The organism is Lachnoclostridium sp. An138, assembly GCF_002160765.1.
Classification (GTDB): domain Bacteria; phylum Bacillota; class Clostridia; order Lachnospirales; family Lachnospiraceae; genus Laedolimicola; species Laedolimicola faecalis.
This window is the reverse complement of the sequence record NZ_NFLF01000003.1, coordinates 171,886-229,556: the sequence shown is the minus strand read 5'-3', so window position 1 is coordinate 229,556 and position 57,671 is coordinate 171,886. Positions and strand designations below refer to the sequence as shown.

55 protein-coding genes (2 of these 55 only partly in view) are annotated in these 57,671 nt (G+C 51.3%); 16 read left to right on the top strand and 39 right to left on the bottom strand.

From position 1 onward, the window contains the following. Both B5E82_RS04265 and B5E82_RS04260 read right to left on the bottom strand, forming a co-directional pair. On the bottom strand, positions 1-675 hold the 5' portion of the coding sequence (locus tag B5E82_RS04265; protein ID WP_087306140.1) for a site-specific integrase. It extends 426 nt beyond the left edge of the window; 675 of the gene's 1,101 nt are visible here — the first part of the coding sequence; it begins with the start codon at positions 673-675; the stop codon falls past the left edge of the window. A gap of 20 nt (positions 676-695) precedes the next feature. Further along, complete coding sequence (locus B5E82_RS04260; protein WP_087306197.1) at positions 696-875, bottom strand: transcriptional regulator; 180 nt, start codon at positions 873-875, stop codon at positions 696-698. A 353-nt stretch (positions 876-1,228) separates the two neighbouring features. On the opposite strand from B5E82_RS04260, the gene B5E82_RS04255 reads away from it, so the two are divergent. Together B5E82_RS04255 and B5E82_RS04250 are read left to right on the top strand one after the other, a co-directional pair. Further along, positions 1,229-1,714, top strand: coding sequence for a helix-turn-helix domain-containing protein (locus tag B5E82_RS04255; protein ID WP_087306139.1), 486 nt, complete (start codon positions 1,229-1,231; stop codon positions 1,712-1,714). Then, positions 1,701-2,525, top strand: coding sequence for a DUF2971 domain-containing protein (locus B5E82_RS04250; RefSeq protein WP_087306138.1), 825 nt, complete (start codon positions 1,701-1,703; stop codon positions 2,523-2,525). The genes B5E82_RS04255 and B5E82_RS04250 overlap by 14 nt, the downstream gene beginning before the upstream one ends. A 186-nt stretch (positions 2,526-2,711) precedes the next feature. On the opposite strand, the gene guaA is transcribed toward B5E82_RS04250, so the two are convergent. Next, positions 2,712-4,253, bottom strand: a complete 1,542-nt coding sequence (gene guaA / locus B5E82_RS04245; protein ID WP_087306137.1) for a glutamine-hydrolyzing GMP synthase — start codon at positions 4,251-4,253, stop codon at positions 2,712-2,714. A 312-nt stretch (positions 4,254-4,565) separates the two neighbouring features. On the opposite strand from guaA, the gene B5E82_RS04235 reads away from it, so the two are divergent. Then, entirely contained in the window at positions 4,566-7,148 is a 2,583-nt protein-coding gene (locus tag B5E82_RS04235) for a cation-translocating P-type ATPase (protein ID WP_087306135.1), read from the top strand. A 22-nt stretch (positions 7,149-7,170) separates the two neighbouring features. On the opposite strand, the gene B5E82_RS04230 is transcribed toward B5E82_RS04235, so the two are convergent. The 6 genes from B5E82_RS04230 to fba form a co-directional block, all read right to left on the bottom strand. Beyond that, a complete protein-coding gene (locus B5E82_RS04230; RefSeq protein ID WP_140393082.1) occupies positions 7,171-7,755 on the bottom strand; it encodes a hypothetical protein in 585 nt (194 codons plus the stop codon). A 149-nt stretch (positions 7,756-7,904) separates the two neighbouring features. Beyond that, positions 7,905-8,552, bottom strand: coding sequence for a DUF3887 domain-containing protein (locus B5E82_RS04225; protein WP_087306133.1), 648 nt, complete (start codon positions 8,550-8,552; stop codon positions 7,905-7,907). Beyond that, on the bottom strand, positions 8,549-8,890 hold the full coding sequence (locus B5E82_RS04220; protein WP_087306132.1) for a PadR family transcriptional regulator: 342 nt from the start codon (positions 8,888-8,890) through the stop codon (positions 8,549-8,551). The genes B5E82_RS04225 and B5E82_RS04220 overlap by 4 nt, the downstream gene beginning before the upstream one ends. 215 nt (positions 8,891-9,105) lie before the next feature. Further along, positions 9,106-9,621 (bottom strand): hypothetical protein, encoded by a 516-nt coding sequence (locus B5E82_RS18415; RefSeq protein ID WP_242966241.1) that lies wholly within the window; start codon positions 9,619-9,621, stop codon positions 9,106-9,108. A gap of 179 nt (positions 9,622-9,800) precedes the next feature. Next, positions 9,801-10,316: a DUF2752 domain-containing protein gene (locus B5E82_RS04210; RefSeq protein ID WP_242966240.1), complete on the bottom strand. Its 516-nt coding sequence runs from the start codon at positions 10,314-10,316 to the stop codon at positions 9,801-9,803. Positions 10,317-10,369: 53 nt separating this feature from the next. After that, positions 10,370-11,308, bottom strand: a complete 939-nt coding sequence (gene fba, locus B5E82_RS04205; RefSeq protein ID WP_087163704.1) for a class II fructose-1,6-bisphosphate aldolase — start codon at positions 11,306-11,308, stop codon at positions 10,370-10,372. 225 nt (positions 11,309-11,533) lie between these two features. On the opposite strand from fba, the gene B5E82_RS04200 reads away from it, so the two are divergent. The 3 genes from B5E82_RS04200 to nagA all read left to right on the top strand — a co-directional run bounded on the left by B5E82_RS04200 (position 11,534) and on the right by nagA (position 15,795). Beyond that, on the top strand, positions 11,534-12,949 hold the full coding sequence (locus tag B5E82_RS04200; RefSeq protein WP_087306130.1) for an amidophosphoribosyltransferase: 1,416 nt from the start codon (positions 11,534-11,536) through the stop codon (positions 12,947-12,949). Positions 12,950-13,106: 157 nt separating this feature from the next. Continuing rightward, positions 13,107-14,303 (top strand): helix-turn-helix domain-containing protein, encoded by a 1,197-nt coding sequence (locus B5E82_RS04195; protein WP_087306129.1) that lies wholly within the window; start codon positions 13,107-13,109, stop codon positions 14,301-14,303. A 349-nt stretch (positions 14,304-14,652) separates the two neighbouring features. Then, complete coding sequence (gene nagA, locus B5E82_RS04190) at positions 14,653-15,795, top strand: N-acetylglucosamine-6-phosphate deacetylase (RefSeq protein WP_087306128.1); 1,143 nt, start codon at positions 14,653-14,655, stop codon at positions 15,793-15,795. Positions 15,796-15,929: 134 nt separating this feature from the next. Here nagA and B5E82_RS04185 read toward each other — a convergent pair whose 3' ends face one another. Continuing rightward, on the bottom strand, positions 15,930-17,165 hold the full coding sequence (locus B5E82_RS04185) for a hypothetical protein (protein WP_087306127.1): 1,236 nt from the start codon (positions 17,163-17,165) through the stop codon (positions 15,930-15,932). Positions 17,166-17,261: 96 nt separating this feature from the next. Then, a complete protein-coding gene (locus B5E82_RS04180; RefSeq protein ID WP_162610701.1) occupies positions 17,262-18,137 on the bottom strand; it encodes a C39 family peptidase in 876 nt (291 codons plus the stop codon). A gap of 414 nt (positions 18,138-18,551) precedes the next feature. Between B5E82_RS04180 and B5E82_RS04175 the strand changes: the two genes are divergently transcribed. Then, positions 18,552-20,324 (top strand): ABC-ATPase domain-containing protein, encoded by a 1,773-nt coding sequence (locus tag B5E82_RS04175; protein ID WP_087306125.1) that lies wholly within the window; start codon positions 18,552-18,554, stop codon positions 20,322-20,324. A 114-nt stretch (positions 20,325-20,438) separates the two neighbouring features. Here the strand turns inward: B5E82_RS04175 and spoIIID are convergent, their stop codons facing one another. The 10 genes from spoIIID to cls all read right to left on the bottom strand — a co-directional run bounded on the left by spoIIID (position 20,439) and on the right by cls (position 31,005). Next, positions 20,439-20,693 carry a sporulation transcriptional regulator SpoIIID gene (spoIIID, locus tag B5E82_RS04170; RefSeq protein ID WP_087306124.1) on the bottom strand — a complete coding sequence of 85 codons (255 nt, stop codon included), beginning with the start codon at positions 20,691-20,693 and terminating at the stop codon, positions 20,439-20,441. A 119-nt stretch (positions 20,694-20,812) separates the two neighbouring features. Further along, positions 20,813-22,105, bottom strand: coding sequence for a fused HPr family phosphocarrier protein/2-hydroxyacid dehydrogenase (locus B5E82_RS04165; protein WP_087306123.1), 1,293 nt, complete (start codon positions 22,103-22,105; stop codon positions 20,813-20,815). 256 nt (positions 22,106-22,361) lie between these two features. Next, positions 22,362-22,772: an RNHCP domain-containing protein gene (locus B5E82_RS04160; RefSeq protein ID WP_087306122.1), complete on the bottom strand. Its 411-nt coding sequence runs from the start codon at positions 22,770-22,772 to the stop codon at positions 22,362-22,364. Further along, positions 22,756-23,142 (bottom strand): RNHCP domain-containing protein, encoded by a 387-nt coding sequence (locus tag B5E82_RS04155; RefSeq protein WP_242966239.1) that lies wholly within the window; start codon positions 23,140-23,142, stop codon positions 22,756-22,758. Before B5E82_RS04155 ends, B5E82_RS04160 begins: the two co-directional genes overlap by 17 nt. Positions 23,143-23,814: 672 nt before the next feature. After that, on the bottom strand, positions 23,815-26,154 hold the full coding sequence (feoB, locus tag B5E82_RS04150; protein ID WP_087306120.1) for a ferrous iron transport protein B: 2,340 nt from the start codon (positions 26,152-26,154) through the stop codon (positions 23,815-23,817). Between the two features lie 318 nt (positions 26,155-26,472). Beyond that, entirely contained in the window at positions 26,473-26,991 is a 519-nt protein-coding gene (locus tag B5E82_RS04145) for a nitroreductase family protein (RefSeq protein ID WP_087306119.1), read from the bottom strand. 65 nt (positions 26,992-27,056) lie between these two features. After that, positions 27,057-27,776, bottom strand: coding sequence for a YjjG family noncanonical pyrimidine nucleotidase (locus tag B5E82_RS04140; RefSeq protein ID WP_087306118.1), 720 nt, complete (start codon positions 27,774-27,776; stop codon positions 27,057-27,059). 16 nt (positions 27,777-27,792) lie between these two features. Beyond that, on the bottom strand, positions 27,793-28,302 hold the full coding sequence (locus B5E82_RS04135) for a GNAT family N-acetyltransferase (RefSeq protein ID WP_087306117.1): 510 nt from the start codon (positions 28,300-28,302) through the stop codon (positions 27,793-27,795). A gap of 2 nt (positions 28,303-28,304) precedes the next feature. Next, positions 28,305-29,408, bottom strand: coding sequence for a trigger factor (gene tig / locus B5E82_RS04130; protein WP_162610700.1), 1,104 nt, complete (start codon positions 29,406-29,408; stop codon positions 28,305-28,307). A gap of 115 nt (positions 29,409-29,523) precedes the next feature. Beyond that, positions 29,524-31,005, bottom strand: a complete 1,482-nt coding sequence (gene cls / locus B5E82_RS04125; protein ID WP_087306115.1) for a cardiolipin synthase — start codon at positions 31,003-31,005, stop codon at positions 29,524-29,526. Positions 31,006-31,166: 161 nt separating this feature from the next. On the opposite strand from cls, the gene B5E82_RS04120 reads away from it, so the two are divergent. Beyond that, entirely contained in the window at positions 31,167-31,616 is a 450-nt protein-coding gene (locus B5E82_RS04120) for a hypothetical protein (RefSeq protein ID WP_087306114.1), read from the top strand. Between the two features lie 411 nt (positions 31,617-32,027). Here the strand turns inward: B5E82_RS04120 and B5E82_RS04115 are convergent, their stop codons facing one another. The 15 genes from B5E82_RS04115 to B5E82_RS04045 all read right to left on the bottom strand — a co-directional run bounded on the left by B5E82_RS04115 (position 32,028) and on the right by B5E82_RS04045 (position 46,600). Further along, the gene (locus B5E82_RS04115; RefSeq protein WP_087306113.1) at positions 32,028-32,474 is read right to left on the bottom strand and encodes a DUF1934 domain-containing protein; all 447 of its coding nucleotides are present in this window, start codon (positions 32,472-32,474) and stop codon (positions 32,028-32,030) included. Between the two features lie 5 nt (positions 32,475-32,479). Beyond that, entirely contained in the window at positions 32,480-33,304 is an 825-nt protein-coding gene (murI, locus tag B5E82_RS04110) for a glutamate racemase (RefSeq protein WP_087306112.1), read from the bottom strand. 18 nt (positions 33,305-33,322) lie between these two features. Then, positions 33,323-33,580: a hypothetical protein gene (locus tag B5E82_RS04105; RefSeq protein WP_087306111.1), complete on the bottom strand. Its 258-nt coding sequence runs from the start codon at positions 33,578-33,580 to the stop codon at positions 33,323-33,325. 142 nt (positions 33,581-33,722) lie between these two features. Further along, entirely contained in the window at positions 33,723-34,415 is a 693-nt protein-coding gene (locus B5E82_RS04100; RefSeq protein WP_087306110.1) for a GntR family transcriptional regulator, read from the bottom strand. Beyond that, positions 34,412-35,305: a 4-(cytidine 5'-diphospho)-2-C-methyl-D-erythritol kinase gene (ispE, locus tag B5E82_RS04095; RefSeq protein WP_191416152.1), complete on the bottom strand. Its 894-nt coding sequence runs from the start codon at positions 35,303-35,305 to the stop codon at positions 34,412-34,414. Before ispE ends, B5E82_RS04100 begins: the two co-directional genes overlap by 4 nt. A 331-nt stretch (positions 35,306-35,636) precedes the next feature. Beyond that, complete coding sequence (locus tag B5E82_RS04090) at positions 35,637-35,984, bottom strand: helix-turn-helix domain-containing protein (RefSeq protein ID WP_140393081.1); 348 nt, start codon at positions 35,982-35,984, stop codon at positions 35,637-35,639. Between the two features lie 30 nt (positions 35,985-36,014). Further along, on the bottom strand, positions 36,015-36,686 hold the full coding sequence (locus tag B5E82_RS04085) for a Spy0128 family protein (protein WP_087306108.1): 672 nt from the start codon (positions 36,684-36,686) through the stop codon (positions 36,015-36,017). Positions 36,687-36,693: 7 nt separating this feature from the next. Next, the gene (gene srtB, locus B5E82_RS04080; RefSeq protein WP_087306107.1) at positions 36,694-37,464 is read right to left on the bottom strand and encodes a class B sortase; all 771 of its coding nucleotides are present in this window, start codon (positions 37,462-37,464) and stop codon (positions 36,694-36,696) included. Positions 37,465-37,635: 171 nt separating this feature from the next. Continuing rightward, entirely contained in the window at positions 37,636-38,682 is a 1,047-nt protein-coding gene (locus B5E82_RS04075) for a DUF7601 domain-containing protein (RefSeq protein ID WP_087306106.1), read from the bottom strand. 77 nt (positions 38,683-38,759) lie between these two features. Beyond that, positions 38,760-39,305 carry a signal peptidase I gene (gene lepB / locus B5E82_RS04070; RefSeq protein ID WP_087306105.1) on the bottom strand — a complete coding sequence of 182 codons (546 nt, stop codon included), beginning with the start codon at positions 39,303-39,305 and terminating at the stop codon, positions 38,760-38,762. After that, complete coding sequence (locus B5E82_RS04065; protein WP_087306104.1) at positions 39,295-39,621, bottom strand: hypothetical protein; 327 nt, start codon at positions 39,619-39,621, stop codon at positions 39,295-39,297. Before B5E82_RS04065 ends, lepB begins: the two co-directional genes overlap by 11 nt. Positions 39,622-39,632: 11 nt before the next feature. Further along, positions 39,633-41,894 carry an InlB B-repeat-containing protein gene (locus B5E82_RS04060; RefSeq protein ID WP_087306103.1) on the bottom strand — a complete coding sequence of 754 codons (2,262 nt, stop codon included), beginning with the start codon at positions 41,892-41,894 and terminating at the stop codon, positions 39,633-39,635. 334 nt (positions 41,895-42,228) lie between these two features. Continuing rightward, complete coding sequence (locus B5E82_RS04055; RefSeq protein WP_087306102.1) at positions 42,229-43,416, bottom strand: tyrosine-type recombinase/integrase; 1,188 nt, start codon at positions 43,414-43,416, stop codon at positions 42,229-42,231. Positions 43,417-44,580: 1,164 nt separating this feature from the next. Beyond that, positions 44,581-46,185 carry a DUF3794 and LysM peptidoglycan-binding domain-containing protein gene (locus tag B5E82_RS04050; protein WP_087306101.1) on the bottom strand — a complete coding sequence of 535 codons (1,605 nt, stop codon included), beginning with the start codon at positions 46,183-46,185 and terminating at the stop codon, positions 44,581-44,583. 13 nt (positions 46,186-46,198) lie between these two features. Next, complete coding sequence (locus tag B5E82_RS04045; protein ID WP_087306100.1) at positions 46,199-46,600, bottom strand: protease complex subunit PrcB family protein; 402 nt, start codon at positions 46,598-46,600, stop codon at positions 46,199-46,201. A gap of 179 nt (positions 46,601-46,779) precedes the next feature. On the opposite strand from B5E82_RS04045, the gene malQ reads away from it, so the two are divergent. Genes malQ through B5E82_RS04025 form a run of 4 tightly spaced genes read left to right on the top strand, consistent with a single transcriptional unit; the run spans position 46,780 to position 51,566 of the window. Continuing rightward, complete coding sequence (gene malQ, locus B5E82_RS04040) at positions 46,780-48,300, top strand: 4-alpha-glucanotransferase (RefSeq protein WP_087306099.1); 1,521 nt, start codon at positions 46,780-46,782, stop codon at positions 48,298-48,300. Between the two features lie 59 nt (positions 48,301-48,359). Then, positions 48,360-49,091, top strand: coding sequence for a lysophospholipid acyltransferase family protein (locus B5E82_RS04035; RefSeq protein ID WP_087306098.1), 732 nt, complete (start codon positions 48,360-48,362; stop codon positions 49,089-49,091). Between the two features lie 58 nt (positions 49,092-49,149). Beyond that, positions 49,150-50,187 (top strand): D-alanine--D-alanine ligase family protein, encoded by a 1,038-nt coding sequence (locus B5E82_RS04030; RefSeq protein WP_087306097.1) that lies wholly within the window; start codon positions 49,150-49,152, stop codon positions 50,185-50,187. Beyond that, complete coding sequence (locus B5E82_RS04025; protein ID WP_087306096.1) at positions 50,184-51,566, top strand: UDP-N-acetylmuramoyl-tripeptide--D-alanyl-D-alanine ligase; 1,383 nt, start codon at positions 50,184-50,186, stop codon at positions 51,564-51,566. The genes B5E82_RS04030 and B5E82_RS04025 overlap by 4 nt, the downstream gene beginning before the upstream one ends. 88 nt (positions 51,567-51,654) lie before the next feature. Here the strand turns inward: B5E82_RS04025 and B5E82_RS04020 are convergent, their stop codons facing one another. The 3 genes from B5E82_RS04020 to B5E82_RS04010 all read right to left on the bottom strand — a co-directional run bounded on the left by B5E82_RS04020 (position 51,655) and on the right by B5E82_RS04010 (position 54,489). Continuing rightward, complete coding sequence (locus B5E82_RS04020; protein WP_087306095.1) at positions 51,655-52,575, bottom strand: DUF3298 and DUF4163 domain-containing protein; 921 nt, start codon at positions 52,573-52,575, stop codon at positions 51,655-51,657. Beyond that, entirely contained in the window at positions 52,565-53,059 is a 495-nt protein-coding gene (locus B5E82_RS04015; RefSeq protein ID WP_087306094.1) for a sigma-70 family RNA polymerase sigma factor, read from the bottom strand. Before B5E82_RS04015 ends, B5E82_RS04020 begins: the two co-directional genes overlap by 11 nt. A 254-nt stretch (positions 53,060-53,313) precedes the next feature. Then, entirely contained in the window at positions 53,314-54,489 is a 1,176-nt protein-coding gene (locus tag B5E82_RS04010) for a dicarboxylate/amino acid:cation symporter (protein WP_087306093.1), read from the bottom strand. A 190-nt stretch (positions 54,490-54,679) separates the two neighbouring features. Here B5E82_RS04010 and B5E82_RS04005 point away from each other — a divergent pair, with 190 nt between their 5' ends. The 4 genes from B5E82_RS04005 to B5E82_RS03995 form a co-directional block, all read left to right on the top strand. Beyond that, positions 54,680-56,149, top strand: a complete 1,470-nt coding sequence (locus B5E82_RS04005; RefSeq protein ID WP_087306092.1) for an alanine/glycine:cation symporter family protein — start codon at positions 54,680-54,682, stop codon at positions 56,147-56,149. A gap of 131 nt (positions 56,150-56,280) precedes the next feature. Continuing rightward, a complete protein-coding gene (locus B5E82_RS18190) occupies positions 56,281-56,427 on the top strand; it encodes a hypothetical protein (protein WP_164488683.1) in 147 nt (48 codons plus the stop codon). A 177-nt stretch (positions 56,428-56,604) separates the two neighbouring features. Next, positions 56,605-57,552 carry a carbohydrate kinase family protein gene (locus tag B5E82_RS04000; protein WP_087306091.1) on the top strand — a complete coding sequence of 316 codons (948 nt, stop codon included), beginning with the start codon at positions 56,605-56,607 and terminating at the stop codon, positions 57,550-57,552. 12 nt (positions 57,553-57,564) lie between these two features. Then, on the top strand, positions 57,565-57,671 hold the start of the coding sequence (locus B5E82_RS03995; protein ID WP_087306090.1) for a hypothetical protein. It continues 538 nt past the right edge of the window; only the first 107 of its 645 coding nucleotides appear in the window; the start codon lies at positions 57,565-57,567; its stop codon lies off the right edge, out of view.

Below are 57,671 nucleotides of genomic sequence, written 5' to 3'. Positions count from 1 at the left end.
CTTGCTGATTGTGACTGTCTGCTTCTGAAAATCAAAATCAGCCGGAGTAAGCGCCAGCAGTTCGCCGGAGCGGATTCCACACCAGTAAAGCATTTCAAAGGCATAATAGGAACGTGGCTTATCCATCATGGCTTCGGAGAATTTCAGATATTCCTCTTTCGTCCAGAAATTCATTTCTTTCGGAACTTCATTTCCCATTGTTCCTGCCCGTCTTGCCGGATTGTACGGCAGGTTATAAAAGTTCACAGCATGATTGAAAATCGCCGTTAGCTGAGCGTGTATGGTTTTCAGATAGTCAGATGAATAAGGCTTTCCTTTCTCATCCCGGTACGCCATAAGTTCATTCTGCCATGCGATAACGTCCTTTGCCTCAATCTCCGCTATCTTCCGATTCCCAAAATACGGTAAAATCTTTGTGCGGATTACATGGCTTTTGGATTCCCATGTGCTTTCCTTGACGCGCTGTTTCTTGTCGGCTTCGTAAATCTCAAAAAAGCTGGCAAAAGTCATATCCAACTTTGAGTTCTGTTTCAGCATGACCTCATGCTCCCATGCTTGCGCTTCCCGTTTCGTAGCAAATCCCCGTTTCTGTGTCTGCTTCCGTTCCCCCTTCCAGTTCGTGAAGCGATAGATTACCCGCCACGTTCCCGTAGCATTGTCTTTGTATACAGCCATTCAAATCATCTCCTTTCCGCTTAATCGCTGTAACAGACTTTTTTGTGAAAAAATGTAGCGTTCACACGTCCCGCCACCGTCAGATAGCCCTGTTTCTGTAATTCTGCGTTCAGTTCCCGCACAATCTGGTAGGCTTTTGACTTTGACACCCGCAATTCCGCTGCCACATCCTCCACAGTCATAAATGATTTTTCTGCCATTCCGTTATCGTCCCCCTTTCCTTTAAAATCTTCGCCGTTCTGCCTCCCTGTTCTGGCAGGCAACCCTGTTCGGCGCTGTGCCAGTCCCTCATATATGAGAGCCGCTCGCTCCATTTCTGGAAGTCATGGCGTTTGTTCAGTTTGGACGGTCATTCAGTTTTTAACTCTTTTTGTTTAAGTTGTATTTATAATACTAAATAAATTCCGTTAAGTCAAGTGGTTTGCAGAAAAATATTAACTTTTTTTATTTAAGCTTCCCTTGCTATTCCTGTTGTGCCATGTTATACTAAATTCAACAAATTTGTTTAAGTCAAGAATGGTTGTATCACTATAACTGCAACGGAGGTTTTATTATGGCAATCGGCAAACGAATACGCTTTTTCCGCAATCGAAAAGGCATGACGCAGAAGCAGCTAGGCGAAATCCTCGGTTTTCTCGGAAAAACCTCTGATGTTCGTATGGCTCAGTACGAATCAGAAGCCAGAACGCCGAAACAAGATCTTGTAAAAGAAATGGCACGTATCCTTGATGTAAGTCCTCGTGCAATCACTGTCCCGGAAATAGACAGCTATATAGGTCTTATACACACGCTCTTTGCACTGGAAGATATGTACGGGCTGAAAATCGGAGAGATTGATGGAGAAGTATGCCTGCGGCTGGATAAGTCCACCGGCTCCACCTACTCCACTATGTTTGATATGTTCCACGCATGGCAGGAGCAGGCTGCCCGTCTGGAACGGGGAGAGATAACCAAAGAGGAATACGACCAATGGCGATACAAATATCCCGATAGTATTACTCTCAATTCTCGAAAGGAGAACAAAAATGGAAACTATTGAATATCTTTACCATTACACCAATATTGAAACTCTTGCTTTAATTCTAAAGAACAGAACTATTCGTTTTAACTCCCTCAATAACATGGACGATCTTCAAGAGCAAGAAACTGCTGATTTAAAAAATATTGGTCAATTTTGTTATATAAGTTCTTGGACTGATGATGAATCCGAAAGTATACCCATGTGGAATATGTATGCCTCCTTAAATCTTGGTGTTCGCATAAAACTTCGCAAAAATCCCTTTAAGGTGTACAACAATCTCGCATCGGATTTATCAAAAGTTTTAGTTTTACCTGTTAAAGATGAATCCAACGGCAAACCTCTTCAGTCTATAATTCCTCTGAGCGAAATGTTCTCGAAAGGTTTTTTTACCGCCCAAGCAATGTCCAAAGAACTATTACTTAAAGTTGAATACACCAATGACAAAAACAAACTATATCCTCGCTTACTAAAAGAAGATGATGAACATTTTTCTATAGCATTAGGTGAACTCGGAAAATACAAAAATCTTCACTGGCAATTTCAAAATGAATGGCGATATATACTTAATATTTTGCCATTAAACTTAAATCAACCTGTTGAAAATTTAATTCATAATTTTCAAATTATTGCAAACAGAATACGATTAGGTTTAGAGAAACAACCCTTTCCATACTACGATATGAGCATATCAAATGACGCCTTCAGCGAAATGCAAATAACTCTAAGCCCTCGTATAAGTGCAGGAAGTCGTGTTATAGTTCAGAATTTACTCGAAAAATATAACCCAACAGCCGAATTAAAAGAAAGCAACATTCTCGGTCTAATATAAAGTTACCCTAACAAACAAAAACCTTACCGACTTTCAGCTTCATTTCTGAAAATCAGTAAGGTTTTCTGTTATTGAAGTATTCTGTTATTCAGTGAATGATACCCAAAATGTTGCCAAATCGTTGCCAGCACTTAAACAAATTTGTTTGAAACCCGCATAAACACTGGATTTTTACAACTCATTTCATCACTCGAACTCAATCGTTCCGGGCGGCTTACTGGTCAAGTCATACATGACCCTGTTAACCCCCTTAACCTCATTAATAATCCTGCTGGTCACCTTAAAGAGCACCTCATAAGGAATCTCTGCGCACTCGGCAGTCATGAAATCGCTGGTATTCACCGCGCGCAGGGCCACCGCATAGTCGTAGGTCCGGAAATCACCCATAACGCCCACGGACCGCATATTCGTAAGTCCTGCGAAATACTGTCCGAGTCCCTTGTCGAGGCCGGCTTTCGCGATCTCCTCCCGGTAAATCGCGTCGGCGTCCTGAACGATGCGTACTTTCTCCTCGGTCACTTCGCCGATAATGCGGATGCCAAGGCCCGGGCCCGGGAAGGGCTGGCGGTAAACCAGATTCTCCGGAATGCCAAGCTCCAAACCTGCTTTGCGGACTTCGTCCTTGAAGAGCATGCGAAGCGGCTCGATAATCTCCTTGAAATCTACCACGTCGGGAAGACCTCCCACGTTATGGTGAGACTTGATAACGGCGGACTTGCCAAGACCGGACTCGATGACATCCGGGTAAATGGTTCCCTGCACCAGGAAGTCCACGGCTCCGATTTTCTTCGCTTCTTCCTCAAAGACGCGGATGAATTCCTCACCGATAATCTTTCTCTTTGCTTCCGGCTCTGTTACGCCCTTCAGCTTGTCGTAGTAGCGCTGCTGCGCGTTGACGCGGATAAAGTTCAGTTCATAGGGTCCGTCGGGACCGAAGACTGCTTCCACCTCGTCGCCCTCGTTTTTGCGGAGCAGGCCGTGATCTACGAACACGCAGGTCAGCTGCTTTCCAATTGCTTTGGAAAGCAGAACGGCCGCCACGGAAGAATCCACGCCGCCTGACAGGGCGCAGAGCACCTTGCCGTCTCCTACCTTCTCGCGAATCTGCTGAATGGTCTCTTCCACGAAGGAGCCCATCTGCCAGTCGCCGGTGCAGCCGCAGACGTCATAGACAAAGTTGCGGAGCATCTTCTGGCCTTCCCGGGTGTGCATGACCTCCGGGTGGAACTGGGTCGCGTAAAGCTTTCTTTCCGGGCACTCCATGGCCGCCACCGGGCAGACCGGCGTGTACGCCGTCACGCGGAAGCCCGCAGGCGCTTCCGCGATATAGTCTGTATGACTCATCCATACAACTGTTTCTTTCTCCACGTCATGGAAAAGAACGCTTGTCTGATCGACCGTCGTCTCTGTTCTGCCGTACTCGCTGACGGGGGCCGTCTTGACCTGGCCGCCCAGGGTGTACGCCATCAGCTGGGAACCATAGCAGATTCCAAGAATCGGAATTCCCAGATCAAAGATTTCCTTCTGATAGTGGGGAGACGCTTCGTCGTAGACGCTGTTGGGGCCTCCTGTAAAAATGATCCCTTTGGGATTCATTTCTTTTATTTTCTCAAGGCTCAGGGTATAGGGGTGTACTTCGCAGTACACATTGCACTCACGGACCCGGCGCGCGATCAGCTGATTATACTGTCCGCCGAAATCCAGCACGATAACCATTTCTCTGTTCAAGCCGTTTCTTCCTCCTCATAGTTCTTATTTCACTTCCACTGCCCTTATTATAAGTGATACCCCAGGCCTTGACAAGTAGGAAATCCGCTGGAGAACATGGTGAAAAGTCAGAAAAAATTAAAATTAAAATATAAGTTTTCCGGAAAGCCAAAAGAAGCCGAAGCCTGACCGGAAAAGTCCTCCGGGAAATGTCATACCCTCTCTTCCGTTTTCATATCTTAGGACAAAGCCCCTTTGGGGACAGCCTGCCGCAAGACAGCCCTGCCGCACCGCCGCGCCATTCCATACCTCTACAGAAAGGACAGATACTTTATGAATTATCAAGATTCTTCTCCCGGCATTCAACGGGGCCGGAATGTCCTGAAGGACGCCCGCCGCAAGACTCTGCCGGAGACCTTTTTGGAACAGCTCAACGACCCGCTGATCTTTATTCTGTTTATCGCGGCAGCCATCTCTATGCTGCTGGGAGAAATCAGCGATACCGCCATCATTCTGGCCGTCATTCTGGTGAACGCCCTGGTGGGCGTCATCCAGGAGGGCAAAGCGCAGAAGGCCCTGGACGCGCTGAAGCAGATGACAAGCCCCGTCGCCCTCATCCGCCGGAATGGAAAACAGGTGGAAATCCCTGCCCGCGATCTGATTCCCGGAGACATCGTCTGCCTGGACGCGGGCCGGCAGGTGCCTGCCGACCTGGAACTGATTTCTGTAAACAGTCTGAAGATTGAGGAATCCTCTCTGACCGGGGAATCTGTCCCTGTGGAAAAGGACCTGCGGAAGAATAACAAAGCCTACATGTCCACCAATGTCACCTACGGCCGGGGAGAAGGCGTCGTCACCGCCATCGGCATGGATACGGAAATCGGCCGGATTGCGCAGCTGATCGGAGAGACGCCCTCAGAGACTACGCCTCTCCAACACCGTCTGGCCGACCTGGGAAAGCTTTTGAGCGCTGTTTCCGTGGCTCTCTGCGCCCTCCTTTTTGTCATAGCCGTTCTGCAGAAACGCGATGTGATGGAAATGCTGATCACGGCCATTTCTCTGGCTGTAGCCGCCGTGCCGGAGGGCCTGCCCGCCGTAGTAACCATGGTGCTGGCTTTAAGCGTCTCCCGCATGGTGAAGGTGAATACTATCGTGAAGCGTCTGCCCAGCGTCGAGACGCTGGGCTGTGTCAGTGTGGTCTGCTCTGACAAGACCGGCACGCTGACCCAGAACCGTATGACTGTGACCGCCTGCTACCTGGATGGCCGGATTCTGGAAGCCTCCCGGCTGGACGCCCGCCGCGACCGGTTCTTTCTGGAAGGCTTTGCCCTGTGCAACGATGCTGTGGCTGACGGCGGCAGCCGCCTGGGAGATCCCACGGAGCTGGCGCTTTTGGATCTGGCCCGCCGTTTTGGCCTGGAACGGCCGGAGCTGGAAAAGACCTGCCCCCGTACAGGAGAAATCGCTTTCGATTCTGAGCGGAAAATGATGACCACTCTGCACCGGACCGAAAACGGCTCTGTATCTTACACCAAGGGTTCTCCCGACATCATTCTGAAGCGCTGCAGCACCGTTCTTTCTTCCGGCCGCATCCGTCCCCTGGACGGAGCAGAACGGCGGAGCGCCGAAGCGGCACTCCATACCCTGTCGGGCCGGGCGCTCCGCCTTCTGGCTCTCGCCATGCGCACCGGAGATACCAGCCCCTCGGAAGAGGAACTGACCTTTGTGGGCTTCGTGGGGATGATTGATCCCATACGGCCGGAAGCTGTAAAGGCTGTCCAGGATTTCCGCCGGGCCGGCGTAAAGACGGTCATGATCACAGGCGACCGGAGCGACACAGCCTTTGTCATTGCCCGGGAGCTGGGCATCGCGGAAAAGCCCTCGGACTGTATGAGCGGTCCCCAGATCGAAGCCCTGTCCGACAAAGAATTTGCGGCCGCTGCCCGCAGCCTCTCTGTTTTCGCCCAGGTTTCGCCGGAGCACAAAGTCCGTATTGTAAAAGCCCTGAAGGCATCCGGAAAAATCGTGGCCATGACCGGCGACGGAGTCAATGACGCCCCCTCCCTGAAGGCCGCCGACGTAGGCGTGGCCATGGGAATCACCGGAACAGACGTGGCGAAAAACGCCGCCGATCTGATTCTGACCGACGACAATTTTGCCACCATTGCAAAGGCCATCGCCGAGGGGCGGGGCATCTACGAAAATATCAAAAAGGCCGTGCTCTTCCTGCTGTCCTCAAATTTCGGCGAAATCATTACCATGCTGGCCGCCATCCTGCTGGGCCTTGGGACGCCTTTGAAACCCAGCCATATTCTGTGGATTAACCTGATCACAGACTCCCTGCCGGCTCTGGCTCTGGGCGTGGACCAGAATGATCCCCGCCATTTTATGAACCGGCCGCCCCGTCCCCGGAATGAAAACCTGTTCGCGGGAGGAGGCCTTGGCTGCACGCTGTTTTATGGATTTCTGATTGCCTTTATCAGCTCTACCGCCTTCCTGCAGCTGCCCATTTCTCTGCTGCTGGCCGGGAAGCTGCCCCTGACCCTGGAAAATCTTCGGATTCTGCTGAACGTGCCCGAGATTCTGACCCGCTGCCAGACTTATGCCTTTACGGTGCTGGGGATTTCCCAGCTCTTTCACGCCATCGGCATGCGGGATGTGGAAACAAGCATTTTCCGCATGAACCACCTGAAAAACCGACTGATGATGGCTGCCTTCTGTGTCGGCCTGTCACTGCAGGTTCTTGTCACAGAGGTTCCTTACTTTGTAACAGCCTTTGGTACCTGCCGCCTTTCGCTCCCCGAATGGACGCGCCTGATCCTGCTGGCGGCCATGCCCCTGCTGGCCCATGAGCTCCTGCTGCTTTCTCCCAGACGGGTACACAGGACTGCTTCCACGCCCGAGACAGCGGTTTGACAGACGCTTTCTCTTTTGATTTTTACAGCAGCTTCGCCGCTGCCAGAAGCAAAAGCAGGATTCCGCCTAATCTGTTAATTTTCAGGCGGCTGCCTGCGCCTGTTTTCTCACTTTCTGCCTCTGAAGCGGCAAAAACGCGGCCAAGCCGCTCCCCGCCGGAAAGCGCTGCCGCCCCGGCCAGAAAGGAGGCGGCTGCCGCCGGAAGCAGCGGTATATTCAGGGCTCCAGCTCCGATTCCGGCTGCCAGGCTGTCTGCGGAAAGCGCAGCTCCCAGAGCCAGCGCTTCCGCAGGCGAGACCAGCCGGTCTCTGTTTTTATCAGCTTCCGCCGCGCTTTTTCCACCGGGGCGCTCACACAGCTTCCAGACACCCAGGACTGCCAGAATCAAAAATCCAGAACCTTTTACCAGCCCTGCTGGAAGAATCCCTCCTGCCAGGCCGCCTGTCAAAAGCGACACAGCCAGAATCAGGCTGGAGACCGCGGAAGCCGTCAGAAGTGAAACCGCCGGAAGACGGATGTCTTCCGCCCCATATGCCAGTCCCGCCGCAAAAGCATCCGCTGACAGGGCCGTCACCAGCATCCCCGTTTCCCAAAACAACACTCTCATCCTATCACCAGAAATATGACAAAAATATCCCGGAAAAACCTTGCTTTCCGGGATACTTATCTCTTTTTATTACTATCATATTCCAGCCGTCCTGGGATTGACAGAAACTCTTCCTGATTCGTCTTTGCCTTCTTCTATCTCAGCTTCTTCTATCTCATATAGATACCCGCAAGCTCCATATTTTCATCAAAGGATATCTGATAGGTGACGCTTCGGTTTTCATAGAGCGCCGTCAGCTCTGTGATGGCAAAATGCTTTCCCTGCTGTACAGCTTCCACCGAAATACTGCTGGTAAAGCGCTGGAATTCTCCCCAGTCTCCGCCTACCTGTGCCTTGGCGCCCTCCATATACTCTTCGTTCATCACTGTCTTCATCTGATCCGTGGACTTTTCCTGTAAAGTCTCATAATCTTTTTCATTCAGAAGTTCCACGATTTCTTCCGCCTCCGAAGCTACCGTCTCCTCCTGAAAGATGCTGCTGGCGCTTATGGGATAAGTCTTGGGCAGAAGCCAGAATAAAACTGCCGCGAGAACCGCCAGTACCGCTGCGACGGCAGCGCAGATGAGCAGAATCTTTTTGGGCCGGCTCATTTTCCGCTTTGTATTTCCCATATTTTCATTGAATTCCCGCGCAAGCTCTGCCGGATCTCCCATGCGCTTCCGGGTCTCTTCCCATTCCTCTCCCTGCTCAGACGCGGCGCAGATGTCTGCTTCCAGCTCTCTGCGTATCTGCTTTTTCCGGGCCTTTCCACAGTTCAGGTGCTTTTCCACTTCTTTCAGATAGTTTTCCTGATTCATAGCTCTTCCTCCAATATTCCTGAAACTCCCTTTTCAAAGCTTTTCCAGAGCTCCTTCAACTCTTCCAGCTCTTCCTTTCCTTTCGGGGTAATCGAATAATATTTTCTGGAAACCTCTCTCCCCTCCGGCCTGCTCCAGCGGCTGCGCGCCAGGCCGTCATCCTCCAGTCTGTAAAGAATCGGATATAAAGTTCCTTCCTTCACAGCAAACAGTTCTCCGCCTCTCTCCTTCAGCTCCAGGATCAGTTCATAACCGTACTTCTCGCCTTCACTCAATAGCTTCAGTACCAGGATTTCAAACACTCCTTTTTTCAGCTGACGCTCATATTTTGCGTTCACCCGGTCACTTCCCTTAGTATTTCTTTGTATTTAGTATTACTAAACATATAGTATCGCGTATTATCCGGATTGTCAACCCTGTACCCTGTTTTCCGTATTGGATTTTTCCCTCTCTTTCCTTCCCCTGATTCTCCCATAATACAGCATGTGCCAGGGAACATGCTGTCCCTGGCACACTGGTACGGGAAAGGAGCAAAGCTCCTTTATTACCCCGGTTATCCATAATAATAGCTGCTGCTGACTACAGACGCGGTAAACACTCCAACTACGATTACCGCAAGGATAGAAAGCACAATTACAATTGCCATAAAAATCAGATACGCCTTGAAGAAATTCGACTTGCTCTTTTTCTCCGTGCTGCTGAACGCCCACACAAAGGCCATAATAATGTTTGCGCAGGGAATCAGCATAATCAGCAGCGTAATCATCCATTCACCCATTGTCATGGGCTCTTCCAGTTCATCCTGCGGCTGCTGGTACTGGTACTGAAGCTGCTCCTGTACGGTCGGCTGTCTGTACTGCTGCTGAAGCTGCTCCTGCACGGTCGATCTGCCGGACTGCTGAGACTGCTCCTCCATCCCCGGCTGCTGGCCGGACTGCTGGCCGTTCCCGCCTTCACTGCTTCCCCAGGCATTCACGCCATTGTTTTCTCTCTCATTTTCATTTTGATTTTCGTCTGGAGTTCCATTCTGGTTCTCATTCTGATTTTCGTCGTTGTACATGTCGTCCATGCTGATGCTCCTCCTCATGAAAGCTCTTCTGCTCTCAGTAAATTATTTGTCTCAGTGTATCACTTTCCTGGTGCGGCCGCAAGAGACAGCCGGAAAGTTTTACATGAACTTTATACCCGAACTTTATACTTGAATTTTATACCTTCTCTGTCCCGTTCCCCTCATACATGGATTCCCTTTCAGTTCCACAGAGAGGAGACAAGTCCCATAAGTGTCCCGCCCGGTTCCACAATTTCCGGAGGAAAACCGCGGAACACGCGGTATCCATACAGCGCCAGACTGGACAGAAGAAGAAGCCCCAAAAGCAGCGTCCAGATATAGGTTTCCCGGACAGAACGCGGTTTTTTTATCAGATAACGGCGCGTTCCAAAGGCAGCAGCCAGAAGAATCCAGCCGTAGACCGGCGGCTGAAACCGCCATGCAGCCGCAAAGCGGCCTGTCAGTACGAGAAACAGCGCCCGCGTCATACCGCAGCCGGGGCAGGGAAATCCCGTCAGAATCAGCATGGGGCAGAAACGGTCAAAAAGCAGATGTGTCACAACCCCATAAGCCAGGATGGCAGCGGCAGCCGGACACAGCCTCCGCAGATCGCCGGCCAGCAGACGCAGACCGGAGACAGGCCGGGGACAGGACTTCTTCTCTTCCTGCGCCTTCTCCCGTCCGCAATCTCCGTTTCCCAATTCCCCAGTATACAAAGAAGACCGCAGGGATTCCTGCGGTCTTTCTTCTTTTCTGTGCATTACAGGGCTCAAGCCTTGCCCTCGCTGCCAAGTACGTCTTTGATCTTGTGAGCAACTACGTCCTTTACGTTCTGACGCGCAACGGTCAGATACTGTCTCGGATCGAAGTAGTCCGGATGCTCGAACATTACCTGACGGATACCTGCTGTCAGGCCCAGACGAAGGTCAGAGTCGATGTTGATCTTGCACACTGCAGATCTTGCAGCCTCACGCAGCTGCTCTTCCGGAACACCGATAGCGTCCTTCAGAGCTCCGCCGTGCTCGTTGATAATCTTTACATACTCCTGCGGTACAGAAGATGCGCCGTGAAGAACGATCGGGAATCCCGGGATCTTCTTCTCGATCTCATGCAGGATGTCGAAACGAAGCTGCGGCTTTGTGCCGGGTTTGAACTTGAATGCGCCATGGCTTGTACCAATTGCGATAGCCAGAGAGTCAACGCCTGTCTTGCTTACGAACTCCTCAACCTCTTCCGGCTGGGTGTAAGAAGAATCCTCTGCGGATACGTTTACATCATCCTCGATTCCGGCCAGCTTTCCAAGCTCTGCCTCTACTACTACGCCGTGAGCATGTGCATACTCAACAACCTTCTTTGTGATCTCGATGTTCTCCTGGAACGGATACTTGGAAGCATCGATCATAACGGAAGTAAATCCGCCATCGATACAGGACTTGCAGATCTCGAAGTCTGCGCCGTGATCCAGATGCAGAGCGATCGGAATATCCGGATTCTCGATCACCGCAGCCTCAACCAGCTTTCTCAGGTAAGTAGCGTTCGCATACTTTCTTGCGCCTGCGGATACCTGAAGGATAACCGGGGACTTCAGCTCTCCCGCTGCCTCTGTGATAGCCTGTACAATCTCCATGTTGTTCACATTGAAAGCGCCGATTGCGTAGCCGCCTTCATATGCTTTTTTGAACATTTCTGTTGTTGTTACTAATGCCATTGGTATCATCCTCACTTTACATGATTATTTTTAGGATCAGGCTTAGTATACTACAAAATCCCCTGTTCATCAATGCGTAATTTCAAAATTTTGCAAAACCCTGGGCTTTCCTTCTGGACTTTGGCCGAGTTCTGTGTTACGGTTATACTGTAAAATATGAATGACTGATCACATCAGACGCGGGCAGCCGGGACATGCCCGCGCTTCACTGGAAAAGGAGAGTATATGGGCGGATTATTTGGCGTCGCCTCCAAGGGCGACTGTTTATTTGACCTGTTTTTTGGAACAGACTATCATTCCCACCTGGGAACACGCAGAGCCGGTATGGCCGTATATGGAGAAAATGGCTTTGACCGGGCCATTCACAATATTGAGAACAGTCCTTTCCGGACGAAATTTGACAAGGACATGCAGGAAATGAAAGGCTATCTGGGAATCGGCTGCATTTCTGACTATGAGCCCCAGCCTCTGATTGTACGCTCCCATCACGGTACCTTTGCCATCACCACAGTGGGACGCATCAACAACGCCGCAGAGATCACAGAGCAGATCTTCCAGCGGGGAAATGCGCATTTCCTGGAAATGAGCGGCGGAGACATCAATCCCACAGAGCTGACCGCTGCCATCATCAATCAGAAGCTGAACCTGATCGACGGCATACGCTATGCCCAGGAGCTGATTGACGGCTCCTTAAGCTTCCTGATTCTGACGCCGAAGGGCATCTACGCGGCCAGAGACCGCCTGGGACGGACCCCGCTGGTCATCGGACATAAGGAGGACGCCTTCTGCGTGTCCTTTGAGGATTTCGCATACCTGAATCTCGGCTATCATACAGAACGGGAACTGGGACCTGGAGAAGTGGTTATCCTTACGCCGGACGGCGTGAAGACACTGGCTGCTCCCGGAAAGGATATGAAAATCTGTACTTTTCTCTGGGTTTACTACGGCTATCCCTCCAGCTCCTATGAGGGCCTCAGCGTGGAGAAGATGCGTTACCGCAGCGGTGAGCTGATGGCCGGCCGCGACCAGATGGATTCCAGCCAGATAGATACCGTGGCGGGCGTACCCGATTCGGGTCTTGCTGCCGCCATCGGATATTCCAATGCCTCGGGTGTTCCCTTCTCCCGCCCCTTTATCAAGTACACGCCCACCTGGCCCCGTTCCTTTATGCCCACGATTCAGAGCAAACGGAACCTGATCGCCAAAATGAAGCTGATTCCGGTTCACGATTTGATTGAAGGAAAGCGGCTGCTTCTGATTGATGACTCCATCGTCCGCGGAACCCAGCTTGGGGAAACTACGGAATTTCTATATCAGAGCGGCGCAAAGGAAGTGCATATCCGTCCGGCCTGTCCGCCGATCCTGTTCGGCTGTAAATACCTGAACTTCTCCCGCTCTTCATCCGAAATGGATCTGATCGCCAGACGGGTCATCGAAAAACTTGAAGGCGGCCCGGTGACGGATGAAGTGCTGAAGGAATACGCCGATCCCGAGACAGGACGGTACGAAAATATGCTGGAAGAGATCCGGAAAGAACTGAACTTTACATCGCTCCGCTACAACCGGCTGGACGATCTGATCGAAGCCACCGGCCTTCCCCGTGAAAAACTCTGCACCTACTGCTGGGACGGCAGAGAATAACATTCATCCCAAAAGGCATTTTCAAACCCCTTTCCGGGTTTTGGAAATGCCTTTTATCTTCTGTTTATTTTCTTTATTCTTTTTTTATATTTGTTCTCTGCTGTCTGGACAATTTTAGCAAAAAAAGTTATAATATTAGAATCTATGGAGGTATTTTATGCAGCTGAAAACGTCCAGCCTGGAGTTTGAAAAATTCGGTTCTGTCTATGAGCAGCCCATCGTTCCGGACCACTGCGGCATGATCAGCCGCGACTGGCATCTGATCGCCAGACGCAGCATCAGTCAGCTTTACCATTTCGACTGCGAAGTCTGCCTGGAAATGCAGAGCGGCATGGCGGCTCTTCTTGTGGGAGACGCGCCGGATGCAGGAGCTCTCCAGGTCTTTGCCGTCCATCGTCTGGTAAAAATCAATCCGGGAGTTTATTTTTCTCTCGTGGCAGTCACATCCAATATCACCTGCCGGCTGATTACAACCGCAGACTATAAGTACTCCCTGGAGACTTTAAGCCCTCCCTATATGTTTGAGCGGATTCTTCCCCGTATCCGGATCAGCGAAATTCTGGGATACTATTATTCCATCCGCAATTCCGGCTATCACTTTAAAGGGGAAAAGCACAATTACTTTGAGCTCACCTACGTGGATCGGGGAACTCTGTTCACCGAAGTGGAAGGACAGCGCTATGAACTGAAGGAAAAGGAGCTTATGATTTACGGCCCCGGCCAGTTCCACACCCAGGATATCCCGGAGGGCCATTCCTGTTCCTATGTGACGATCATCTTCGATATGGAAACGATCATTTACGATACGGAAAGCTCTCATTACGAGCTGCTTCTGAACAAAGTATTTGGCTACGATAAAAAGATCTATACGCTCATCAAAACCTTTGTCACGGAAAGCACCTCACAGATTCCCTATATGAACAGCCTGATGCTCTGTCTGCTTCAGGAAACCGTGATCCGGCTACTTCAGTCAGAGTTTATCGGGAAAAAGAACGACCGGCCTGTCACAGGCGCCAGGCAGCATTATCAGGACGAACTGCTTGAAAAGATCCTGGCTTACATCGACGAGACCATCTACGAGCCTTTGACCATTGCGGAACTCTGCCAGAAGTTTTCCATGTCCCGTTCCTCTCTTCAGATTCTGTTCAAGGAAAACATGGATATTTCTCCCAAGAAATACATCAATGAGATGAAGCTGGAAAAAAGCCGCCAGATGATCTGTGAAAACAAATATACCATCAGCGAGATTGCGCTGATGCTTGGCTTCAACTCGATCCATTACTTTTCACGGGCTTTTACCCAGAAATACCATATGGCCCCCAGCGAGTATTCCAAGACGCTCTACAAAACATGATTATTTACCCGTATTTCCGGGCAGAGGCCGGAGCTCTCCGCAAAAAGAAGAGCCCCGGCCTCTTTTGGAAAAGTCCGGCTCCTTTCAGCAAGTCCCGGTCTCTGCTAAAACTCATAATGTTTGGCTTAAAAAGTGCAAATTCTATACCTTTTCTTTTCCCTCCCCGGTGCTATAATAAGATTATCAGTAACTATTCCATCCAGGCCGAATCACTCTGCTGATAAAGCCGCAGGAAATGATTCAAGAGCAGGCAGACCCCGGCAGCGAAGCTGCTTTTTACGGGTTTGTGAATCGCAGCTGTGAAGGACCTGAACAGTTACGGTTATCAAGAGAACAGGAGGAGCTTTTCATGCTGATTCAAAGTAAAAAGGTATGGATTGCGGATCAGTTTACCGCTGCCGCGATCGAAATAAAGGACGGTAAGATCACTGATATTCTTCCTTATGGAAGCGAACCCGCAGACGTGGATTACGGAGACCTGCGCGTCGTACCAGGCTTTCTCGATATTCACTGCCACGGCGCCTTTGGCTTCGATACCAATGACGCCAACGAAGAAGGACTCCGCAACTGGACGAAGAACATCGTTACGGAAGGTGTCACCGGTTTTCTGGCTACTACGATCACCCAGAGCGAGGAAGTTCTGACGAAGGCTGTCGCCAATGTGGCAAAGGTTATGGAAGACGGCTATGAGGGCGCGGAAATCCTCGGCATCCATTTTGAAGGACCCTATCTGGATATGGTCTACAAGGGAGCTCAGCCGGAGCAGTACATTGTAAAACCCACGATTGAACAGTTCAAGCACTATCAGGAAGCCGCAAAGGGAAATATCCGCTACATCACCATGGCAACCGAGACGGACGATGATTTTGCGCTCACCCGCTATCTGACTGAGAACGGCGTAGTGGTAAGCATCGGTCATTCTGCGGCCACCTATGAGCAGGCTGTCATGGCTTACGCTCACGGAGCGCGCTCCATGACCCATGTATACAACGGCATGACGCCCTTCAAGCACCGTGAAAACGGTCTGGTGGGAGCCGCATACCGCATCCGCACCATGTACGGCGAGATTATCTGCGATGGAAATCACTCCACTCCCGCCGCTCTGAATAACTACTTCATGTCCAAGGGACCGGATTACTCCATTATGGTTTCCGACGCCCTGATGGCAAAGGGCTCTCCGGCCGGCAGCAAGTACATCTTCGGCGGAAATGAAATTATTATCTATGAAGACGGAAGCGCTCATCTGACCTCCACAGGCGGATTGGCCGGCTCCACCCTGAGACTGAACGAGGGCCTTCGGATTCTCGTAGAAGAAGCCATGGTTCCCTTCAATTACGCAATCAACGCCTGCACCATCAATCCGGCCCGCTGCCTGGGACTGGATGACCGCAAAGGAATGATTGGCGTAGGATACGACGCTGACCTGGTTGTACTGGAACCGGATTACAAGGTTCATCAGACCTGGTGCCACGGACAGGCCCAGCTGTCATAATCCGGAGTCAGGCACCGCGCGAAAGCGACCAACGCTTCTTTTCCCAAGCAGCAGAAACTGCAAGACACAAAAAATCCGGAGGCTTCTCTGTTTACAGAGCTGTCTCCGGATTTTTCCTGCCTCTGCGCTTACTTTCACTCGTTTGCGGCTGCTTCATTTACGTGTTCCAGGACCTGATCGACCGTGTTGCAGTAATCATTGACCTGGAGCCAGTCCATTTTATCCCGATCCAGCTGGAAGCTGTCTCCCATATTCCGGTAAAGACGTACCTCCTTCAGCGTGCCGCCGCTGGCTGTGTTGATCAGGGGCGCGTATTCACAGATGATAATTACATCCTTCTCCCCGTCTCCGCTGTAATCCTGAAAGCTGACCGCGAGAATGTTCAGGAAAGTCTCATGGGACCGGAAATTTCCATCCATCACATCCGGGAATTCATAGACCGTATTTCCTCCCTTTTCCAGGGCAAAACTTACATCCTGGGTGCTGTACACACTTGTGTTGGGTCCATAGGAGACGAATTTCACCTGTCCCCAGCTTCCTCCCAGATCCACGTCAAAGCTCTGATCTTCTATCTCCCAGATATCCCTGGAGTACTGAATGCCCGAATCATATACATTGGACAGAATCCGGTAATCGTCGTCATGCTTTGCCAGAGTCAGGCGGCAGGGCGGGTAAAGGGACAGATCGGTCTGGCCGTCTCCCGGCACGCAGCTCAGTTCATAGACACCTTTTTCTGTCTCCTGCCCGCCGACACAGGTAAAGGGCGTATAGTTGGTATCGCCGTGCTCATGGACCCAGGCATCCGTGTTCTCCAGATATACCCAGTCAAAATCTCCTCTCATATCTTTCATGGAAAGACCCAGTTTTCTCTCCAGAAACTCATTAATCTGAGAAGTGGTAAGGCGGGTAATATCCGTGGAGATTTCGGGACGCCCCGTGGCTTTCAGATAAGCCTGCTGCTCTTCACTGGTCAGAGGCTGCGATTCCATTCCCGCCCCGGTATAGAGAATCTGGTTCAGATCCGCGTCCGCCGGATCTGTATATTCTGAAAGCAGGAACCCGTAATTGCCATAATTATCTCCCTGGTTAATCCAGTTCGTAAATGCCAGCAGTTCGCCCCGCAGCAGCTCACGGGGATATCCGGCAGCCGTCTTTTCTCCTTCTCCGGAATCGGAATTCTCCGAATTCTGGTCAGGGCTCTGTTCCTCCTCCCGGGTTTCCCCGGCACCGCCGGACGATTCATCCATGGTCTCCTGACCGGCGCCGCCTTCCGGCTCCTGCCTCTTCTCATCTCCGCTGCCGCAGCCCTGAATCAAAAGCGCAGGCAATATGCAGAGCAGGCACAAAAACTTCCATCCTCTCTTTTTCATCGTGTCCTCTTCTCCCTTCTGTCCCTTCCGGCTTAAACAGCTCAAATGGCTGTATGAGTTCTGATAACCGTATGATTTCTACCAGCTGTATAAGCTCTAATAACTGTATGACCAGAGATTGCGGATCTGCGCCATCAGATCCTGCAGATCCCAGGACTTCTCTGTGCGAACCACACTGTTGGGATCATTCAGCAGAATGTTTCCATCCCCGTCCACGCCGCGCAGCACCAGAAAATGGCCGGATGTGGTGAAGTCTCCCGGTCCCACCACGCAGATAATCGGCGTACCCGCTTCCAGTGTGGATAATATATGGTCCTCGTCAAAAATCACCTCCGACGCTGTCAGTCCCAGGCTCTCTGCTCCCGTCGTCATCAGCTCCCAGGAAGATCCGGAACCATCCACATAATATCCCTGTTCCTCTGCCCAGCGCGCCACCTCCAGGGGATTCCACTGAGTGTCCCCGCTCAGTCCGCAGAGTACCATAGACAGGCAGGTGGGGCCGCAGCCCGTCAGCGCCAGGAAATCACTTCCATAGGTCTCGTACCCCCAGCGCTTGTCCCACTGCAGAAAATGCGGAATCTCGCCCTGCTTTACTTCTCCGGAAATATCAATATCCACAGGCCCCTCATAGTCGGCATATCCCAGCACGAAATCCTTTGTCTCCGGATTCTTTTCCAAAAGCTCTATAAGGCTTTCCGGATATCCTTCCTCTGCCAGCCTTTCCGGACTGTACAGGAAACGCCCCTGCAGATAACGCCAGCCCGTTCCTGCCAGAATAGCAAGGACTGCGCAGACCGCCAGAGCAGCGCAGGTCTTCAGCAGGAATCTTCTTCTTGCCCTGCGGCGCCGCTTCCGTCTCTGCTCTTTCTGCCTCTGCTCTTTCTGCCTGCGCGGCTGCAGCTCCCTCTGTTTCCGGGGGCTCTGTCTGCGCTCCCACTGTACTTCCGTCTCTCCTCGTCTGTTTTTCTGCATACCTTTCCCCCTCTCCGCATTCCGCGGCATATCCAGTCTTTTTCTCTGATTTTAGTTATAGCAGAGTCCCGCAGGAAATTTCTTAGTTTTTTCTTAACAAGCATACACAAATTTCTTATAATTTTCCCGTGCAATCTGTCGGGGGAATCCTTGTAAACAGAACTGTTCTGATGCTATAATACCCTCAGTTGACAAGAGCACACACGGTCCTTGTCAGCTGAGGGCAGCGTCTGTGTACAATACAGCCTGCACAAGTACGGCCCCCATACATCATACATCCTGTGTACATCAGCATGTATACAGTATAACAAATACGGCGGCAGGAAGAAACCTGTCTCCTCCCGCTGCGGAACTTTTTCAAAAAAGATACGTTTCCACAGGCTGAGTTTTTTCACCAAAAGGAGCTTGGTTCTTATGAAATCATCAGAAGAATTGCGGAACAGACTTCGTTCCATCGACCACCGGGGATACCCGGCCTATAAGGATTTGAAAGGAGAGTACGACTTTGGAGATTACGTACTTTCCATCGACCATGTGCAGGGCGATCCCTTTGCCGCGCCTTCGCGCCTGTCCGTTCATGTAGCCGGACGGAAAGCGGCATTCCCGGTGGAGTATTATGACACCTACGCAAAACGGATCACCCTTCAGGACCATCTGACCCGCCTCTTCGGCGCCCAGCTGGCAAAAGGCAGCATGCAGGCCAAAGGGTCCGGCAAGAGCGGCCTTTTGGCCGCTTCCCGGTGCGGGCAGGAGGTTCTGGAACGGACCGCCTGCCGGGTCTGCGGCGCAGACCCGGAGACCGGAAGCGGGAAAGCGCTCTCCGGCGCGGACGCTTCCTCCGGACACAGAAACGCAGATCCGGGCCGCGTCATCCTGCGCTTTGAGGCAGGCTTTCCGGCCAGAGGCCGGACTATCGATGCCCGGGAACTGGAAAAGATGCTTTTTGACATTCTGCCGGGCTGCGTACAAAACAGCCTGTATTACCGCAGAATCAATCAGAATAAACTGAAAGCGGCCATCGAACTCTGCGAGGATCAGCAGTATATCCGGGAAATACTCCCGAAGCTGGGCTTATGCGCCTTTATTGCCAACGGCTCCATTCTGCCCCGGCAGAGCGGCGTCTCAGACCGTCCCATGGAAGGCGCGGTTCCTTTTCGTTCGCCCGCTTCCCTGGAGCTCACCCTCGATCTGCCCAACCGGGGAAGTGTATCCGGCATGGGAATTCCGAAGGGCATCACGCTTTTCGTAGGCGGCGGCTACCACGGCAAATCCACAGTGCTCCAGGCTCTCCAGAACGCCGTCTATAATCACATCGGCGGCGACGGCAGAGAGCTCGTCATTGCGGATGCGAGCGCCTGGAAGCTCCGCTCCGAGGACGGACGGAGTATCTCCGGCGTAGATATTTCTCCCTTTATCCGCCAGCTTCCCGGCAGAAAGGACACCCGCCATTTCTCCACGGAGGACGCCAGCGGCAGCACCTCTCAGGCCGCCAATCTGATGGAAAGCATGGAAAGCGGAAGCTCCCTGATTCTGATCGACGAGGACACTTCCGCCACCAATTTCATGATCCGGGACAAGCTGATGCAGCAGGTGGTCGCTCCGGAAGAAGAGCCGATCATTCCCTTTATCGAGCGTGTCCGGAGCCTGTACGAGGATTTTGGCATCTCCTCCATCATTGTGGCCGGAAGCTCCGGCTCCTATTTCCATGTGGCAGACCATATCATCCAGATGAAAGAATATGTTCCTCTGGATATCACCGAAAAGGCAAAGGAAGCCGCTGCGGCCTTCCCCGTATTCTCCTCCAGGCAGGAGAAATTCCCGGAATATTCGAAGAAGCGCTGTCCCCGGCCCAATGGGGCTCTGAAAAAGGACGACCGCCTGAAACTGAAGGCTCTGGGTACCAGCGAGCTGTCCTTAAATCATGACGCCGTGGAACTGCGCTATCTGGAGCAGCTTAGGGACAGCGAACAGACCATGGCCCTGGCTTACCTGCTCAAATACCTTGAGATCTCTCTGATGGACGGCCAGCGCAGCATGACAGAGCTTGCGGACCTGGTGGAGAAACAGCTGGACGCGCAGGGACTGGAGAGCCTCTTTCCCTCCCGCGACGTACGTTCCTCTCTGGCACGACCCAGACGGCAGGAAATCCTGGCCTGCGTGAACCGGTACCGGAAGTTGAATCTGTAGTCTTTAAAGGTGAAACATGATTGACACTATCGAGAGAAAGTATAAGGCCTGAATACTCAGAAAAAAGCGGACGCATCCACTTTTCCCAAAGTGTGACACTCCGCTTCTTTTCTTTTACACATGCTGATGCAGATATTTCTCCCTGGTAGCCATTCCGCCCCGGATGTGCCTTTCCGATTTGTTAATGTCCAGCACCACACGGGCCTGCCTGGCAAGCGCAGGGTTGATGTGCCGAAGACGCTCCGCCACATCCTTATGCACCGTACTTTTACTGATTCCAAATTTTTTCGCAGTCTGGCGCACAGTCGCATTGTTGTCGATGATGTAGTTGGCAATGCTGATGGCGCGCTCCTCAATATAATCCTTCAAGGTCTGCCCCCATAAGAACTTTTTTTACATCTTATGCGGCAGACGGAAGGCGTATTCTGCTTTTTCTGAAGCTCCGGGGCCGCCTTTTTCCGGGCGGCCCCTTACCGTATTCTGAGAACTCAGGCCTTTACTTCAGCGTCACCGTAATCATTTCCCTCATTGAAATTCCGGGCGTTCTCCATGGTTACGACGGCGATCGCCTGCATGGCCTCACGGGTGAAGAATGCCTGATGGCTGGTCAGCACTACCTGGGGGAACATCAACAGGCGGGCTGTGATATCCTCCGTAATCGCTTCGTCGCTTCGGTCTGTGTAGACATTATCGTCTTCACCCTCATAGACGTCCAGAGCCACCGCATGGAACTTGCCTTTCTTCAGCGCCGCAATCAGGGCTTCATTGTCTATCAGTCCGCCCCGGGCAGTATTCACCAGCATGACGGAATTCTTCATCATGGCAATGCTTTCTTCATTGATGATATGGTGGGTGGTGGGGAACAGCGGCGCATGAAGAGAAATCAGATCTGCCTTCTGAAACAGCTCTTCTTTCTCCACATAGGTCAGGAGTCCTTCCTCCTCCAGAGCCCGGTTCGGGTACGCGTCCCAGCCAAGCACTGTCATACCGTAGCCCTTGCAGATCCGGGCCATGCACACGCCGATCTTGCCGGTTCCCACGATACCCGCTACCTTATTATGCAGATCCGTGCCAAGCAGTCCGCTGAGCGCAAAGTTATTGTCCTTTACTTTATTGTAAGCCTTATGCAGACGGCGGTTAGCCTCCTGCAGGATTGCCATGGCATGCTCGGCAACCGCATAGGGAGAATAAGCCGGTACGCGGAGCACCGTAATGCTGTATTCCTTTGCCGCGTCCAGATCCACATTGTTGAAGCCGGCGCAGCGCAGGAGAATCAGGCGGACTCCGTACTCATGAAGCTGCTCCACCACCGGCCTGGATACATTGTCGTTTACAAACACGCACACAGCGTCGTAACCTTTCGCCAGACCTGCCGTCTCCGGTCCCAGATTGGAGCTGAAATACTTGATTTCCGAATTGTAGGTTCCCTCTCCTTTATCTTTCACCAGCTCGCTGAAAAAGATTCTGTCGTAATCCTTCGTGCCGAAAAAGGCAATTTTCAGGATATCGGCTGTTCTTCTTTCGTCGAAACTCTTGTCCAGCACCTTTTGAATTGCCTCAGCTGCCTGGGCCTCATCCTCGCCTTCAATCTGAATGGTCAGAATATCTCCTTTGCCCGCATGCAGCGCCAGCAGTTCCAGAATATTCTGAGCGGAAGCCTTCTCCTCATTTGCGCTCACGGTGACAGCGCTTTTGAAATTCGTGCAGCACTGTGCCAGCAGGGCGCAGGGACGGGCATGAATGCCTCTCGGATTTGAAACAACGTATGTGATTTTTTTCATCGTTTACCTCCTTATTTTCTCTGGAAATGACCAGCTTTCGTTAATCGGCTGTAATAAAAACAGGTTTCCCGCCCATCCGGCGGATTTATGTTTATTCTATCAGTTCCCATATATTATATCAAGGAGATAACTGTAAAAAGTTTGTCAGAAAGTCCCTGCGGGCCTAAAAACTTTATCACTGCATCCCGCGTTTTTCTGAGCAATTCTTCCCAAAGCCGCTGCGAAATTTTGCCGCCGCGATAAACAGTATAAAATCTCATCCTTCCATCGTAATCGTCATATTCTTTATATTCCTCTGAGAGATCGCCGGACTGCCAAAAGGCCGCATGGCCAGAGCCATCAGCTTCATGGGGTTGTCGTCGGCCGCTGCCCGGTTGGAGCTTATCTTTCCGCAGACTGTGCATCTGTGAATCACCGCCCACTCCCCGTTTTTCCTTACCCATACGCCGATAGGTTCCATCCGGCCGTGGCAGTCCGATTCCCGGTCGCCCGGGCTGTTGTCCAGATGAACGCTGTACAGACAGTTCGGGCAGTGATTCCGGTGGCTGCTGCCTGCTCCTGCCGATACCACCGGCCAGCTGCAGTTTTTACAGGTGAAGGAGTCCGTACATGGATGTGTACGGAAATACCTCCTGTCGTATTTTCTTTTTTTATTTTCTCTGTTCATGATAATAACCTCCCATGTCGCCGCGTCCGCCCATCATCCTCGTCAGCTCTTCCATCCTTTCCACCGGAAAGGGCGGCTCGGAAAGGGGTTTTGACGCGATTGATAATATCTTTACAGGATTGTCCTCCGCTGACATCGGATCGGATGTCATTTCGCCGCACAGCCTGCATCTTTGAATAATTTCCCATTCTTTATCTGATTTCACCCAGATTCCCACCGGCTCCAGAACACCGCCGCATTCCAGTCCGTCTTCTCTTTCTCCATGAAGGCCGGAAAGGCAGTTCGGACAATGAGTCCGGAGTCTGTCTTCTTCTGCTCCGTCCTGCCAGCCGCAGACCGGGCATCTGTATAGTTTCTGTTCCGTTTTCATCTTTTTGTTCTCTCTCCTTTTTGCCAATTTTCTGAATCTGATTTCTTTTCTGTGTTTTGAGAGACAATAAAAAAACGGATAACCCATCGTTTTGAGTCATCCGCATACCCGTTTCTGCTTCCATACAGCATTCCTTATACTCCAAACCATCCACGCAGAATCTATTTCCATGCCTGACGTTATATCATACATCGTTATACGATGTCATATATCGTTATGTTATACTTACCTTCAGTTGACAAGAGGCGCGTGTGTCCTTGTCAACTGAGGGCAGCGTCGGTGTACAAGGGGCAATACGCTCTTTGGTACTCCGACGCTATGGACGGTTAAAAACAGGCAGCTCGAACAGAGCTGCCCTCACAACAGAGCCAGCCTGATGAAGCTATCCGCAAACAGGTACAACAAGAGAACCCATCCTGACAGTATCGATGAGAATTCATGTTTTTATTGTCCCGGTTTCAACGAATAGCGGACATCAAGCCACCTCCCTTTTTATATTCTGCCGATATCATAGCACAGAACATTTATCCGCGCAAGATGCCGGCTCAGATTTTTACAAAATCTTTGTCAGCGTCGGTGTACAAGGGGCAATACGCCTTGGTACACCGGCGCTATAATTTTACGCTCTGTATTTGCAGTTGTTTCCCTGCTGCCAGCCGCTTCTTACTCTGCTTACAGCAGTATTCCCACCTGATATACCACAAAGGCCGCGATCCAGGCCACTATGCACTGCATCACCACGACGCCTGCCGCCCACCTGCCGCCAAGCTCCCTTTTGATGGCTGCGATGGCCGCCACGCAGGGGGTATAGAGCAGGCAGAAGGCCAGAAGGCTTGCGGCTGCCACCGGCGTAACCGCCGCTGTCAGAGCCTCTGTGCTGCCAAACAGCACCGAAAGAGTCGCTACAACGCTTTCCTTCGCCATAAAGCCGCTGATCAGCGCTGTGGACACTCTCCAGTCTCCAAAGCCCATAGGCGCAAAGATGGGCGCTATTACACCTGCCACCAGGGCGAGAATACTGTCTCTGGAATCCGATACCATGCTCAGATGCAGGTCGAAGGTCTGCAGGAACCAGATCACAATCGTCGCCACGAAGATGACGGTGAAGGCGCGCTGCAGGAAGTCTTTGGCCTTATCCCAGAGCAGATGGCCTACATTTTTCGCTCCGGGCATCCGGTAGTTGGGAAGCTCCATGACAAAGGGCACAGCTTCTCCGCTGAACATAGTGCGCCGCAGCAGAAAGGCCATCAAAATCCCCATCAGGATTCCTCCGAAATACAGGCATATCATCACCAGAGCCGCCTGGTCCGGGAAGAAGGCCGCCGTAAAGAATCCGTAGATCGGAAGCTTTGCGGAACAGCTCATAAATGGGGTCAGCAGAATCGTCATTTTACGGTCACGCTCTGAAGGAAGGGTCCGGCTGGCCATAACGCCCGGAACCGTACAGCCAAAGCCTATGAGCATAGGCACGATGCTTCTTCCGGACAGACCGATTTTACGCAGCAGCTTGTCCATCACAAAGGCCACTCTCGCCATATATCCGCTGTCCTCCAGAAGGGAGAGGAAGAAGAACAGGGTCACAATCACCGGCAGGAAACTTAAGACGCTTCCCACGCCTCCGAAAATACCGTCCATCACAAGAGAACGGATGGCCGTGCTTGCGTTTCCGGCCGCCAGCAGCTGATCCACCAGGTCAGACAGAGCTGTAATCCCCATGTCCAGAATATCAGACAGAAACGCTCCTATCACGCTGAAGGTCAGGAAAAAGACGAGAGCCATAATCGCCACAAAACAGGGAATCGCCGTGTATTTCCCGGTCAGAATCCGGTCAATCTTCACACTTCTGATATGCTCTCTGCTGTCCCTCGGCTTCACCACGGTCTCGCCGCAGATCTTTTCAATAAAGTCAAAACGCATATGAGCGATGGCGGCAGCCCGGTCCAGCCCGCGTTCCTTTTCCATCTGCTTGACGATGTGCTCCAGTGTTTCCTTCTCATTCTCATCCAGGTTCAGCCGTTCAAGAATCAGGCTGTCGCCCTCGGCCAGCTTGGAAGCAGCGAACCGGACCGGAATCTCCGCCTGCTCCGCGTGATCTTCGATCAGGTGCATGATCGCGTGCAGGCAGCGGTGCACGGCTCCTCCGTCGTCGTTCGCGTCGCAGTAGTCGATCTCCTGGGGACGTTCCTGATATTTCGCCACATGAAGCGCATGGGAAACCAGCTCATCGATGCCTTCATTTTTGGCGGCGGAAATGGGAATCACAGGGATGCCCAGCATTTCCTCCATCCGGTTGATCAGAATGGAGCCACCGTTTTCCCGGACCTCATCCATCATGTTCAGAGCCAGTACCATGGGAATATTCAGCTCCATCAGCTGCATGGTCAGGTACAGGTTCCTCTCGATATTGGTAGCGTCCACAATATTGATGATACCCTTGGGATGCTCGTTCAGGACAAAACTTCTTGTAACAATCTCCTCACTGGAGTAAGGCGACATGGAATAGATCCCCGGAAGGTCTGTTACCAGCGTATTTTTTCTTCCCCGAATCTGTCCGTCTTTGCGGTCTACCGTTACTCCCGGGAAATTACCCACATGCTGGGTGGAGCCGGTGAGCTGGTTGAACAGCGTCGTCTTTCCGCAGTTCTGATTGCCTGCCAGGGCAAAGGTCAGAACCGTCCCGTCAGGCAGGGGATTTTCTGTCGCTTTCATATGGAACTTTCCGCCCTCGCCCAGGCCCGGGTGGGGAACCGACTGCTTCAGTTCCTTTTTCTGAGCCGCTTCCGCGTCCCGGACGTTCTCGATCTCTATCTTTTCCGCGTCTGCCAGACGCAGGGTCAGCTCATAGCTGTGTATACGAAGCTCCACCGGATCACCCATGGGCGCGTATTTCACCATGGTCACATCTCCTGTGGGAATCAGTCCCATATCCAGAAAATGCTGCCGCAGAGCTCCTTCTCCGCCTACCGACACAATGGTAGCCGTCTTTCCAATTGGTAATTCCTTTAATGTCATATGTATGCCTCTCTTCTGTACTGTGTCTGCAATTGAGAATTTTTATCATTTCTCCTGTTTAAAAGTATGCCAATCAGACGGATTTGTCAAGTCAGCATTTTCTGGGACCGGTCATAATTTCACGGGAAATGAGACCCGTTTATCGGGAATGAGATCCTGTAAAATGGCAGCGTAAAAGCAGCCATGATTTTCACGGCTGCTTTCCCTGTTTTTTCTTCCCTGTTTTTTCTTCCCTGTTTTTTCTTCCCTGTATTTCGCTGGCCTGTAGAGAACCTGTCTTCATCAGTCTCTTTGTGCTTGTCCGAATGGTATGCCGGCCTACAGTTTTTCGTAAGAAACCATCTCATCCACCGGTATGCGCAGCGCGGCATGGCGCTCCGGATCAGCAGGAGGGCAGGCCGCATAGCCCAATGCCAGAATATTGATGACTTCCAGATTTTCCGGCAGAGAAAATTCCTCTCGGAGCACGTCCGGCTTAAAGCTGCAGATCCACAGGGAGCCCACTCCCAGGTCCGTGGCTTCCAGCATCATATGGTCCGTCACAATCGACGCGTCGATATCGACAGACTGTTTGCCGTCATAGGGACGGGTCCAGGCTTTGTCCTTATCGCCGCACACCAGAACCGCCATGGGCGCTCCGTGCAGATTGGCCGCCTTTCCAATCTTCTCAAGTCCTTCCAGGCTCTGCACCACCAGCAGGTGAACCGGCTGCCGGTTGCAGGCCGTAGGCGCGGTCTGGGCCGCTCTCAGTATCTGATCCAGCTTCTCCTTTTCCACCTGCCTGTCCGTATATTCACGGACGGAATAACGTTTCTTTGCAAGTTCCAGAAATTCCATGGCACTCCTTCCTTTCTTTTTCCTGTTTTTCATATTCTTAAATTATCAAGCGCGTCTCTTCCGAATCACTGCCTGCCGGCGCTGTCCCAGTTCCGCAGAAGCTCCGGCAGCTCCATCAGCTTCCGAATCTCCCGGTCCGGTCTGACGGCCTCCTCTTCTCCGGCTGTTCCCGACGCCTCTCTTTCCGGATGAAACCACACCGTACGGATGCCGGCGTTGATGCCTCCCTGGATATCCGAGGTCAGACTGTCTCCGACAATCACAGACGTCTCTCTGGAAAAAGAGGGTATCCGGGAAAAGCAGCTCTCAAAATACCGGATATCGGGCTTGTTAAAGCCGATTTCTTCCGAAATAAAGATATCCTCAAAATACTTCTGCAGCTGCGCGCTCTCCAGTCTTCCCTTCTGCACCGCGGCCGTTCCGTTCGTCACCAGGTACAGACGGTAATTTCCATACAGCGTCTGCAGCAGTTCCTCCGCTCCGTCCATAAAATAGTGGCCGATTCCCAGAAGGCTCTCATATCTTGCGGCGGCTTCCTCCGGAGCCGCCGGCACGCCCAGCTCCTCAAAAAGCAGGCGGAACCGGCGGAGTTTTACTTCCCGGCGGGTAATCACGCCCTTTTCCAGCAGCTTCCACTGGGCCAGATTGATTACGCTGTACCGGGTGCAGGTCTCTTCCGACGGAGGAATTCCCAGCTCTTCCAGCGTCTTTGCCAGAGCAATATGCTCTGCCTTGTTGAAATCAAAAATGGTATTGTCCAGATCAAAAAATACAGTATCGATCATAGCTGTCCTTCGTCACTTACGCTTCTGTCTTCACGAGTTCCATCTCCGCCAGACGCCATTCTTCTCCCATGCAGGGGAATTTTTCAGGCTCTCTGCCAGCCGTCATGCGAAATCCGCAGGCCTCATAGCAGCGGATAGCCGACGGGTTCTCCAGAAAGACCAGAATTGTCACCCGCCTGGCTCCCGCAAAATCAAAGGCATAGCGGGCTGCCATGGAAACCAGTTCCCGGCCATAGCCCCGGCCCCTGCGGTCTCCGGCCACCACGATCAGTCCCAGGCGGATCTCCCGCCTTTCTTCGTCCAGATACCGCATCATCACATGACCTGCGGCTCCGTCCCCGTCAAAGGCGGTAAAGGCCCAGAGGCTGCCGTCCGCGTTTCTGTCATAATACGCATTCAGCTCCTCAGCCTGAAGCGGGAAACCGGGAAGCTTCCCGGCGCTCCACAGATGAAAGACTTTTTCGTCCGGGAACCAGCCGCAGACCGCGTCTGCGTCACCGCGCATAAAGGGTCGTAATCTCAGCATTTTCACATCTCCACTGCCCGATCTGTCACAAATTCGACGGTTTTATCGTAAAGGAGACTGTTCTCCACCGTGCTGCGTCCATACTCTTCCTCGAACGCCTCCGGGGATTCCGCGCCATAGTCATCGGCAAGCTGCTGAAGACCTGTCTCATATTCCTCTTCGCTCACTGTGATGTTCTCCGCTTTCGCAATCGCATCTACCGCAAGAGTGCATTTCAGCTGGAAGTCCGCCCATGTCTCCACCTCGCTGTCGAAGTCCTCACGGGTCATCTGCATAGCCTGAAGCAGAAAATCATCCAACTCCAGACCATAATAGGACGCGTACGTCTCATATTCCTGCGTGCGGCTGTCCCGCAGACTCTGCAGCTCCTCCTCTGAGCACTCGAACTCGGAGTCCGCAATCACAGCCTGCATGGCCTCATACTGTCTCTGGGATACGGCGCTTTCCTCCTTCTGCTGCTGCAGGGACTCTCTTAAGCTTTCCTCGTATGCCGCTGCCGTATCATAGCCCGTGTGTTCGCTGGCAAACTCGTCGTTCCATTCGGGCGTCACATGCTCCACAATCGCATGGATCGTCACCTCAAACACCACATCCTGGCCTGCCAGGTCCGGATTCGGCGTATAGGGGTCCGGGAAAGTCAGGGGCAGATCAACGGTAGTTCCCACTTCTTTTCCAATCAGTCCGTCCTCAAAACCGTCGATAAAGGAACCGGAGCCAATCTCCAGGTCAAAGCCTTCTCCGCCTGAGCTTCCGCCTTCGAATTCCTCTCCGTCCAGTCTTCCCACAAAGTCAATGTTTACAATATCGCCGCTCTCCACGACCGTCTTGTCCTCGATGGGTACGGAATCCGGATAGGAAGCCAGCAGATTGTCAATCTGCGCCTGAATCTCCTCATCCGTCACCTCCGTACTGACTGCGGCGATCTCCACGCCGTCATACTTTCCCAGCCTTGTGATGCTGCTGCCCGGATATTCCGCCGCAATTCCTCCCTCTGCCGTATCTTCCGCCGTATTTTCGTTTTCCGCGGTGTCTGTATTTGTTCCACAGGCGGCCGTCAAAGCCAGCAGGCCGCTTAAGGCCAGCACTGCAATCCATCTTTTTTTCATAATTTCTTTCTCCTCTTCAAAAAAACTGTCCTGTTCCGGCTCTGTATCCGCGTTTCCGCCGGTAACCACACCATACCACATTTCCCGTCCCAAGGCAAGCCGCTCCAGGAGCCGCCTACAAAAGCGGGGAAAGCAGCCTGGAAAACTGCTCCTTAAAACGCACCAGATAAGACCGGCGGCCGTAAAGATAGCGCGTCATCCTGGTACAATGCTTCAGATCCTCCTGAAAAATCTGTTCCATCCGTTTTGCCACCCGTGAGCTGTAGATGACAGCATTCACCTCAAAATTCAGCTTAAAGCTCCGGATATCCATGTTGGCCGTGCCGTAGCAGCTCACCAGCCCGTCTACCACCATGCCTTTGGCGTGCAGGAAACCATTGTCATAGGTATAGCATTTAGCCCCCGCTTCCAGCAGGTCACCGATATAGGAGTAGGTAGCCCAGTAGACAAAGGGATGATCCGGCTTGCAGGGAATCATGACCCGCACATCCACCCCTGACATGGCAGCGATGCAGATAGCGTCCATCACCGACTCGTCCGGAATAAAATACGGCGTCTGAATGTAGATACTTTTTCTTGCCTTGCTGATCATTTTCAGATAGACATTCCGGATGTTCTGCCACTTGGAGTCTGGACCGCTGGAAATGATCTGTACCGCTTCTTCCCCGGGCTTTTTCTTTTCCGGCTGCGGAAAATACAGATCCGACATAAACAGATTCTCCTTGGTCGTATAATTCCAGTCCAGAATAAAACGGATATTCAGGGAAAGCACCGCCGACCCGCGGATACGCAGATGCGTGTCCCTCCAGTAACCGAATTTCGGGTCCAGTCCGATATACTCCCTGCCGATATTAAAGCCTCCCACAAAGGCCGTCTTACCATCGATCACCACTATCTTGCGGTGGTTCCGGTAATTCATCCGAAGCTGCAGCCTTCCCAGAAAGGCCGGAAAGAACTCTCCCACCTGGATGCCTTCCCCGCGGATGCGCTTCCAGTCTTTTTTCTTCATGCCGCGGCAGCCCATGCTGTCATAGAGAAGCCGGACCTCCACGCCTTCCTTTACCTTCTCCGCCAGGAGCTTTTCAATGGGCTGCCACAGTTCGTCATTCCGGATAATGTAATACTGGATATGGATAAATTTCTCCGCCTTCCGGATCTCTTCACAGAGCGCGGCAAATTTTTCTTTTCCATCCGTGTAAATCTCGATCTCGTTATCCGCGGTGTACACAGCGTCCGCGGCCTCCAGATTCAGCAGCACCACATCTGAAAATTTCCGCAGTCTGGGATCGGAAGGCGCGAATTCATCACGGATAATCGTCGCCGCCTGTCCGCTGATGGCGGAATACATGGCGTCCTCGATCTCCTTGGTCCGGAACATATGCTGCTTGTGAAAATCATGTCCCACCATGAAATACAGAAAAATTCCAAGGATCGGAATAAAATACAGAACCAGAAGCCAGGTCCAGACTGTTTTGGGGTCCCGCCGTTCAAAAAACACAATTACTATCGAGAGCAGGATATTAATAAAAATCAGGTGATCCATCCAGAAGCCTGCCGCTTCCGCAATCACATTCCATATAACTGTAAACGTCTCCATCTCCCGTCTCTCCTCCAGCGGCCGGACTGTTTCTTTCAGCTGTTCCCCAGGTCCTGACCAGATTCGGCCGCTACCTGAAGTATACCATTTTCCCTTGCGCTTTACCATAAAAACTGGTATAATATTTTTTACGTGAAATACCGAGGAGGAATCATAATAGTATGTCAACATCAACTATTGTTTTTATTGTTATCATTGTAGTATTGGTTGCTGCTCTGGTCGCCCTTTATTTCTTCGGAAAGAAGGCGCAGCGCCGCCAGGCCGTCCAGCAGGAACAGATGGCTGCGATCGCTCAGACGATCAGCATGCTGGTAATTGATAAAAAGAAGCTGAAGATATCACAGTCAGGCCTGCCGGCCCAGGTGATAGAGCAGACGCCGAGATGGCTCCGCTGGAACAAGCTTCCCATCGTCAAGGCCAAGGTAGGACCGAAGATTATGACCCTCGCCTGCGACGCCAATGTATTTGAAGTTCTTCCCGTAAAGAAGGAAGTCAAGGTGGTAGTCAGCGGCATCTACATTACCGAGGTCAAGAGCGCCAGAGGCGGACTTGAGGTTCCGGTAAAGAAGAAGGGATTCTTTAAGAGAATCTTCGGAAAGAAAGACAAATAAGCTCAACAGAATGGAGCGCTGCAAAATCATATCTATTTTGCGGCGCTCCTTTTTCGCGCGGTACAGAGAGAAGAATCTTGCCTCTGGCACACTGCTGCCATAAGCATTATAATATCTATGTAGCGTCGGTGTACAAGGGGCAATACGCCTCAGCCCTGTAAATTCGCCTGTTTTCTGCGTTATCCTCAGTTAGCGTACATTCAGTACGCCGCCATCGTCTGCCTTGAAAACAGGCGAATTTCCGAGGGCTGAGGTCGCAGAGTCAAAAATGAGCTGATTTGTGTCCCTGCAAGGCACTTGAACGACGCGTACAGGGCGTACGCGGAGTGAAAGTAACGCAGCAGGGACGCAAATTCAGCCATTTTTGACCGTATTGTCCCTTGGTACACCGACGCTTCTCCCGGTGAAAATCTATCCCTGCAGATTCAGGCTCCCGGCTTCTCTCGGCTTTATATTCATCTCAATCGTACATTCTGACAGATTCTCTTCATTGATCTCCAGCACATATTCCGCCCGGACATCTATCTTTTCCTCTGTCTCAGTCACCTGAAGCTCCTGGCCGATCAGACCTATCTCAATATTTCCAAAGGGCGTCTGATAGACGGTCCTGTGCCGTTTTCCTTTTTCCAGCACCATCCGCGTGTTCATCAGCCCTTTTTTGGTGATTTCCAGAGAGTTTTCCCCGATCTTGATCACATTGCTGGTGTGTCCGCTCATGCCCTCTACCACTTCATCATAAAGAATGTAATGCTTACCGCCCCGGTTGTAATAGTCTCCCGCGGTCACTACCTCTACGCTTCCGTCCTCACCATCCACAAAATGAAGACCGGAAATACTCAGCAGTATCTCTTTTGTCATAAGTATCAATACTCCTCTATCTGAATCTGGCGCGCCGTCGTGATATCCACGGGCAGAATCGAATCCGCAAAAGCCCGGAAGCGCTCCGCTTCATCGCTCACAAAAAATTCATAGGGATTTTCTTCTGTCTTATTGTGTCCCTGGTTATCTATCTTTTCCTGCCTCAGAAGCTCCCGAAGCTCTATGGCTGTCTCATAAGCCGGATTTACCAGCACCACATCTTCGCCCATGATTTTCCGGACGGTAGAACGGAGGAGCGGATAATGGGTGCAGCCCAGAATCAGCGTATCCACTCTGCGCTCAATCATTTCCTCCAGATAGCGTCTGGCCACGATCTCCGTCACCGGGTCTTTGCGCCATCCTTCCTCTACCAGAGGGACAAAAAGGGGACAGGCTTTCTCAAAAACCTGTGCTTCCGGCCGCAGGCTCTGTATGTACTCCCGGTAAATATGGCTTCCTACGGTTCCCGCTGTGCCGATAACACCGATATTTCCTCCCGGGCTTTCCTTGGCCGCCACACGCGCGCCCGGCTTTACGACGCCGATAATCGGTATATCTGATTCCTGCTGCAGCGTCTCCAGCGCGTAGGCGCTGGCCGTATTGCAGGCCACCACAATGGCCTTCACCTGCCTCGTCCGCAGAAAGCGGACGATCTGCCTGGAATACCGGATAATCGTATTGCGGCTCTTGCTGCCGTAAGGCAGACGGGCCGTATCCCCGAAATACACGATCCTCTCCTGCGGAATCTGCCGCATGATCTCCCGCGCCACCGTCAGCCCTCCGATTCCGGAATCAAACACCCCGATGGGGGCTTCTCTCAGTTTACTCATCTATTCCTCCCAGTGATCTTAGTCATTTAAAAATGTCAGATATTTAAAACGGATTTTCACAGGCACAGACTCTTCCTCTGCCTCCTGTTCCGCCTCAACTTTTTCCATAGCTCCCGGCAGGCAGTATTCCGGATAAAGTCCGCCCCACCAGGCCGCCTGCTCCACGCGCGCAGGGCTCGGCAGGCCTGCGTGCTCCGCGTAAAGGCAGGTCCCTGTAAATCCCAGTATCAGCGAAAGAATCCATATTATAAGCTCTGAACGTTTCCAAAATTTCATGGCAATCCTCCTGCTCCTTCCCACGCTGCCAGAATCTATCTGACCGGAAGGCTTTTCCCAGAGGATTTCCCTTTTTCCCGCTTTTATTCACAATCCTTCTGTCCTTTATCGGCAAGAGAAGATCCAAGCAGGGCCATGTCAATTAAAGGGATGGTTCTTCCGTCTTATTCTCGCGGATGGCTGCCAGAATCGCGTCCCGCTGATTGTCAATATGCCGGCCAATCGCCGCTTTCACCGTTTCCTTATCCCCGTTCCGTATTCCTTCGTAAATCTCGTAATGCTCCGAGTTCAGCCGCTCGTGGCTTCCCGTATCCTTCAGGTATTCCAGACGGTAACGGTACATCTGTTCCCGGAGATTGTTCAGAATGCTGATCAGGCGCTGGTTGCCCGTAGCCGCGTAGATAATATCGTGAAATTTCACGTCTACTTCAGCCAGACTCGTAAAATCATTCGTATCCTTCCGCACCATGAACTCATGTCCGGTATTTTTCAGCTGCTCCAGAAGCTCCGGGGTGATCCGCTCACAGGCAATCTCTCCCGCCATAATCTCCAGTGTCCGGCGCACCTCCAGCACATCTTTCAGATCCTTTTCCGTAATGCTGGCTACGATGGCTCCCCTGCGGGGAATCATAACCACCAGGCCTTCCAGCTCCAGCTTCCTGATAGCTTCCCGAATCGGCGTGCGGCTCACGCCCAGACGGTTCGCCAGGTGAATCTCCATCAGGCGCTCTCCGGGCTCCAGTTCTCCTCTCAGAATCGCCTGCCGGAGCGTCTGAAAAACCACATCCCGCAGCGGCAGATATTCGTTCATTACAGCATTGATATCCTGGTTCATGGTTTTTCCCTCCTGTTATTATACGGTGTGGTCAGAAACAGCTGCTTTGCCAGACGGCTTTTACGAAGCAGAGCCATGGCCCGCCGCGCCTTATTTCTATCCTCAAAAATGCCGAATACCGTCGGTCCGCTTCCGCTCATGAGGGCAGCAAGGGCTCCCTGGCTTTCCATGGTGTCCTTGATTTTCTGTATCACCGGGTGAGCCGGCACCGTCACAGTCTCCAGCACGTTTCCATTTCTCATGCACTCCGCCATCCCCTTCAGATCCTGACGGCGCAGCGCCTCCAGAATCCCATCGATATCCGGATGCTGCTCTTCTTTCAGTTCATTGGCATGCAGATTCTCATACACAAACTTTGTGGATACGCTGATGCCCGGCTTCGCCACCAGAATATTGCAGGGCGGCATGGGCGGCAGCGGACTTAAGACCTCTCCGATTCCCTCCGCCAGCGCGGTTCCGCGCATCAGACAATAAGGTACGTCCGCTCCGATCTTTACCCCGCGCTTCATCAGCTCTTCCTGGGACAGGCCTAAGCCGTACATGCGGTTCATTCCGTACAGCACCGCCGCCGCGTCAGAGCTTCCGCCCGCCATACCCGCGGCCACCGGAATATATTTCTTCAAATCAATAGAAAGCCCGCCGTCCAGACCGAATTCTTCAAACAGAAGATTTGCGGCCTTATATACCAGATTATTTTCATTTGCCGGCAGATAGTACAGATTCGTCCGCACCCGGATGCCGGACCGTTCCTGCTTTACCAGCTGGATTCTGTCAAAAATACGCACCGTCTGCATGATCATCCGTACCTCATGATAGCCGTCCTCCCTCCTGCGGAGCACGTCCAGTCCCAGATTAATCTTTGCCAGTGCCTTTAACTGCATCTTATCCATAATATTGTACTTCCTGTGTTTTTTGTATACATATATAGAAAGTATAGCAGAGGTATGCGGAAAATGCAATAAACGGCTGGAAAGAAACACTGGCTTAAATGCTTTTCTTATGTTATGATTAGCGCAGAAAGCGAGGATAGTAGGCTGAACAGGCTATGAACGCTCTGAAGGTTCCTGAAAAAGACAGAAGCAAATACTTCTCAAAACTGAAATAATGCGTAACAGTTGAGGGTGCCCCCATATTCACAAATGCTCCGGGGACACCCTCCATATTTTATACGCACAGAAGCGGGACCGGTCATTATGCCCGTGCCCCGCCTCTGCCCTGAACTTACTCGGCCAGATAGACCTTCAAAAGCTCCATGGCTTTCTTTTGTTTTTCTTCATTACAGTTTTCCAGATAGAAAAGGATGCTCTTAGTCTCCTCTGAAACTGCACCGTCTTTTTCGGCCGCTTCTCCAAAGACAAGATAATCCAGCGTAATCCCCAGGCAGTCTGCAATATTAATCATAGTATCCAGGGACATGCCGCAATATCCTCTTTCGATATCTGCATAGTATTTTTCCGCTTTTCCGATTTTCTGTGCAATCTCATGCCTGGTAATCCCAAGCGTTTCTCTGCGCCTGCGGATTCTCCTGCCCGCCGCGCTCTTTTCGTAAAGCTGCTTTCTCTGACGCATTCCAAAAAACTTCCTTTTCTGTCCATTCACTTACTCAGCTTCTTTTTTCCGTCTGCCGTATACTGTGCCGCATACAATCAGTACAGCCACTGCCGCAGCGCCTCCCACTGCCGGAAGAAGAATGTTCGCATTGTCTCCGGTCTGAGGCGACGCAACGCCTGTGGATGAAGAAGAGCTGCTTCCCGATGAGCCGGAAGAGCCGCCTGACGAACCGCCGGATGAAGAATCAGACTGTACCGGATCATATGTATTGGTAAACGTCATATCCTGCTTTTCGCTCGTCATGGCCGCGTCCGTATGCACTGCCACGACCGCTTCCAGTCCGCCGTACTCCCCGTTGATTACGGAGACTCTTACATAATAAACGGTTGCGTCATAGTGTCCCCTGTCATGGCTGCCGGCCTGCTGGGTCACTGTGTAGCAATAGATACCAGGGGTGGAATAGTTGATTACGGGGAACTCTCCTTTTCCGGCCCCGATGATTTTCAGCGTGCTTTCCTCCGGCATGGGCGCGTTATCCACCGCCTGGAGCACGAATGTATAGGTTTCCTCCGGTGAAGGCGTTTCTCCGGACAGTTCCACGCTGACAGGAATCGCCACTCCCACTGAGGTATCAGCCGCAAAGGCTGAAAGCGGGAAAACTGTCAGGCACAGAACCAGAAGCAGAACCGCCGCCGGAATTTTTCTGATACTCGTTTTCATCTCCTCCTTACGTCTCCGGCGAATAAGGCTTCATTACCGCCAGAAGAATTGTTCTCGCATCTGTAAACTCTGAGGAACAGGTAGACATGGCCAGAATCTGCGAAAAATCCTCCGAAGACCCGATTCGGTCAAAGGTATCCTGATGGATGTGCATGGCATTTTCGCCGACAAACTCCAGAAGCCCATCCGTATTCGTCTGCCACTGCTGCGGATAGAAAATCGCGTCCTCCGAGGCGGATACCCGCAGGCAGGCAAAAATCTCAAGCTCATAGGAACGGTCAGGCAGAATCAGCATACCCGTGGTATTCTCGTTAAAGAACTCCTCATCCTCATACAGATCCAGATCGCCGAACATTTTACTGTTTTCCATGTGGTGTCCATAGAGCAGGGAATACTGGTCGTGAAAGGTATTGTCACAGCTGGAATCCAGAAAAATGCTTCCGGCCAGGGCAAACTCCCCGTACACGTCCGTATTGATATAGCTGAGATTATCCTCTCCCTGCACAACCGGATAATCGATCCCGGTATTATCCAGCGTCAGCCAGGCGCAGACATCCGGATTGACGGCAAGCAGTTCCTCAAAGGACGCCCCGTCCTCTTCCGCCGCATCCGGCTTCAGCTTCAGCAGCTCCGACTGCACGTCGTCCACTGCGGCGTATACCTGCGCATTGTCCCACAGGGCATAGCCGGAATAGACTCCCGCCACAGTCAGAAACAGAATCACCACCAGACTCACAAGGGAGTTGGCCGTCTTCAAAAAGAACCTGTGAAAATTCATAGAGCCTCCTCCCTTCCATGTTAATGTTAATGAGTTACAGATTCTTTCCCGGGCGGCCCGGGACAGACGCCTCAGGCTTTCCGGAAGTTAAGGTGTATATCAGTGTATTTGCAGATTGCTGTATGACTGATATTTATATTTCGCTATGGTATGTATCGTAATCCAGAGGGATTAGTCGTCTACTCTGCGTCTTCTGATTACCAGAACTGCTACTGCTGCCAGTACGCCTGCGAAGACGATGATGTAGGGAAGGTTGTCGAGGTATACGCCGGTGTCGATGCTCTCATCTGTTTTATCATTCACAAAGGAAACCGTTTCTTTTTCTCCTGTCACAGTAAGCTCTGAAGCAAAGTCAGAAGTTATGATTCCGCTATCTCTGCCAGACTCTCCATTCACTGTCGTTGTATACTGCTCCCCACTATAATCATCCTCTACTACCTGATATTTCATACCATCCGGCAAATCCTGAATTGTAACAGTTTCTCCATGCTTCAAATAAATGGTAGCTGTTCCTGTAGTTTCATCAAACACAATACTTTTAGGATTTTCTGCAGAACTTCCACCCGTAATTGCATAGGAGTCCGCATAAGTTTTTTCATCTTCCCCAGTCAACGTTACAGTAAATTTGAAATACTTGTCTGTAGTATCTCCCATATTACCGGTTACCTGTTTTGTAATCTCCAGATCGCCAGTTACATAGCTATTCGTAAAAGCTGCTCCGCTTTCTACATCTACTTTATCTCCTGCTTCATCCTTTTGGAATTTATACTGTGCAACTTTAAGAGCATTCGTTGCTTCATCTCTGGTAACAAGCACAGTCAGATAAATAGGAATAGCATCATACGTAACACCAGCGCTCATTCCCGCAGTCTCTGTAATTTCATAGGTATAAACACCTACTTTACTATATGAAGGTAAATTTACAGTAATATTAGCCGTATTTCCTGCCTCATACTCTGCAGCAGGAACCGTTATCTCTGGCATTTCACTCACATCAGTAATGCTGGAATCACTCACCGCATAATTTCTAACACTAAAAGTAAGTGTTTCACCCGGAGCAACTGCTTCTTCATCCTTTCGCACCTCATATTTCTTAGTCAATGTAATTGGCTTTTCCTCTGTAGGTGTCGGTCCACTTTCTGCAAACGCCGTAACGTTCAGGCTAAGCAGCATCGCAAGTGCAAGCATGCCTGCAAATAATCTTTTTTTCACTTTCATAATTTTCTTTCCCTCCTGAAAATTAAAATAAATTGATTATAATAAGCGCCAAAGCGGCTTATTCAGTATGTAAGGGATTAAATTTCCCTTCTGCGGAGAATCGTGATTACTTTTGCTTTCACATCCTCCAGTGAGATACAGCCGAAATCGCGGCTGTCTTCGGCCTGTGTCCGGTAGTCCCCCAGAACGAACACGCAGCCTTCTGGAACCGTATAAGGGTACTCAATTCCTTCTTTTGCATAGGTAGGAAACAAAATCTCTCCACCCTGTACTGTTCCATTTACGAGAAGCGTTCCGCTGTCATCCATGGTAATGACATCAGATTCCCGGCCTAATATCCGACCGACGTGCAATTCTCCGTCTGCTTCGTAAACTATTACATCGTCTTTTAAATAATTTTTCTGCAGACGAAATCCGATGACAAGGTCGCCATCCTTGACCGCAGGAAACATATCATTTCCCTTTGCCTGACCAACGAAAAACACCTGTGTGAACAACAGCCAGCCAATCACTGCAATCACAAGAACACGTATCATCAGGCTGACGTATCCCTGTCTAGTCTCTGTTGCAAGACGGCGTTTCCGGATAATCTGAGCGCTGGTAAGCATTTTTTCAGTACGCATCCCCGGGCTCCTCTCCGACTGAACCGGTTTCCATCTGTTTTTCCAGCAACGCATCATATCTCGCCCGTTCTGCACTGATTGCGGCCTCATAAAGCCTGTCCAGTTCCTCCAGTTTCTTCCACATCTGCGTCTCGTCTATACCGCCGAAGAGAACTTTACGAAACTTTACTGTCTGCAGCCAACGGAGCAGTTTTTCGTGCTCATGGTTCTGAGGTTGAATTTCAAAACTTTCTGTCAGTTCTGTTCTCGTAGAAAACTTCCCTGCCCGGCTTTTCCGCTTCTGCCTTTCTGACTTCTTTCTTTGTTCTTTCATCATAAGCTCTAGTCTTAACTGTCGCGTCTTCTGTATTTATTAACTGTAATTACAGCTGTTCCTGCAAGCACAAAGGATAAAGTCATAATGTAGGGCAGAGAAGTAAGATGAACGCCAGTGTCAGGAATTGGTTCTTTATTGTTAGTAATTACAATATCCCCCTTTCCGTTGACAATCGGAATCTCCAGGGTTTTTTCCTCACTGTCTTTGCCTTCAGGTGCTATAATACTTCCCCCATTGTATTTTGTACTGGTAAAATAGCCCCCTGCATTTGTCTCAGTTATAATTAATGTACTTCCGACAGGAACATTCTGAATGGGATAGGAAGATGAATTATTTACATCTTTGTCTTTCAGAGTGAACTCACCCGAATCCAGTACCGTACCGGACGCGTTTTTAATTTGATATGTAAATTCGAACTCTTTCTGAACATCTCCCAGACCACCTGTTACATCTTTGGTAACAGTAATGTTTTGTCCCTGAGGAGTATACCTGGCATAAAATACGGTATTCTGAGTAATCGTATCTGTTTCCCAATTTACTGGATCAGTGCATGCTTCATCGTAATACCAACCAGAGAAAGTATACGTTATTCCATCTACTGTCTTCGTTTGCGGATATACATTGGGCTCGTGTTCTTCCGGACGAGTTAGGTTAGAAATAGAATACCCCGCCTCAACACGTTTACTATACTTTTCCGGATCTACTATTGAAAAGGTGTTTTCACCCACATCCTTCAATCTAAATTCCACATTATATCTATTCTTTTCATTCAGGTAGACAACACCATCTAAATGATATGTATATTCACCACCCTTTTTTATATCATTTACCACTTCATGATATTCATTGTTGCCCGCGTTTGCTCCATCAGCAACAATTACACGCATCCATTCAATTGTATAGTACCCTTCCTTATTAGCATTCTCACTGTCTGGTGCTGCATAAGTATACCATTTTCCATCCGAATAAATTCTCGGATAACTGGGCTCATTCTCTAGCGTTCCAACAATTTCTACTTGATCTCCATTCTTAATTTTTCCTACAACATTATGTCTATACCCTGTTTCATTAGGATATGTAATCACTGCACCACTATACTGCTCATTTCCATTTCCATATCCATCATCTATAATTGTATCCACCGGAAGGTCCGTTGGTGAATATACCCCTGATATTCTTCCAACCCCCATTCCATTCCAAACATTATCTGCATTGCTGCTGGAGCCTTCCGCTACTCCAGGAATCAATGTATAGGCATACAAGTTATAGGTATCTGGCTCCAAAGCTTCTGTTACTGTAATATTAAAAGTTTCTTGCCGTTTTTGCCCCAAAATATTCCAATAAGTATGTGTAACTATTGTGTTTCCCGTTGATATTCCTTTTATAGAAACAGAATCGCTATTAGTACTACCAACAAACTCTATAGAAGAACCTTTTTTCGACCATTCATGACTCCAGCCCCACTCTCCATTTAAAGTGATCGTCTTACCAACTTGGATTGTTTCAGTTCCATTTGCCATCATAGAGATATCGTCATTTGCATCTCCCGGCTCTTCAGCCATATTATCCGCTGTACCACCCTCATCCTCTGCGGTATTTATAGAGCCTGTACCGTCTCCAGGCGTTCCAGCCTCTTCACCTGGTGTCTCCTCCGCGCTTTCCGGCGTATCGTCACTTTCACTTTCCGCATCCGTCAGCCATCCCGCATACAGATCCACCGTCTTTGTCTCGGTCACGGTCTGCACGCCGAATGCAGTAAACTTCTCGCCGTCAGTCTCAGCTGTGTACCAGCCGTCGAAAATCTTTCCATCGGCTTCCGGATCTGCAGGCGCTGTCAGCGTTTCACCGTCTTTGAGCGTCTGAGTATTGTACACTTCTCCGTCTACATAGAAAGTGTATGTGACCGTGGCCGTCGGCGCAGTCTCCCCTGAATCATTCGTTTCTGAATCATTTGTTTCTGAATTATCCGTTTCAGAACCGTCTGTCCCTTCCGGCGTGGTTTCGTCCGGCTGAGTCGCCGAATCGTCTGTTTTCGATTCGCTGGCTTCCATTTCAGTTGTGCCTGATACAGTTTCAGTTTCTCCCGAAGCAGTCTCGTTCAGCGCAGTCTTGCCGTCTGTCGTTTCCACTTCTTCTGATACGCCGTCTGTGATACTGCTCGCACTCACTGACGAAGCGGGGACGGTCATTCCGCAGATCAGAATCAGTGCGATACACATCGAGAAAATCCGCTTCCACAGTCTGCGTTTTCCTGATGAATGATGATGTATCATCTCAATACCTCCTTATTCGTGTTTGCGTCCGGCCATCCCTGCTTTTCATGCCGGCCCTCCGGAATCTGGATTTTCTCCCGTTTCCATCCGTTTTGCCGGTATGTTTTCCCGCATTTCGGGCAATCCTATCGCTAAACCGCCGTCTTCGATATGATGCCGCCAAACGCTTTTCGCAGAGTTCAATACTCTGAGAGAAAATAAGGTTTTTCCCTGAGAAAAGAAAGACTGCCGGCGCCTGTGACGGCTGATTCTGACGGCGTTAATTTCCCGGGCTTTGAATCCGCGTATGTGTCCCGGCGCTTCCGGCAAAACCGCGCAGCCTGTGAGCCCGCTGTCATCCCATGAGCGTCAGCTTGTCCATATTTTCCCGCTTCAGATCCAGAGAGGAATGCACGTACCGCTCCAGTGTGATCCGGGGGCTGGAATGTCCCAGGATCTCCGACAGGCTCTTGATTTCAAAACCTGCCTCTACGCAGCGGGTGGCAAAGCTGTGCCGGAGCGTGTGAAAATGTACGCCTTCCAGCCCGCAGCTTTTCGTGCAGCGTCCTATCCGGTACTGCAGAGCGCGGGGCTCCATATACCGCTTTTCCTCCCCGGTCAGCACATAGGCCTCCGGGTTCAGAGGCTTCCATTTCCGGCAGAGCTCTGTCATCTCTCCGTTCAGCGGAATGACGCGGACGGAGGTGCTGCTCTTGGGTACACTGATCAAAATCTTTGTTTTTCTGCCTTCTGCGCTTCCTGCTTCATTTGTGCACTCTGTCTTTCCCGCGCTCTCTGGGATTTCTGCATGTCCTGGCTTCCCCGCATTTTCCATATTCTTCAGCCTCTGCATGCTCCGGCGGACGCAGAGTGTCTGACGAGAAAGAGAGATGTCCGACCAGCGCAGGGCGCAGATCTCTCCGACTCTCAAGCCTGTCATCAGAGCCAGCAGCATGCCGAACCTGCAGCTGTCCATATCCTGCAGCAGATATTCTGTAAAACGGCGCTGTTCTTCCGGGGAGAGGACCCGCATCTCCTTCCTGTTTTCCCTGGGATAAATGACGTTGACCGGCTGCATGGAGGGGAACTGTCTTTCCGTATACTTTAAGATAGAGCGGAGCAGCGACAGGATGTCTCGGACGGTTTTGGGCGCCAGCCTTTCTCTGCGAAGCAGTTCGTAGCTGAACTGCTCCACCAGAAGCTCTGAGATCATATCTGTGAAGCAGCCTCCCAGTCCGGGTTTGATGTGTTTCTCTATGATGGTTTCATACTTTACATAAGTAGATTCCCGAATACTGCTCCGCTTCAGCTGAAGCCACTCGTCACAGCAGACCGCAAACCTTTTCTTTCTGTCCCTTCCGGGCAATGGCTGATGGTGCAGAAGAGCAGCTCTGGCCTGTCCGGCCTTGTTTTTCGCTTCATGATAGGTTCTGCCATAGCAGTAACCGTAGCGCGCTCTGCCCTCCGGGGAATACCCTTTGATATAGCGTGCTTCCCAGCGGCCATCTTTTCTTTTGTAAATGTTTTCACCCTTTTTGCTCATGTATTGCTTTTACCTCCTTCTGGCTGGATGACGCCTTTTTTATTATAATCGTCAGAAAATTTTCCGATTTCACTCCACGCTCTGACGGATTTCCTGACGGCGATAAAGCCGGCAGTCTCTTCGTTTATTTTCCTGTTTTTCCCATCCCCCCTTCAAGTCTGAAATCTGTTGTTAAAAACCTCTGTTAACCTCCTGTAAAAATTGCATAATCTTCCAAATTAACGCTTGTATTCTCTAAAAATCAGTGCTAGAATAGGCTCATAGAGTATTGAACTCTGTGAAAAAACACACCTGAAAATACAGACAGATACGTGGACGCCCGCGTATCTGTTTTTTCTTTCTGCCTCTCCTGTATGTACGTTTTCCACGTATTTATCCTTTAAAATTATAGATCGTATAATCAACGAAAATAGCTCTGTAAATAGAGCATATGACCGATATTTTAAGCAAAGCAGCAAAAAGAAACCTGAACATACAAAAACTCTTGCAGCATAACAAATTCAGGGCTGCCGCCGGACGGAATATCCGTCCGGACAGCAGCCCTGCTTTCACACAATCGCCTTTTACGCAGATATATTCTCATATCCTTATATCATTAATATGCTTATATACCCCTGTTCTCATGTACTTAAGCTTCCCACATCGTTTGGTGTGATGAACCTTGAAAAATCAATACTTTAACCCATAAAAAGGACACAAGCCTGCACTTGACGGCATCATTGAATTACTCAAAACAATCACGCAGCAGGCAAGGGGATGAGCAGAAAGCAAATTACCATGGCACTTACGGGGCTGGCTGTTATAGGGCTCATCGCAGGCTACGGTTTAGGCTAGTGTTTGGATATATGCAAAGAAAAATGTGCCTGCCATCCAATTTCTGCGTGAAACAGCAGGAATTTCCCGGAGATCCGTTTATGCAGCACTCCGATTTTACATATACAGGAAAATATATTGCATATATCCAACAATTGGATTAATTATGGACATGGCAGGCTGTTTTTTCTCCATATGTACAATCCGTAGCTGATCTCGGGACAGAAAAGCAATATCCATCCATGAGAACATTATTTTTGGACATCAGAACAGGAAAGCGCCGTATATATCCAAAAACAGCAGCCATCAGCCGGTCATCCAGCTCCGTTTCACCACCCTGCTCTCTTTTTCCTATAGGTTCCCTCTCCCCATCTCCTTCACCAGTATCAGTTTCTGGCCCGGCCTGAGGTCCTCCGATGCCAGACCGTTCAGCTCGCAGATCCGTTCCGTCGTGGTCCGGTACGCCTTGGCCACGTCCCAGAGCGTATCCGAGGGCTGGGCCACATAGAGCAGGAAGCCTGGAAGCACCTTGACTGCGTCCAGATCGAGAGGACTTTCCGTGATCTCTGTGATACAGCTGAGATTTCTCCGGGCGAAGACGAGAGCATGAACCTGGATTACTGCTTTGACCTCCAGTTCTCCGCTACTGACCATATCCACGGAAAGCTGCTCCAGCCAGGCGTTCAGGTAATAGACGCTGTCACGCCCGATTCCCGGCGCCTCAATCTGGTGCTCAAAGGGAATGAGGCCCTTCAGGCACAGCATGGGATGGCTGTCATCGGAGGTCACATAGAGAATCTGAACCTGCACGGCTCCTTCCACCAGGATTCCTTCTTCCGTAACAGTACAGTCGTCTATCTTGACCTCCCCGCTGCCGTGGCAGAGCTGGAGAATTGAGGGTTCCTGGCCGCCGGTCTTCAGCCGCTCTGAGACACGGCATTTAGACGCGTTGCTCACAAGAAGGCTTTCATAGGAGACGGGAGACACTGTGGGAATGAGCTCCATGCCGGGATGGTACAGATCGCAGATCATATCCAGCTTTTCTTCCTGGTAGATTCGGATATCCAGCTCCAGGACTGCGTCTATGTTGATGACCCGCAGTTCTCCGTCGTAATCCGGCTTGATTTCCAGATCCGCGCCGGCCAGCTCCAGCTTCAGGCTGCCGACCATGCCCTCCTGGCAGCCATTCACGTCCACCCGGCTGTTAAAGGGCAGAATCTGTTCCAGCCAGCTTGCTTTTCCCTCCTCCTCTTCTCCCTCGTACAGTATAAAGACGACCAGTTCGCCTTTTATCACTACTTCGCCTTCGGCCAGACGGAGCTCTGTTCCCTGCATGACGGTGTCCTGCCAGATGATCTGGCGGATGTTCGGCTTATTGGCAGGGAGAATTATCTCGTCCTTGATCCGGCTGGTATCCCTCTTCCGGACTGCCAGGGCGGCCGCGGACATGGGACAGGTCTTCATCTTTATTCCTTCCGTTCCTTCCACAGCCACAGGCACTTCCTCATCTCTCAGTTCTTCCACAGACAGCTCCAGCGTGGCCACTGTCTTAATCCCAAACTTCCGGGAATTGATCAGCACTGCCGAGATATCTTCCAGCATCCAGTCCAGCTTCAGACTGTCCCCGTCGCCTGCCGACTCCACATTCATGGTTTCCTCAAAGGGAATCTGTCCTTTTACGCTATGTAAGCTGCTCTCCTCGGCGTCATCCATATACAGAATGAAAAATTTCAGCGCGCCGCGGAGCAGCACCCGTCCGTTTTCCGCCTTAATCTCCTCAATGTCGATTTTCCCTTTTTCCTGCACTATCATACCTGCATCCGGCATGGTTTCCGGAATATTGTAATCGTCATCCAGCGTCATCTGGCTGACGGCTTTCCCCTTCTGCCGGATCATATGAATGGTTTTGCGGACAAGCTCCACAACACACACCTGCTTTCTTTTTTTCTCTATCAATCTATGCGCTTTCTCACTGAAATACCACAGGTTTATCCAGATATTCGGTCTTTACCACAAGATAGGGGCAGCTCACCGTCTCAGCCACTGTCTCAGAAGGGTCGGGGCCTATCAGATTGGTGTCAAAATAAATGGCGTTTTCAGAGAGATACAGCTCATTTACGGAAATGCTGTAACCGCCTGTGGCCTGTTCTCCGTAGCCGATACAGAGATAGAGGCTGTCATCCGCCTCATAGGTAAGCTTAAAGCTCTCCGTTTTCTTTTCTTCCAGAATTCCCTTCAGCTCCTCCGGAAGCTCCTTATCCTCCGCAATCGTATATTCCAGATCCCGCAGTTTTTCTGTCTGATTGGTCTGGACGCTGCATCCTGACAGAAAAAGCAGGATGGTTCCGATCAGAAATACCCTTTTCCACATCTGTGATTCCTTTACGCTCCTTTACTCTGCTTGATCTATATCTATGGATTTCATTTCGGGAAAATGCTCCTCTGATCCTTGTTTTTTGTATCTGACTTTATTATAATAACTTAAGGCGGAAGCGCGCGCCGGAACCGGCCGTACTTACAGAAGAAATCCGCCCTCAAGGAGGGAGCAGTATGCGTTTGAAAACATCGGCCGATGATTCTGTCAATTACAGATACAGCGGCATCCTGGTACACCCCACTTCCTTTCCGTCTCCCTACGGAATCGGAGATTTCGGAAAAGGGGCTTATGATTTTATTGATTTCCTGGAGGCGGCCGGACAGCATCTGTGGCAGATTCTTCCGCTGAACCCCATCACCTCACATGGAAATTCGCCCTATCAGGGCTTTTCTGTTTTTGCGGGAGAACCGCTTCTTATCAGCCCGGAGCTTCTGAAAGCGCGGGGACTTCTCAGGGAAGAAGACCTGCGGGAAATTCCCGGCTTTGATCCCGTTCATGTGGACTATGACGCAGTGCGCGAGTACAAATATCCTCTGTTCCGCAAGGCCTATGAAGCGTTCTGCCTCTCAGAAGATGAAGATCTGCAGGCGGAATATGACGAGTTCTGTACGAAGAACGAAGTCTGGCTGTCCGATTACAGCCTTTTCATGGCTCTGAAGGAGGAGCAGGAGGGACTTCCCTGGACCAAATGGCCGGAAAGCCTGCGCAACCTGACAGAAGAAAACCGGGCTTTCTGGACGGAGAAGCTGGAGGATGAGATGGTTTACCACACCTTCCTTCAGTTCTGCTTCTACAGCCAGTGGGAAGCTCTGAAAAAATACGCCAATGACCGGGGAATCGCCATCATCGGCGATATTCCTATCTTTGTATCTCCGGACGGCGCGGACGTCTGGGCCAACCGGGAACTCTTTCAGGTAAATGAAAAGGGCTACCCTTCTGCCGTAGCCGGCGTTCCGCCCGATTATTTCAGCGCCACAGGCCAGAAATGGGGCAATCCCCTTTACAACTGGGCCGCCCACAAAAAGGAAGGCTACCGCTGGTGGATCTCCCGTGTCCGCCATCTGCTGGAGCAGGCTGATTATGTGCGGGTCGATCACTTCCGCGGCTTTGAGGCTTACTGGGAAGTACCCGTGGACGCGGAAAATGCCATTTCCGGCGAGTGGAAAAAAGGTCCCGGAGAAGAACTGTTCCGTGCCATTCATGACGCGCTGGGCGAGGACCTGCCGATTTTCGCGGAGGATCTGGGCCTGATTACGCCCGAGGTAGAAAAGCTCCGGGATACCCTTGGCTTCCCGGGCATGCGTGTGCTGCAGTTTGCCTTCGACGGCGGGGAAAGCACCTTTCTTCCCCACCAGTTCAATACCCGTAACTGCATCTGCTACACCGGCACCCATGACAACAATACGACCGCCGGCTGGTACAACAGCGCTTCCGAATATTCCCGCGACAAGGTGCGCCGTTACATGAACACAGACGCTTCCAGCATCAGCTGGGATTTCATCCGCATCTGCCTGGGAAGCATCGCCCGCTACGCCATCTTCCCGATTCAGGATGTACTGAAGCTGGGAGAGGAAGGCCGTATGAATGTTCCCGGTGTGGCGGACGGCAACTGGGCCTGGCGCTACCGTGACGGTGATCTGAATTCCGGCATGGCACAGGGACTCCGCCAGATGACGGAACTGTTTGGAAGATAGCGCCGGGATGCCGGGGCAGCGCGCCTCTGGCACATCTGCGCTGAACATAGGAGAAAATTATGATTCGTTTTATTATTATTGTACTGATCGTTCTGCTCTATCTCATCCTGGGCATTCCGGTGCTTCTGATCGAATGGGTCATCGGAAAAATCAACCGCCGGGCCAGGGATTACAGCAGCCTCCGCCTGGTACAGGCTGCCTTTAAGCTCATCATGTTCGCCACCGGCGTAAAGCTTACGGTCATCGGGGAAGAGAACGTTCCAAAGGACAGGGCCGTCCTGTACGTGGGCAATCACAGAAGCTATTTTGACGTGGTCATGACCTATGCCCGCTGTCCGCGCCTCACCGGCTATATCGCCAAGATCGAGATGCTGCGCTACCCGCTGCTCCGGGACTGGATGAAGGCCCTTTACTGCCTGTTTCTGGACCGGGATGATATCCGGGCAGGATTAAAAACGATTTTGCAGGGAATTGAATATATTAAAAATGGGATCTCCATCTGCATTTTTCCGGAAGGCACCCGGAACCGTTCCGATACCATGATGCCTTTTAAGGAAGGAAGCATGAAAATGGCGGAGAAGACAGGCTGTCCCATCATCCCCATGGCAATCACCAACTCGGCGGAAATCTTTGAAAACCATATTCCGTTTATCCGCCGCTGTCATGTGATTCTGGAATACGGAACGCCGATCATGCCTGACGAGCTGACCCGAGAGGAGAAAAAGCGCCTGGGCGCTTATACCCAGCAGAAGATCCAGGAAATGCTGGACAAAAACAAAGCATTGCTATAATCCGGGCTCCGGGCCGCCTTTTTGACCCGCCGCCTGTGGAAGATATGAGGAGGCTATTATGAAAATTGTAGTATTGGCAGGAGGAACCAGCACCGAGCGTGATGTGTCCTTAAGCTCCGGAAGCAAGATTTACCGCGCCCTGAAAAACCGCGGCCATCAGGTCATCCTGCTGGACGTTTATCTGGGATATGAAAGCGAAACCCCTGTGACAGAACAGCTTTTTGAGCTTGACGTGGACTGGGCAAAGGATATCCAGGCAGTCTCTGCCGAACATCCGGACCTTTCCCATCTGAAGGATCTGCGCCGGGACGGCGGAAAGAGCATGTTCGGGCCGAATGTGCTGGCTCTCTGCAATATGGCAGACATCGTGTTCCTGGGGCTCCACGGAGCGAACGGCGAGGACGGCCGGATTCAGGCTGCCTTTGATCTGATGGGAATTCCCTATACGGGAACCGGATATTTAAGCAGCGCCCTGGCAATGGATAAGCATATCACTAAACAGTTTTTCCGGAACGCCGGGATTCCGACTCCGGCCGGCATCACTCTGAAATGCGGGGAAAAGGCCGATCCTTCCTCTGTTCCCTATCCCTGTATGGTAAAGACTGCCTGCGGCGGTTCCAGCGTGGGGACCTACCGGGTAGACGATCCCAGGGATCTGCAGAAAGCTCTGGATGACGCTTACACGTTCGGAGACGACGTAATCGTAGAACAGTATATATCCGGCCGGGAATTCTCTGTGGGCGTTATTGACGGAAAGGCTCTTCCCATCATTGAGATCGCGCCCCTGGAAGGATTTTATGATTATAAGAACAAATATCAGCCCGGAAGCACTATCGAGACCTGTCCGGCAGATCTTTCTCCGGAACTGACTGCGGAGATGCAGCGCTATGCTGAGATGGCTTATGAGGCCCTGGGCATGCGCTCCTATGCCCGTATGGATTTTATGATGGATGCTTCTGACCACTCCATTTACTGCCTGGAAGCCAACACTCTTCCCGGCATGACTCCCACCAGCCTGCTGCCTCAGGAGGCTGCAGTCATCGGCATGTCCTTTGAGGACCTCTGCGAAAAACTAATCGAGGTTTCATTAAAATGAAAGAAATGTCTCTTATCCAGATCGCCCGCGCCTGCAGGGGAACCTATGTGGGCGGGGAAGACCGTAAAAACCAGGAAGTAAGCGGCGTCGTCATTGACAGCCGCCTTGCAGCCCCCGGATATCTCTTCGCTGCGGTAAAAGGAGCCCGCGTGGACGGACACAGCTTTATTCCCACCGTCTTCGCAAAAGGCGCGGCCGCCGTGCTCTGCGAGCAGCTCCCGGAACATCCTGCCGGCCCCTGCATCCTGGTGGATTCCACTCTGGAAGCCATCAAAAGGCTTGCCGAATACTACCGCAGCACCCTGACCATTCCTGTGGTGGGGATCTCCGGCAGCGTGGGAAAGACCAGCACCAAAGAAATGATTGCTTCCATCTTAAGCCAGCGTTACCAGGTTCTGAAGACAGAGGGCAATTTCAACAATGAGATTGGCCTGCCGCTGACTATCTTCCGCATCCGCGAGGAGCATGAGGCTGCCGTCCTGGAAATGGGTATCAGTGATTTCGGAGAGATGACCCGCCTTGCCCGGATGGCCCGGCCCACGATCTGCGTCCTGACCAATATCGGCCTCTGCCATCTGGAAAATCTGAAGGACCGGGACGGTATCCTGAAAGCCAAGACAGAGATGTTCGACCAGGCTCAGCCAGGCGCCCAGATCATTGTAAACGGCGACGACGACAAGCTGATTACCTTAAAGGATACCCGGTCTCCCCGTCCCGTCTTCTTCGGTCTGAACCCGGAGCTTGACCTGTACGCGGAAAATATAGTGGAGCTCGGTCTTGCAGGCACCCGTTGTACCTTTGTCACAAAAGCCGGTTCCTTCGAAGCGCAGATTCCGATCCCCGGCCGCCATATGGTCTACAACGCTCTGGCCGGAACGGCCGTGGGACTCTCTCTGGGGCTGACCACAGACGAAATCCGGGCCGGTATCGAGAGCCTGACGCCCGTCAGCGGCCGGAACAATCTGATCCACACAGACAAATGGGATATTCTTGACGACTGCTACAACGCCAACCCCGTCTCCATGGCCGCTTCCCTGGACGTGCTTTCCTGTGCCCTGGGCCGGAAGGTCGCCATCCTGGGCGATATGGGCGAACTGGGTGAAAATGAAAAGCTTCTCCATTACAATGTGGGGTGCCATGCGGCAGACGCGGGTATCGACGCGGTTTTCCTGGTGGGAGAGCTTTCCCGGGAGACTGCCCGGGGCATTGAAGCCAAGAATCCTTCCATGACCTGCCGCCACTTTGACACAAAGGAAGAATTGCTCAAATCCCTTTCCCTGCTTCTGATGAAGGGCGATTCCATTCTGGTAAAGGCCTCTCATTTCATGGAGTTTCCGGAAATTGTCGAATGGCTGAAGGAGCATGGAAAAGAAAACTGAAGAACATTTCTGCCGGTGAAAACCAGGCAGACGCGGCAGGGCCGCCGGAAGCTTCCGGCGGCCCTGTTCTATTTTCTGTTTTTCTCTTTCAGCTCACAAATCCATCCTGCACAATATCCTGGATGACGTCTGTGGGGATCTCAAATTCCACAACTCCCATGGAGCCCGGCGCTACCTCATACTCATCAAAGACAATCACCAGCTTGCCGCTGTCGTTTACGTAAAAGGTCGTGTCTTCCGTAATGGACTGGAAATCGCTTTCCGGCATATCGCTGTCGATGAAATACATCTTGCTCTCATCTGCTGCCATCTGCTCCTTCATCTGCTTTTTGATATTATCAGAAATGGGATCGATAAAGTTCACATCTTCCTTAAAAAGCCCCTTCAGATTGATCATCTGGCCGGTCTGCTTGTCAATATGATAAATCTTTACGCTCTCAGCTCCGCTGGCCATAATCTGCAGTTTGTCAAAGCGGATGGAAAACAGGCGGTCAGAATCTGTAATCACCTCATACTCCAGATCCACAAGCTGCTTTCCTTCTCCTCCGGAGGCTTCCACATCTGCCTTATACTGGGCGATGATCTCATCGGTGTATTCCTGAATACTCTTGTTGACAGCATCCGTAGTCTCCTGGTTCACTGATCCGTCCTCATTCTTTACGCTTACCTCCGGAATCTTCACATCTGCTGTCATATCATTGGTAGAATCCTTGTACTCCCGGAAGGTGACAATTTCCGCGATAGTTCCGAGCACCGGAATCTTCATCATCGCATTGGCAATAGAAGCCCCTGAATTAGCCATAATCGTGATTGCCAGCATGGCAGCCACCACAGCTCCTGCAGTATTTCTGACAAATTTGATAAGCTTTGATTTTTTATTCATACGTATAATCTCCTCTCCATCTTCTTTTCCTTTTTGTATTCCTGCTTCTACCCTCCGGCGCAGCTCTGCCGGGATGCGGATTTCTTCATATTCCTGTTTCATCTTTTCCAATCTCTCATCCTTCATAGAGCATTTCTCCTTCCGTTAATCTTACTCTCAGCTTCTTCAGGCTTCGATACAGCACCGTTTTGACCGTACTTGTATTTTCATTCAGAATCCTTGCGATATCATCCAGCTTCAAATCCTCAAAAAACCGAAGGACCACGATAGTCTTTTCTCTCTCATCCAGAATTTCAAGCGCTTCCAGCGTGTCAAAATCCTGGTAAACATCTTCTCTTCCTGTCTCATGGGTTTCATCCGTCGCTATCTCTCTGCTGTTCTTTCGTATAAAATCCACCGCAGTATTCATAACGATGCGCCACAGCCAGGTGCGGATATGCGCTTCCTGCCGCACGCGCCCGGAATATTTGATTGCTTTGTACACACTTTCCTGAACGATATCCAGAGCGTCTTCTTCATTTCTCACGTAGGTATAGGCCAGACGGTACATGGCTTCGTAAGAATCCAGAATCTGTTCTTCTACTTTCTTTTGTAAATCATCTGCATTCATCCTTTCCTCCTCCTTTGCTTTTCTATCTATTAGACGTAAGGTCTTTTCAAAAAGTTTGGCTTCCGCCGGATTTTTTTCTCCATTCGTAAATCAAGTCAAATCCACCTCTGCAGGCAGCGGGGCATCAAGCTGGGCCGCGTCCTCTTGGCCCACTGCCTGCGGGAATAGAAAAAACCGGCATGCCCGAAATGGCGTTTCTCCGCCGCTCCGCGCATACCGGCATCATAGCATCCTAAAAATATCCCTTTTCCTGCTCAGGACTCCGCTTCAATGTGGTGCTTCTCCGCATATCCGGTCAGAATCAGGGTCAGCGCTCCGTCGCCTGTCACGTTGCAGGCCGTTCCAAAGCTGTCCTGCAGAGCAAAGATCGTAAGCATCAGCCCCGTTCCTGTGGCGTCAAAAAGCAGGACTCCCGTAATCAGTCCCAGAGATGCCATGACGGTTCCTCCTGGCACACCGGGAGCGCCGATGGCAAAAACCCCCAGCAGCAGACAGAACAGAATCATTGTGCTTAAGGACGGAATCTCACCGTACAGAATCTGAGATACTGTCATCACAAAGAAGACCTCCGTCAGCACGGAACCACAGAGATGAATATTGGCAAACAGCGGAATTCCGAAATCCACCATATCCTGACGCAGCACCCTGGACTTTCCGGCGCAGCGCAGGGCCACCGCCAGCGTCGCTGCCGAAGACATGGTCCCGACCGCCGTAATATAGGCAGGTCCATAATGCTTCACTACCTCAAGCGGATTTTTACCGGAATAGATTCCGGCAAGTATATAGAGAAGGGCCATCCACAGATAATGTCCGGCCATCACAATCAAAATCACCTGAATAAAGACCGGAAGCTGCTTTGTGATCGTTCCCTCGTAGGCCAGCCCGCAGAAGGTCGATGCGATAAAGAAGGGCAGAACCGGAATCACCACCTTGCTCACTATCGAAAGCACGATAGCCTGAAATTCATCCAGAAGCTCTTCCGTTCTCTTTGATTTCGTCCAGGTCACGCCGAGTCCAATCAGCAGTGAGAACGCCAGAGCGCTCATCACATCCATGACTGCCGGTATCTTCAGATCAAAAACCACTTCCGGAAGCTCACGCAGTCCCTCTACCTCTGATACGATGGACAGATGAGGGATAACCGCATACCCTGCGGCCATTGAAGCAAGCGCCGCTCCGATAGACGACGCATACGCCAGAAGCAGGGCCACAATCAGCATACGGGAGGCATTGCTTCCCAGCTTTGTAATAGAAGGCGCAATAAAGCCGATGACAATCAGCGGCACGCAGAAATTGATCACCTCTCCCAGCAGCTGCTTGACCGTCACCACCACGTTCATGACCGCCTCGTTTGCCACAAGCCCCAGAAGCATTCCCACGATCACTCCCACCAGAAGCTTAAAAGGCAGACTTTTCACAATCTTCTTCATAACAGTTCTCCCTTGCTTTTCTTATTGATTATCCCCAGTATATCGAAAACCATGTTTCATTGCAAGCTGCCCGCCTGAAAATTTCATGGAATATAACCCCTGCTCTGCCCACGCCTGCCTTTCGTACGCCGCATGAAGCCCCGGCGCGCCTCATATACTGGAAGCAAAGAATTCCGCCCGGGAGGGTCTTATGGAAAGCATCAGCCATATTGTAGAAACTATAAATAACTGTCTCTGGGGGCTTCCCATGATTCTTCTGCTGTCAGGCACCCATCTTTTTATGACCTGGAAGACAGGCTTTATTCAGAAGAAGCTTCCCCTGGCCATCCGCCTTTCTCTGGCAAAGGACCCGGATTCAGACGGAGACATCAGCCCCTTTGCCGCTCTTTCCACCTCCCTCGCCTCCACCCTCGGAACAGGAAATATCATAGGCGTGGGGACGGCCATTGCTTTGGGCGGCCCAGGCGCTGTCTTCTGGTGCTGGCTTACCGGCATCTTCGGCATGGCGACTTCCTACGCAGAATCCCTGATTGCCATAAAATACCGGGTGCGCACCAGCGACGGCACCATGCAGGGCGGAGCCATGTACGCCCTGGAACGGGCTCTGCATCTGAAAGTGCCCGCCGTCCTGTTTGCCTGCTTCGGCGTACTTACCTCTTTCGGAATCGGATGCGGCGTTCAGGTAAACGCCATCGCGGCTATCCTGACTCCCGCTGTCCGCCAGGCTGCTGACCGGGCTGACGGTCCTTTCTGCTGGCTGCCCTCTCTGCTGGAACGCATACCCAGTCTTCCCTCTCTGGCCGTGGGCCTGGTGACAGGGCTCATTACCTGTGCCGTGATCTTTGGAGGCGTCCGTTCTGTCTCCAGGGTCTGTGAAAAACTGGTGCCTTTCATGGCGCTTTTCTATATGCTCGGCTGCCTTATCATTCTCTGCATGAACCGTGCCTTTCTCGGCGAAGCTCTCGCTCTGATTGTGAAAAGCGCTTTTTGGGAGGCCGGAGCGCTGGCCGGAGGAATGGCCGGTTCTGGCATCATGATTGCCGCACGCTTTGGAATATCCCGCGGACTTTTTTCCAATGAAGCCGGTATGGGTTCCGCTCCCATCATTGCGGCCGCTGCCCGCTGCCGTAATCCGGTGCGTCAGGCTCTCATCGCGTCCACCGCCACCTTCTGGGATACTGTTGTGGTCTGTCTGATCACAGGGCTTGTCCTGGTAAGCAGCCTGCTCGCTGATGCCGCAGCCCCCGGCGCGGCTTCCGGTATACTTTCCGGAACTGCCGCGCTCTCCGAGCCCGTCTCCACCACGCTCTCCGGCGGAGAGCTTACCAGCGCTGCTTTCTCCAGAATTCCTTATATCGGGCAGCCGGTTCTGATCTTCGGAATCATCACTTTTGCCTATGCTACTATTCTGGGCTGGTCCTACTATGGGGAACGGTGCCTGGAATACCTTTTTGGAAAGGTTTCGCTTTTTCCCTATCGGTTTCTGTGGATTTTTGTCATCGTCTTCGCGCCGGTGGTCCGGCTGGAGCTGGTCTGGAGCATCTCTGACACGCTCAACGCACTGATGGCTCTGCCAAACCTGGCTGCCATCCTCCTGCTTTCGGATGTCATCGCAAAGGACACCCGGTATTATCTAAAGCATCTGGACGAAAAAGCCTGACATGTCCAGGACCTTCCCTGCCTGTCGGGCTGTTAAAATTCCGTTAAGAAAACGGATGTATTCTTTGTCTTTTCCTCCAATCCTGCTAAAATAAGTGTGACAAAAATGAAGCTGGAAAAGGGGAATTGACTATGAATAACATACTTTTGTGGATCGTGGCAATCGTAGGCGGCGTGACGGGACTTCTGACCACCCTGTATCTGACCATCAGCTTTCCGGCCGTAATTATATGGAAGATATACCGCCGCATCGTACATGGAATTCCGGTCACAAAATAATCAAACCTGATTTCATCTCTTTCAAAATGCCTGCCTGTTGTATATAATACAAATGGGGCAGGCATTTTTATATTTTATATAGTATATTCTGATATTTTATATTTTAATATTCGTCTGTCCCGGGCTGTCCGGCGGCCCAGGCTTTCCTGACAAATTTTCTGTGAAAGGGGTATTCTTATGTATGACATCACGGTAATCGGCGCGGCAGTTCTTGATGTGCTGGCCCGTCCTGTATCCGGTTCTGAGCTGAACGTATCCTCATATCCTGCCGAAGGCATCTCCATGGCTGCCGGCGGTGACGCCGCCAACGAGGCAGGCACGCTGGCCCGCCTCGGGAAAAAAGTAAATCTGATTACCAAGCTGGGCAGGGATATGGCCGGTCAGATCCTTTTGTCCCATTTTCAGGGACTGGGAGTATCCACCGAAGACACGGTTCTGGAGGACGGCCTGGATACTGGTATCAACATTGTTCTGATTGACCGCAGAGGGGAACGCTCCTTTATTACCAATAAAAACGGCAGTCTTCGAAAGCTGAGGCTTGAAGATATTCCAGAAGCCGCCCTGGCCAAAAGCCCCATTTTTTCCTTTGCCAGCATCTTTGTCTCACCTCTGTTTGACGTTCCTGCCATGACCTCTCTGTTCCGGTCCATAAAGGAAAAAGGCGGGCTTCTCTGCGCTGATATGACACGCTGCAAAAACGGGGAGACTCTGGAGGACATCCGGCCTGCCCTGGCTTATATCGACTATCTTTTTCCCAATTACGAGGAGGCCAGAGCCGTCTCAGGCCGGGACACGCCGGAAGACATCGCTGACGCTTTTCTGGACTGCGGCCTCTCCTGCCTGGTACTTAAGCTTGGAAGCAAAGGCTGTTTCCTGAAAAGCAGACAGACTGCCGCTCTGGTTCCCGCTTTTCCTGACGCCCGCTGCATCGACACCACCGGAGCCGGCGATAATTTTGCCGCAGGCTTTCTCTACGCCCTTTCTGAAGGCATGGCCCCCGTAGAATGCGCCCGTTTCGCCTGCGCCGCAGCCTCCCTGGCCGTGGAGTCTGTCGGAGCCGGTACCGGCGTCCGATCGCTGGAGCAGGTCCTGGACCGGTATCAAAACATGCCGCTGGCGGAATAGGAGGGGAAGTCTATGAGAAAGAACTTGCGCCGCTGCATCTGCATGAGCCTTCTGTCAGCAATGCTGACCCTATCCGCCGCCTGCGTGCAGAACGGTCCGGACTCTTCACAGACTTCGAC

Excerpts from the sequence above, each read along its gene's own strand:
- B5E82_RS04260 (WP_087306197.1), bottom strand. The coding sequence starts at position 875 with ATGGCAGAAAAATCATTTATGACTGTGGAGGATGTGGCAGCGGAATTG.
- B5E82_RS04255 (WP_087306139.1), top strand. The coding sequence starts at position 1,229 with ATGGCAATCGGCAAACGAATACGCTTTTTCCGCAATCGAAAAGGCATG.
- B5E82_RS04250 (WP_087306138.1), top strand. The coding sequence starts at position 1,701 with ATGGAAACTATTGAATATCTTTACCATTACACCAATATTGAAACTCTT.
- B5E82_RS04235 (WP_087306135.1), top strand. The coding sequence starts at position 4,566 with ATGAATTATCAAGATTCTTCTCCCGGCATTCAACGGGGCCGGAATGTC.
- B5E82_RS04230 (WP_140393082.1), bottom strand. The coding sequence starts at position 7,755 with ATGAGAGTGTTGTTTTGGGAAACGGGGATGCTGGTGACGGCCCTGTCA.
- B5E82_RS04225 (WP_087306133.1), bottom strand. The coding sequence starts at position 8,552 with ATGAATCAGGAAAACTATCTGAAAGAAGTGGAAAAGCACCTGAACTGT.
- B5E82_RS18415 (WP_242966241.1), bottom strand. The coding sequence starts at position 9,621 with ATGGACGACATGTACAACGACGAAAATCAGAATGAGAACCAGAATGGA.
- fba (WP_087163704.1), bottom strand. The coding sequence starts at position 11,308 with ATGGCATTAGTAACAACAACAGAAATGTTCAAAAAAGCATATGAAGGC.
- B5E82_RS04200 (WP_087306130.1), top strand. The coding sequence starts at position 11,534 with ATGGGCGGATTATTTGGCGTCGCCTCCAAGGGCGACTGTTTATTTGAC.
- B5E82_RS04195 (WP_087306129.1), top strand. The coding sequence starts at position 13,107 with ATGCAGCTGAAAACGTCCAGCCTGGAGTTTGAAAAATTCGGTTCTGTC.
- nagA (WP_087306128.1), top strand. The coding sequence starts at position 14,653 with ATGCTGATTCAAAGTAAAAAGGTATGGATTGCGGATCAGTTTACCGCT.
- B5E82_RS04185 (WP_087306127.1), bottom strand. The coding sequence starts at position 17,165 with ATGAAAAAGAGAGGATGGAAGTTTTTGTGCCTGCTCTGCATATTGCCT.
- B5E82_RS04180 (WP_162610701.1), bottom strand. The coding sequence starts at position 18,137 with ATGCAGAAAAACAGACGAGGAGAGACGGAAGTACAGTGGGAGCGCAGA.
- B5E82_RS04175 (WP_087306125.1), top strand. The coding sequence starts at position 18,552 with ATGAAATCATCAGAAGAATTGCGGAACAGACTTCGTTCCATCGACCAC.
- B5E82_RS04165 (WP_087306123.1), bottom strand. The coding sequence starts at position 22,105 with ATGAAAAAAATCACATACGTTGTTTCAAATCCGAGAGGCATTCATGCC.
- B5E82_RS04160 (WP_087306122.1), bottom strand. The coding sequence starts at position 22,772 with ATGAACAGAGAAAATAAAAAAAGAAAATACGACAGGAGGTATTTCCGT.
- B5E82_RS04155 (WP_242966239.1), bottom strand. The coding sequence starts at position 23,142 with ATGAAAACGGAACAGAAACTATACAGATGCCCGGTCTGCGGCTGGCAG.
- feoB (WP_087306120.1), bottom strand. The coding sequence starts at position 26,154 with ATGACATTAAAGGAATTACCAATTGGAAAGACGGCTACCATTGTGTCG.
- B5E82_RS04145 (WP_087306119.1), bottom strand. The coding sequence starts at position 26,991 with ATGGAATTTCTGGAACTTGCAAAGAAACGTTATTCCGTCCGTGAATAT.
- B5E82_RS04140 (WP_087306118.1), bottom strand. The coding sequence starts at position 27,776 with ATGATCGATACTGTATTTTTTGATCTGGACAATACCATTTTTGATTTC.
- B5E82_RS04135 (WP_087306117.1), bottom strand. The coding sequence starts at position 28,302 with ATGCTGAGATTACGACCCTTTATGCGCGGTGACGCAGACGCGGTCTGC.
- tig (WP_162610700.1), bottom strand. The coding sequence starts at position 29,408 with ATGAAAAAAAGATGGATTGCAGTGCTGGCCTTAAGCGGCCTGCTGGCT.
- cls (WP_087306115.1), bottom strand. The coding sequence starts at position 31,005 with ATGGAGACGTTTACAGTTATATGGAATGTGATTGCGGAAGCGGCAGGC.
- B5E82_RS04120 (WP_087306114.1), top strand. The coding sequence starts at position 31,167 with ATGTCAACATCAACTATTGTTTTTATTGTTATCATTGTAGTATTGGTT.
- B5E82_RS04115 (WP_087306113.1), bottom strand. The coding sequence starts at position 32,474 with ATGACAAAAGAGATACTGCTGAGTATTTCCGGTCTTCATTTTGTGGAT.
- murI (WP_087306112.1), bottom strand. The coding sequence starts at position 33,304 with ATGAGTAAACTGAGAGAAGCCCCCATCGGGGTGTTTGATTCCGGAATC.
- B5E82_RS04105 (WP_087306111.1), bottom strand. The coding sequence starts at position 33,580 with ATGAAATTTTGGAAACGTTCAGAGCTTATAATATGGATTCTTTCGCTG.
- B5E82_RS04100 (WP_087306110.1), bottom strand. The coding sequence starts at position 34,415 with ATGAACCAGGATATCAATGCTGTAATGAACGAATATCTGCCGCTGCGG.
- ispE (WP_191416152.1), bottom strand. The coding sequence starts at position 35,305 with ATGGATAAGATGCAGTTAAAGGCACTGGCAAAGATTAATCTGGGACTG.
- B5E82_RS04090 (WP_140393081.1), bottom strand. The coding sequence starts at position 35,984 with ATGCGTCAGAGAAAGCAGCTTTACGAAAAGAGCGCGGCGGGCAGGAGA.
- B5E82_RS04085 (WP_087306108.1), bottom strand. The coding sequence starts at position 36,686 with ATGAAAACGAGTATCAGAAAAATTCCGGCGGCGGTTCTGCTTCTGGTT.
- srtB (WP_087306107.1), bottom strand. The coding sequence starts at position 37,464 with ATGAATTTTCACAGGTTCTTTTTGAAGACGGCCAACTCCCTTGTGAGT.
- B5E82_RS04075 (WP_087306106.1), bottom strand. The coding sequence starts at position 38,682 with ATGAAAGTGAAAAAAAGATTATTTGCAGGCATGCTTGCACTTGCGATG.
- lepB (WP_087306105.1), bottom strand. The coding sequence starts at position 39,305 with ATGCGTACTGAAAAAATGCTTACCAGCGCTCAGATTATCCGGAAACGC.
- B5E82_RS04065 (WP_087306104.1), bottom strand. The coding sequence starts at position 39,621 with ATGATGAAAGAACAAAGAAAGAAGTCAGAAAGGCAGAAGCGGAAAAGC.
- B5E82_RS04060 (WP_087306103.1), bottom strand. The coding sequence starts at position 41,894 with ATGATACATCATCATTCATCAGGAAAACGCAGACTGTGGAAGCGGATT.
- B5E82_RS04055 (WP_087306102.1), bottom strand. The coding sequence starts at position 43,416 with ATGAGCAAAAAGGGTGAAAACATTTACAAAAGAAAAGATGGCCGCTGG.
- B5E82_RS04045 (WP_087306100.1), bottom strand. The coding sequence starts at position 46,600 with ATGTGGAAAAGGGTATTTCTGATCGGAACCATCCTGCTTTTTCTGTCA.
- malQ (WP_087306099.1), top strand. The coding sequence starts at position 46,780 with ATGCGTTTGAAAACATCGGCCGATGATTCTGTCAATTACAGATACAGC.
- B5E82_RS04035 (WP_087306098.1), top strand. The coding sequence starts at position 48,360 with ATGATTCGTTTTATTATTATTGTACTGATCGTTCTGCTCTATCTCATC.
- B5E82_RS04030 (WP_087306097.1), top strand. The coding sequence starts at position 49,150 with ATGAAAATTGTAGTATTGGCAGGAGGAACCAGCACCGAGCGTGATGTG.
- B5E82_RS04025 (WP_087306096.1), top strand. The coding sequence starts at position 50,184 with ATGAAAGAAATGTCTCTTATCCAGATCGCCCGCGCCTGCAGGGGAACC.
- B5E82_RS04020 (WP_087306095.1), bottom strand. The coding sequence starts at position 52,575 with ATGAAGGATGAGAGATTGGAAAAGATGAAACAGGAATATGAAGAAATC.
- B5E82_RS04015 (WP_087306094.1), bottom strand. The coding sequence starts at position 53,059 with ATGAATGCAGATGATTTACAAAAGAAAGTAGAAGAACAGATTCTGGAT.
- B5E82_RS04010 (WP_087306093.1), bottom strand. The coding sequence starts at position 54,489 with ATGAAGAAGATTGTGAAAAGTCTGCCTTTTAAGCTTCTGGTGGGAGTG.
- B5E82_RS04005 (WP_087306092.1), top strand. The coding sequence starts at position 54,680 with ATGGAAAGCATCAGCCATATTGTAGAAACTATAAATAACTGTCTCTGG.
- B5E82_RS18190 (WP_164488683.1), top strand. The coding sequence starts at position 56,281 with ATGAATAACATACTTTTGTGGATCGTGGCAATCGTAGGCGGCGTGACG.
- B5E82_RS04000 (WP_087306091.1), top strand. The coding sequence starts at position 56,605 with ATGTATGACATCACGGTAATCGGCGCGGCAGTTCTTGATGTGCTGGCC.